Origin of the sequence: Hymenobacter puniceus (assembly GCF_014333525.1) — a bacterium.
Classification (GTDB): domain Bacteria; phylum Bacteroidota; class Bacteroidia; order Cytophagales; family Hymenobacteraceae; genus Hymenobacter.
On record NZ_JACSCX010000004.1, the window covers coordinates 230,686 to 288,356 of the forward strand.

45 protein-coding genes and 1 other RNA gene (1 of these 46 running past the window's edge) are annotated in these 57,671 nt (G+C 61.4%); 22 read left to right on the plus strand and 24 right to left on the minus strand.

Going from position 1 to position 57,671, the window contains the following annotated elements:
• From H8B14_RS13265 to H8B14_RS13290, 6 genes are all read right to left on the minus strand, one after another.
• Positions 1–75 carry the 5' end (the start) of a NeuD/PglB/VioB family sugar acetyltransferase gene (locus H8B14_RS13265; protein WP_187316121.1) on the minus strand. The gene continues 558 nt to the left of window position 1, outside the view, so the window shows 75 of its 633 coding nt (coding positions 1–75); the start codon lies at positions 73–75; its stop codon lies beyond the left edge, outside the window.
• Positions 76–180: 105 nt separating this feature from the next.
• The gene (locus H8B14_RS13270) at positions 181–1,446 is read right to left on the minus strand and encodes a hypothetical protein (RefSeq protein WP_187316122.1); all 1,266 of its coding nucleotides are present in this window, start codon (positions 1,444–1,446) and stop codon (positions 181–183) included.
• On the minus strand, positions 1,443–2,747 hold the full coding sequence (locus H8B14_RS13275; RefSeq protein WP_187316123.1) for a DUF2851 family protein: 1,305 nt from the start codon (positions 2,745–2,747) through the stop codon (positions 1,443–1,445). The genes H8B14_RS13270 and H8B14_RS13275 overlap by 4 nt, the downstream gene beginning before the upstream one ends.
• 153 nt (positions 2,748–2,900) lie before the next feature.
• The gene (locus tag H8B14_RS13280) at positions 2,901–3,545 is read right to left on the minus strand and encodes a LolA family protein (RefSeq protein ID WP_187316124.1); all 645 of its coding nucleotides are present in this window, start codon (positions 3,543–3,545) and stop codon (positions 2,901–2,903) included.
• A gap of 121 nt (positions 3,546–3,666) precedes the next feature.
• Positions 3,667–6,462 carry an FtsK/SpoIIIE family DNA translocase gene (locus H8B14_RS13285; protein ID WP_187316125.1) on the minus strand — a complete coding sequence of 932 codons (2,796 nt, stop codon included), beginning with the start codon at positions 6,460–6,462 and terminating at the stop codon, positions 3,667–3,669.
• Positions 6,463–6,885: 423 nt separating this feature from the next.
• On the minus strand, positions 6,886–8,607 hold the full coding sequence (locus H8B14_RS13290; protein ID WP_187316126.1) for a DUF6044 family protein: 1,722 nt from the start codon (positions 8,605–8,607) through the stop codon (positions 6,886–6,888).
• A 106-nt stretch (positions 8,608–8,713) separates the two neighbouring features.
• On the opposite strand from H8B14_RS13290, the gene H8B14_RS13295 reads away from it, so the two are divergent.
• The gene (locus H8B14_RS13295) at positions 8,714–9,133 is read left to right on the plus strand and encodes a hypothetical protein (RefSeq protein WP_187316127.1); all 420 of its coding nucleotides are present in this window, start codon (positions 8,714–8,716) and stop codon (positions 9,131–9,133) included.
• Between the two features lie 20 nt (positions 9,134–9,153).
• On the opposite strand, the gene xerD is transcribed toward H8B14_RS13295, so the two are convergent.
• Complete coding sequence (xerD, locus tag H8B14_RS13300) at positions 9,154–10,056, minus strand: site-specific tyrosine recombinase XerD (RefSeq protein WP_187316128.1); 903 nt, start codon at positions 10,054–10,056, stop codon at positions 9,154–9,156.
• A gap of 181 nt (positions 10,057–10,237) precedes the next feature.
• On the opposite strand from xerD, the gene aroQ reads away from it, so the two are divergent.
• The 7 genes from aroQ (at position 10,238) to H8B14_RS13335 (ending at position 15,753) form a co-directional block, all read left to right on the plus strand.
• Positions 10,238–10,684: a type II 3-dehydroquinate dehydratase gene (gene aroQ / locus H8B14_RS13305; RefSeq protein ID WP_187316129.1), complete on the plus strand. Its 447-nt coding sequence runs from the start codon at positions 10,238–10,240 to the stop codon at positions 10,682–10,684.
• A gap of 160 nt (positions 10,685–10,844) precedes the next feature.
• Entirely contained in the window at positions 10,845–11,909 is a 1,065-nt protein-coding gene (locus H8B14_RS13310; protein WP_187316130.1) for an aminotransferase class V-fold PLP-dependent enzyme, read from the plus strand.
• Between the two features lie 241 nt (positions 11,910–12,150).
• Positions 12,151–12,711 (plus strand): MarC family protein, encoded by a 561-nt coding sequence (locus tag H8B14_RS13315; RefSeq protein WP_187316131.1) that lies wholly within the window; start codon positions 12,151–12,153, stop codon positions 12,709–12,711.
• Positions 12,712–12,788: 77 nt separating this feature from the next.
• Positions 12,789–13,259: a ribonuclease HI gene (rnhA, locus tag H8B14_RS13320; RefSeq protein ID WP_187316132.1), complete on the plus strand. Its 471-nt coding sequence runs from the start codon at positions 12,789–12,791 to the stop codon at positions 13,257–13,259.
• A gap of 19 nt (positions 13,260–13,278) precedes the next feature.
• Positions 13,279–13,745: RNase P RNA component class A (gene rnpB / locus H8B14_RS13325), an RNA gene on the plus strand.
• 222 nt (positions 13,746–13,967) lie between these two features.
• Positions 13,968–15,125, plus strand: coding sequence for a sigma-54-dependent transcriptional regulator (locus H8B14_RS13330; RefSeq protein ID WP_187316133.1), 1,158 nt, complete (start codon positions 13,968–13,970; stop codon positions 15,123–15,125).
• 130 nt (positions 15,126–15,255) lie between these two features.
• Positions 15,256–15,753, plus strand: a complete 498-nt coding sequence (locus H8B14_RS13335) for a DUF421 domain-containing protein (RefSeq protein ID WP_187316134.1) — start codon at positions 15,256–15,258, stop codon at positions 15,751–15,753.
• A gap of 26 nt (positions 15,754–15,779) precedes the next feature.
• On the opposite strand, the gene H8B14_RS13340 is transcribed toward H8B14_RS13335, so the two are convergent.
• A complete protein-coding gene (locus H8B14_RS13340) occupies positions 15,780–16,784 on the minus strand; it encodes a long-chain-fatty-acid--protein ligase (protein WP_187316135.1) in 1,005 nt (334 codons plus the stop codon).
• A gap of 117 nt (positions 16,785–16,901) precedes the next feature.
• Between H8B14_RS13340 and H8B14_RS13345 the strand changes: the two genes are divergently transcribed.
• Entirely contained in the window at positions 16,902–17,477 is a 576-nt protein-coding gene (locus H8B14_RS13345; protein WP_187316136.1) for a hypothetical protein, read from the plus strand.
• Between the two features lie 98 nt (positions 17,478–17,575).
• Here the strand turns inward: H8B14_RS13345 and H8B14_RS13350 are convergent, their stop codons facing one another.
• Positions 17,576–19,996 (minus strand): alpha-ketoacid dehydrogenase subunit alpha/beta, encoded by a 2,421-nt coding sequence (locus H8B14_RS13350; protein ID WP_261990012.1) that lies wholly within the window; start codon positions 19,994–19,996, stop codon positions 17,576–17,578.
• A gap of 272 nt (positions 19,997–20,268) precedes the next feature.
• Between H8B14_RS13350 and H8B14_RS13355 the strand changes: the two genes are divergently transcribed.
• The 4 genes from H8B14_RS13355 (at position 20,269) to H8B14_RS13370 (ending at position 25,287) form a co-directional block, all read left to right on the plus strand.
• A complete protein-coding gene (locus tag H8B14_RS13355; protein WP_187316137.1) occupies positions 20,269–21,042 on the plus strand; it encodes a DUF1573 domain-containing protein in 774 nt (257 codons plus the stop codon).
• 265 nt (positions 21,043–21,307) lie between these two features.
• Positions 21,308–22,435 carry an alanine dehydrogenase gene (gene ald / locus H8B14_RS13360; RefSeq protein WP_187316138.1) on the plus strand — a complete coding sequence of 376 codons (1,128 nt, stop codon included), beginning with the start codon at positions 21,308–21,310 and terminating at the stop codon, positions 22,433–22,435.
• A gap of 172 nt (positions 22,436–22,607) precedes the next feature.
• Positions 22,608–23,207: an SMI1/KNR4 family protein gene (locus tag H8B14_RS13365; protein WP_187316139.1), complete on the plus strand. Its 600-nt coding sequence runs from the start codon at positions 22,608–22,610 to the stop codon at positions 23,205–23,207.
• Positions 23,208–23,358: 151 nt separating this feature from the next.
• Positions 23,359–25,287, plus strand: a complete 1,929-nt coding sequence (locus tag H8B14_RS13370) for an LTA synthase family protein (protein WP_187316140.1) — start codon at positions 23,359–23,361, stop codon at positions 25,285–25,287.
• Between the two features lie 25 nt (positions 25,288–25,312).
• Here H8B14_RS13370 and H8B14_RS13375 read toward each other — a convergent pair whose 3' ends face one another.
• The 3 genes from H8B14_RS13375 to H8B14_RS13385 all read right to left on the minus strand — a co-directional run bounded on the left by H8B14_RS13375 (position 25,313) and on the right by H8B14_RS13385 (position 28,127).
• Entirely contained in the window at positions 25,313–25,705 is a 393-nt protein-coding gene (locus tag H8B14_RS13375; RefSeq protein ID WP_187316141.1) for a response regulator, read from the minus strand.
• Positions 25,702–27,567 (minus strand): PAS domain-containing sensor histidine kinase, encoded by a 1,866-nt coding sequence (locus H8B14_RS13380; protein ID WP_187316142.1) that lies wholly within the window; start codon positions 27,565–27,567, stop codon positions 25,702–25,704. The genes H8B14_RS13375 and H8B14_RS13380 overlap by 4 nt, the downstream gene beginning before the upstream one ends.
• Positions 27,568–27,671: 104 nt before the next feature.
• Positions 27,672–28,127, minus strand: coding sequence for a type I restriction enzyme HsdR N-terminal domain-containing protein (locus tag H8B14_RS13385; protein ID WP_187316143.1), 456 nt, complete (start codon positions 28,125–28,127; stop codon positions 27,672–27,674).
• A 160-nt stretch (positions 28,128–28,287) separates the two neighbouring features.
• Here H8B14_RS13385 and H8B14_RS13390 point away from each other — a divergent pair, with 160 nt between their 5' ends.
• From H8B14_RS13390 to H8B14_RS13400, 3 genes are all read left to right on the plus strand, one after another.
• Positions 28,288–29,061, plus strand: a complete 774-nt coding sequence (locus H8B14_RS13390; RefSeq protein ID WP_187316144.1) for an AMP nucleosidase — start codon at positions 28,288–28,290, stop codon at positions 29,059–29,061.
• A gap of 146 nt (positions 29,062–29,207) precedes the next feature.
• Positions 29,208–29,660 carry a hypothetical protein gene (locus H8B14_RS13395; RefSeq protein WP_187316145.1) on the plus strand — a complete coding sequence of 151 codons (453 nt, stop codon included), beginning with the start codon at positions 29,208–29,210 and terminating at the stop codon, positions 29,658–29,660.
• A gap of 56 nt (positions 29,661–29,716) precedes the next feature.
• Positions 29,717–31,372, plus strand: coding sequence for an amidohydrolase (locus H8B14_RS13400; RefSeq protein ID WP_187316146.1), 1,656 nt, complete (start codon positions 29,717–29,719; stop codon positions 31,370–31,372).
• A 134-nt stretch (positions 31,373–31,506) separates the two neighbouring features.
• Here the strand turns inward: H8B14_RS13400 and H8B14_RS13405 are convergent, their stop codons facing one another.
• The 7 genes from H8B14_RS13405 to H8B14_RS13435 form a co-directional block, all read right to left on the minus strand.
• Positions 31,507–32,025, minus strand: a complete 519-nt coding sequence (locus H8B14_RS13405; protein WP_187316147.1) for a DinB family protein — start codon at positions 32,023–32,025, stop codon at positions 31,507–31,509.
• A gap of 126 nt (positions 32,026–32,151) precedes the next feature.
• Positions 32,152–33,540 (minus strand): MFS transporter, encoded by a 1,389-nt coding sequence (locus H8B14_RS13410; RefSeq protein ID WP_187316148.1) that lies wholly within the window; start codon positions 33,538–33,540, stop codon positions 32,152–32,154.
• A gap of 117 nt (positions 33,541–33,657) precedes the next feature.
• The gene (locus H8B14_RS13415) at positions 33,658–34,251 is read right to left on the minus strand and encodes a nucleotidyltransferase family protein (protein WP_187316149.1); all 594 of its coding nucleotides are present in this window, start codon (positions 34,249–34,251) and stop codon (positions 33,658–33,660) included.
• 152 nt (positions 34,252–34,403) lie between these two features.
• On the minus strand, positions 34,404–35,600 hold the full coding sequence (locus tag H8B14_RS13420) for an XdhC family protein (protein ID WP_187316150.1): 1,197 nt from the start codon (positions 35,598–35,600) through the stop codon (positions 34,404–34,406).
• Between the two features lie 131 nt (positions 35,601–35,731).
• On the minus strand, positions 35,732–38,074 hold the full coding sequence (locus H8B14_RS13425; protein WP_187316151.1) for a xanthine dehydrogenase family protein molybdopterin-binding subunit: 2,343 nt from the start codon (positions 38,072–38,074) through the stop codon (positions 35,732–35,734).
• A gap of 142 nt (positions 38,075–38,216) precedes the next feature.
• The gene (locus H8B14_RS13430) at positions 38,217–39,200 is read right to left on the minus strand and encodes an FAD binding domain-containing protein (protein ID WP_187316152.1); all 984 of its coding nucleotides are present in this window, start codon (positions 39,198–39,200) and stop codon (positions 38,217–38,219) included.
• A 113-nt stretch (positions 39,201–39,313) separates the two neighbouring features.
• Positions 39,314–39,958 carry a (2Fe-2S)-binding protein gene (locus H8B14_RS13435; protein WP_261990013.1) on the minus strand — a complete coding sequence of 215 codons (645 nt, stop codon included), beginning with the start codon at positions 39,956–39,958 and terminating at the stop codon, positions 39,314–39,316.
• A gap of 453 nt (positions 39,959–40,411) precedes the next feature.
• Between H8B14_RS13435 and H8B14_RS13440 the strand changes: the two genes are divergently transcribed.
• Positions 40,412–40,963 (plus strand): TetR/AcrR family transcriptional regulator, encoded by a 552-nt coding sequence (locus H8B14_RS13440; protein WP_187316153.1) that lies wholly within the window; start codon positions 40,412–40,414, stop codon positions 40,961–40,963.
• A 77-nt stretch (positions 40,964–41,040) separates the two neighbouring features.
• On the opposite strand, the gene uvrA is transcribed toward H8B14_RS13440, so the two are convergent.
• Entirely contained in the window at positions 41,041–43,596 is a 2,556-nt protein-coding gene (uvrA, locus tag H8B14_RS13445) for an excinuclease ABC subunit UvrA (protein WP_187316154.1), read from the minus strand.
• 162 nt (positions 43,597–43,758) lie between these two features.
• Here uvrA and H8B14_RS13450 point away from each other — a divergent pair, with 162 nt between their 5' ends.
• On the plus strand, positions 43,759–44,178 hold the full coding sequence (locus tag H8B14_RS13450) for an META domain-containing protein (protein WP_187316155.1): 420 nt from the start codon (positions 43,759–43,761) through the stop codon (positions 44,176–44,178).
• 142 nt (positions 44,179–44,320) lie between these two features.
• Here the strand turns inward: H8B14_RS13450 and H8B14_RS13455 are convergent, their stop codons facing one another.
• Entirely contained in the window at positions 44,321–44,983 is a 663-nt protein-coding gene (locus H8B14_RS13455; RefSeq protein WP_187316156.1) for a MarR family winged helix-turn-helix transcriptional regulator, read from the minus strand.
• Positions 44,984–45,102: 119 nt separating this feature from the next.
• On the opposite strand from H8B14_RS13455, the gene H8B14_RS13460 reads away from it, so the two are divergent.
• The 4 genes from H8B14_RS13460 (at position 45,103) to H8B14_RS13475 (ending at position 54,443) form a co-directional block, all read left to right on the plus strand.
• The gene (locus tag H8B14_RS13460) at positions 45,103–47,553 is read left to right on the plus strand and encodes a TonB-dependent receptor (RefSeq protein WP_187316157.1); all 2,451 of its coding nucleotides are present in this window, start codon (positions 45,103–45,105) and stop codon (positions 47,551–47,553) included.
• Positions 47,554–47,624: 71 nt separating this feature from the next.
• Entirely contained in the window at positions 47,625–50,963 is a 3,339-nt protein-coding gene (locus tag H8B14_RS13465; protein ID WP_187316158.1) for a class I SAM-dependent DNA methyltransferase, read from the plus strand.
• A gap of 23 nt (positions 50,964–50,986) precedes the next feature.
• Positions 50,987–52,624, plus strand: a complete 1,638-nt coding sequence (locus H8B14_RS13470) for a T9SS type A sorting domain-containing protein (RefSeq protein ID WP_187316159.1) — start codon at positions 50,987–50,989, stop codon at positions 52,622–52,624.
• A gap of 169 nt (positions 52,625–52,793) precedes the next feature.
• Positions 52,794–54,443, plus strand: a complete 1,650-nt coding sequence (locus H8B14_RS13475) for an SBBP repeat-containing protein (RefSeq protein WP_187316160.1) — start codon at positions 52,794–52,796, stop codon at positions 54,441–54,443.
• Positions 54,444–54,470: 27 nt separating this feature from the next.
• On the opposite strand, the gene H8B14_RS13480 is transcribed toward H8B14_RS13475, so the two are convergent.
• The 3 genes from H8B14_RS13480 to H8B14_RS13490 all read right to left on the minus strand — a co-directional run bounded on the left by H8B14_RS13480 (position 54,471) and on the right by H8B14_RS13490 (position 57,487).
• Positions 54,471–54,896 (minus strand): BLUF domain-containing protein, encoded by a 426-nt coding sequence (locus H8B14_RS13480; RefSeq protein ID WP_187316161.1) that lies wholly within the window; start codon positions 54,894–54,896, stop codon positions 54,471–54,473.
• A gap of 187 nt (positions 54,897–55,083) precedes the next feature.
• Complete coding sequence (locus H8B14_RS13485) at positions 55,084–56,166, minus strand: tartrate dehydrogenase (RefSeq protein ID WP_187316162.1); 1,083 nt, start codon at positions 56,164–56,166, stop codon at positions 55,084–55,086.
• 13 nt (positions 56,167–56,179) lie between these two features.
• A complete protein-coding gene (locus tag H8B14_RS13490) occupies positions 56,180–57,487 on the minus strand; it encodes a cation:dicarboxylate symporter family transporter (RefSeq protein WP_187316163.1) in 1,308 nt (435 codons plus the stop codon).
• Positions 57,488–57,671 lie beyond the last annotated feature (184 nt).

A 57,671-nucleotide genomic window follows, 5' to 3' on the forward strand; every position in this document is an offset into this window, starting at 1 on the left:
CTCATTGGAGAGAAAAGCGTCGAGAGCGGTGATGCCCACGGTTTGGGCACCAAGTATAATTACAGGATTTTCCATGCGAAGCGAAATGCGGCCCAGGTGGGCCGGCAGGGTTGCAAACCGCAAATTTACGGATTCGTTCGGTGCCACGAAGCAGACGCCGTCGGCTTTTCCTGCCGGCCGCTACATTCCGAGCCGGCGCAGCCAGCGGGCAGCCCCGTCGTGCTGCAGCACCAGCCACAGCAAATACGGCAGCAGCGCCACCCGGTAGCGGCTGAGCGTGCCCAGGTTGGGGCTGCTTAGCCCCAGCAGTGCGGCCAGCAGCACGCAGTACAGCAGCAGCACCAGCACCAGCGCAAATGGCAGCCGGCCCGGCCGGCCCCGCAGCGTTTGCCAGCCGGCCCACAACAGCACCGCCAGCAGCACCAGGTTTTCGAGTCCTGCCGCTAGGTAGAGCGCTCCGCCGCCTTCCCAGGGCCAGGGCCGCACCAGCGTGGCCCCAATGGCTACGGGAGTGTGCGCCAGCAGACTCTCGCCAGTGGGCCGCAGGTCAGGATATTCAAGGCGGGGCCGGCCGGCCGATTTAGCGTACAGTTCGCGGTAGTTGGTGAGCAGGCGGCTGGTGAAGCGGTTCATGGTGAATACGGGACTCACCTGCCCTACCACATATGCGCCGCCAGTTAGCAGCAGCGCCAGCAGCAGCACCTGCCCCCAGCGGCGGCGCAGCCCACCCAGCCATTGCCCCGTGCGGATGGCGGCCAGCCCGGCCAGCGCCGCCAGCAGCAACCCGGCAAAGAAGAACCGGGCCTCGAAGTGCAGCGCCGCCAGCGCCAACATGGCCAGCCAGTGCCACGGGCGCAGCTTGTCGCTGCCATACAACCATTGCAGCACCAGCACCACCAGCGCTGCGCCGCTGCCCACCAGCACACTTTCCTTGGTGAGGCCCGCCGTCCAGAACAACACGCTGGGCCACAGCAGAAAGCCCACCAGCACCGCTCCGGCCGGCGTATCCGGGAATAGCCGGCGCACCGTGCGAGCCAACTCCCAGCCGCCCACAAAACAGAACAGGCTGGTATATAAGCCCGAAAGCCACAAGCTACCCAACGCCGCCAGGTTCAGCACCGACACGACCTTATACATGAAGAACGTGTTGGAGAAACCGTGAAAAACCACGTGCCAGTCGTGAAAATGAAACTCGTTGTCGAGCGCCGTGTGCAACCAGGCTGCCGGGCTTTCCCACAACTGACGCGTGAGAGCATTGCCAAAAATCTGCATGTGGCGTGAGTCGGCGCTTGGGCGCCAGCTGGCGGCCGCCCAGGCCAGCAGCTTTAAACCCAGCAGCGGCAGCAGCCAGCGGCCCAGGCCGGCCTCCGCCAGCCGGGGCCGCAGCCAGCGCCAGAACAGCAGCGCCAAGCCAGCATTGAGCACAACAGCCAGTAGCAGTTTCACGAAGCAGCGGGGGTTCGTTGCAGAATCCGGCTGCCGATGGCGCAGTGCAGGCAGCGGCGTGGCGTACAGTAGCCGCGGTGCAATGCCAGCAGTCCCTGCGAGTCGGCGGCGCTACGGTGGCCGAAGCCTTGGGCGGCGTAGTTGTCGGTAATGTGGTTGTGCTCGGCGGGTAGTTCGTTGAGCAGCGCTACTGCGCTTTCCACAAGCTCTGGCTGGCCTACGTGGCGGGCATACGCTACCCGCAACGGCACCACTACGTTGGTTATCAGCACCTGAATGCTGCTTTTGCCCAGCGCGGGCACTTTGCCGGGCACGCCGGGCCGGAAGTGCTGCCGCCAGTAGTCAGAAGTTGGGGCCTGGAAGAACTGCGTGAGCGTGCGCACGTCGGTGGCCGTAAGCAGGGCGTCGAACAGCGCGGGGCGGGCGTGCAGCACCGCGGCTAGCTGTGCCAGCCGCACTGGCGCGAAGTTGGCGGGCCGCAGCCGCAGAAAGTTCCACTCGTGCGCTTCCAGCGCGGTGCCGTGTAAGCTGTATTTGTGCTGCAGAAACGCAAACTCCTGCCGCAAGCCGGCCAGATAAGCATCGAGGCGCGTAGCATCAGTTTCCATTAGAAAGCCTGCCTGCCCAAACAGCAGCGCCTCCAGCTGCCGGGCGTCGTGGCGGTGGCGGCGCACAATGCTCAGCGGCAGGGCCTTTGCCAAGCGGGCCAACGGCTCACTGTTCTTTTGAAAGCCGAACGCTGCCGCCAGCGCGTGGTAAGCGGTGGCTTCCCAGTCCTGCCCCAGGCGCTGGTGCAGTTCTTCCACTACGCTGGCTTTCTGCTCTACCCGCTCCAGTAGGGCCCGTTCCACCATGCTCATGCGCGTTACGGTGGGCACCGTGCTCAGCAGCGCCGCACACGGCAGCACATCAACAGCATCAGCATTGGTTAGCAGCTTTTCATACGTAGCCAGTAGCTCGGGCGCAATGCGCGACGCCAGCGGCAAGGCGGGCACGTCGCTACCATCTAGGCGGTGCACAGGCTGGTCGGCGTCGTAAACTACGTGCAGCACCACTTGGTCGTATTTGGGGTCGTGCTGGTGCTGGTGGCGGTGCCAATCAGAAGCGCGCAGATGGATTTCCACGGCCCCGTTCCACTCCACTTCACCTAGTTGCAGACGAGCGTTCAGGAAATCCGGGCCGGCATCGGGGTTGCGCATGCCGGGGCGCAGCACGGTTATCGGCTGGCCATCGGTGCTGCACAAGTCGGTTTTATCGAAATACTGATGCTGCCAGACGTAATGGAGGAAATCTTCTTGCATAGCGCCACCTATAATTTACGGACGGGCAAGATACTGGGAAAGCACACGCCATCAGCCGGGCACCATGTACAGATACCGCCGAAACCAAACCGGCCCGCCTCCCAGAAGGAAGCGGGCCGGCCAAAACTGGCAGCGCCGAGTGGCGCAGGTCAGTTAGCGCAGGTCGATAACCTTCACGCCTTTGTATTTGGCTTTGTCGAAGTTGAAGGTAGTGGCATCAACCGGTACGTTCGGCGTGAACTTGTTGATCTTGAAGGTGTAGCGGTTGCCGTTTTTCTTGAACATCTGCCAGCTTTTCACCGACTTATCTACTTTGCTCACTTTCAGGCGCACCTTGAAAACGGGGTTGTTACGGTCTTCCGGCGACAGCTCAATAACATCGACTGCCTCACCGTTTTCCTTGGCTTCCTGCACGTAGGAGTACTTGTAGCCCTTCTTATAGAGCGTGTAAATCTGCGAAGGCGAAATCTCCTGCTCGTCGGCTTCAAAGTCCGAGATGTTGACTTCGTTTTCCGACTTCATGTAGGTCCACACGGTCTGTCCATTGTTGATGACTTCCTGGCCGCTGATTTTCAGGCGGAACTTCTGGCCGCTTACCAGAATGTCGCCGCTCATGTTTTCCTTGACCTTGGTGGCATCATTTTCCAGCGTCTGGGTGAAGTTAGCCCGGAACGCTTTCATAGCCTGGTACTTGGCACTCATCTGGTCGAGAATCTTGCCGGCTTTGGGGTCCTGCTGCGCCGAAGCGGCCGGCAGAAGCGACACGGACAGAGCAAGCAGGGCGAGATATTTTTTCATTGCAAAAAGGTGGTGATTCGGTAGGTTGAGTACAGAGACGTGTAGCAGGCCACTTTGTTTAAATCTAAACCAAAAGAAGTGGCAAATCCTCCCTGGCTCGGCGCAAAACAGCAGTCGGTGCTTACTTGGGCAGCGTATTCAACAACTGTTCCAAACTGTACTCGTCCGGGATTAATACTTCACGGGCCTTACTGCCCTCAAACGGCCCCACGATGCCGGCGTGCTCCAGCTGGTCGATGAGGCGGCCTGCCCGGTTGTAGCCGAGCTTCAGGCGGCGCTGTAGCAGCGAGGTGCTGCCCTGCTGGTGCGTGACAATGACACGGGCTGCCTCTTCAAACATCGAGTCGCGCTGCGCGGGATCCATGTCTTCCAAGTCGCCGCTGCCGCCGCCGCTTTCACCCACCACTTCCGGTAGCAAGTAAGCATCCGGATAGCCCTGCTGCTCCCCGATGTAGTCGCAGAGGCGGTCTACTTCCGGCGTGTCGATGAAGGCGCACTGCACCCGAATGATGTCGGAGCCCTGCGAAATCAGCATGTCGCCCTGGCCCACCAGCTGGTCGGCGCCGCCGGCGTCGAGGATGGTGCGGGAGTCGATTTTGCTGGTCACCTTAAAGGAAATTCGGCAGGGGAAGTTGGCCTTGATGATGCCCGTAATAACGTTTACGGACGGGCGCTGAGTGGCCACAATCAGGTGGATACCGATGGCGCGGGCCAGTTGGGCCAGGCGGGCAATAGGCGTCTCCACCTCTTTACCGGCCGTCATCATCAGGTCGGCCAGCTCGTCAATCACCAGCACGATGAAGGGCATGAAGCGGTGGCCCTTCTTTGGGTTCAGCCGGCGCTCAATGAACTTGCGGTTGTACTCTTTCAGGTTGCGGCAGCCGGCGTCCTTCAGTAAGTCGTAGCGCTTGTCCATCTCCATGCACAACGAGTTGAGCGTGTTCACCACCTTTTTGGTATCAGTAATGATGGCTTCCTCGGTGTCGGGCAGCTTGGCCAGGAAGTGGCGCTCAATCTTGTTGAAGATGCTCAATTCCACCTTCTTAGGGTCGACGAGCACAAACTTGAGCGTGGCCGGATGGCGCTTATACAGCAGCGAGGCCAGTATCACATTCAAGCCTACCGATTTGCCCTGGCCGGTGGCACCGGCCATCAGCAAGTGGGGCATCTTGGCCAGATCGACGACGAATACCTCGTTGGTAATGGTGCGGCCGAAGGCAATTGGCAGGTCCATTTCGGTGTTGGCGAACTTCTCGGTGGCGAAAACCGACCGAATGCTCACCATCTCCTTCTTGGTGTTCGGCACCTCAATACCAATCGTGCCCTTGCCTGGAATAGGAGCAATAATACGGATGCCCAATGCCGCGAGGCTCAGGGCAATATCGTCTTCCAGGCTCTTGATTTTGGAGATGCGCACTCCAGCGTCGGGCACGATTTCATAGAGCGTGACCGTGGGGCCGATGGTGGCTTTGATGCTGGCAATGTTGATGCCGTAGTGCCCCAGCGTCTCCACAATGCGGTCCTTGTTAGCTTCCAACTCTTCTTTGGTTACCTGCGCTTTGGCTACTCCGTAGTCGTTGAGCAGCTCCAGAGTGGGATAGAGGTAGCGCGAGAGGTCCAGCGTAGGGTCGTAGTTGACGGCGGGCATGGTTTCCATGTCCTCATCGTCATCGGCAATGCGGGCCATATCGGCGCCAGCAGCTGGGTCCAGTTCGCCGGGCTTCGCCTCAATCTGCAAGGCGGGCGCAGGCGTCGGCAGCGCAGGTTTTTCGCTGCTCGGCGGCAGTGGTGTGTTATCGTCGGCCAGATCAGCCAGGGAAAGTGGCGTTGGCACCCGCGAAGGCTCCACGGTTATCGGTTCCGGATCGGCAGGGGCTTCAATGGAGAAGCTGGGGCCTTTCGGGGTGGCGGCAGCACCACCCGCCGCCATGGAAGCGGCTGCGCTGGCTGCGCCAACCACTGTGCCGGCGGCCGCCACGCTCATGGGCACGGCAGTACCGGCCGCAGTAGTCAGGGCTACCGCACCGGCAGCAGCAGCAACCGGTGCGACGTTGGGAGTTATCTGGAAAACTGGGGAAGCCACCGAACCAGTCGTCACGATGGGCGCGTCGGGCGTGGTGTAGGCGTCTTCATCGTCCTGCTCGTCGTCAGCCAGGGCGGCCGCGGGCTGTGGAGCAGCTGGGCGGGTGTCGCGTACTACAAAGCCCAGATCAGGCTCATTTTCTTCAGCCTCATCATCAGTATATGCACTGGCAGCAGCGTAGGCCGGACGGTTACCGGAGGACGCTGCTGAAGTGGCTGGCTCTGCGTCTTGCTCCTCCCCTTCTGCCCCGAAGCGCGGCAGCGTGATGGACGTAACGTTGAAGAAGAAAACCACAAAGGAAATCAGCAGGAAAGCCAGCAGCAGCACGGAGCCCCAGCCGATGAGACTGTCGAGCCAGACGGCCGCTTCGTAGCCGATGCCGCCGCTCAGGAAGTCGAGGCGGTAGCCCAGGTTGGGGTCGGCGTCGGGGGCCTGCATGGTGAGCACTACGTAGCCCAGCAGCACGCTCAGCCAGCCCATAATAAACAGGCACAGCGCCAGCACATAGCTCACCGACACGCCGGCACGCCGGAACACAATCTTGTAGCCCAGGAAGAAAACAATCGGAATCAGGGCGAAGGCGGCCACACCGAAGCCCTTGTAAATCAGGAGTTGCGCCGCAAAAGCGCCCACCAGCCCCAGCCAGTTGCCCGACTGTTGGCCGGCTTCTTTCACCGGGGTGTGGTCGAGGCCTTCTACTACGCTCTGGTCGGCGTGGCCGGTGAACAGGAACGAGAAGAAGGCGAACGTCAGATAGAGTGAAGCCAGCAGGAAGAAGAAGCCCAGAAACAGTTGAAACCGCCGGTCGCGCAGGAAGCCGAAAACAGCACCCAACTTGATTGACGGTAATTTCAGCGGCTTCCGTGGCGCTTTCGGCGCGGCTTTAGGTTCCGCGGCCCGCCGGTTTTCACGGGGTGCACCCGGCTCCGGCGCGGCCGGACGGGGCTGCGGGGCACGGGTTGGCCGGGGCTCGTTGCCGCGGCTGGGGGGTGTTGCGTCTTGCTTGTAGGTATTTTTTGCCATTCTCACGCGCCAAAGGGCCAAATCTAGGCAATTGTTGGTGGATTTATGAGGTGATGAAGTGATGAGGTGATGAAGTGAGTGGTGACAGGTTGAACGTCATGCAGAGGAGCCGCCGAAGCATTTCACGTGCTGATATTGTCTCGTCGTGGTGCAACATCAGCACGCGAGATTCCTCGTCCTTACTCCAAGCGCAACATGCTCGGAATGACGTTCAACTTGTCACCGTTTACTTCATCACCTCATCACCTTGTACAGCCAGATATGCCAGTAGGCACCGGGCTGCCGGAACTCGCCGGCCAGCTGCAGCCCGCTACGGGCCGGCGTGGCCAGTTGCGCCGCCGACAGCACGTAGCGCCCGCCCAACTGCCGGAAAGTGGCGGCATCGAAGGCGAAATCCTGCACGGTGCGCTGCTGAAACGCGCCTACCCGGAAATCCTTGCCCAGCTCACTGGAAAACAGGTAGCACCGGTTGCCCCAATCGTCGAAGTAGCGGCGTAGCGTGTCATTTTTGGTAAGCTCACCGGCTATGATTGGCCGAAAACGGTGCTTGTAGGGCAGCGGGTAGTTGTTCTGGTAGGAATCGAGGGTGTAGAAATTATTGAGCTGCGCCACAGCCGGCGGCAAACCCAGGCTGGCCACACGGTACTGCGCGGGCTCCAGGCCGGCTTGCTGCCGGATGGCTTGCTGCACCTGCTGAAACAGTGCCGGCGCGACGTAGGCGGTGTAGTTCGGTTCGTGCGGGTTTGGGCGGCCAGCCAGCTCGCGCAGGTTGTTAATCCACTCCGAATTCATACTTAGCCCAATCAGCAGCTGCAAACCCACCACGGCCAGCCGCCAACGGCCACTGAGGTAGCGCAACGCCAGCGCCAGCACCCAGAACCACAGCAGCGGCGCCAGAAAATGCAGCCGCCCGAAGTTGAATACCCCCAGAATTGGCAGGCGCGACTGGCCCCAGGCCACCAGCTGCGGATAGAAACCGCTGAATACGGCCAGCGCCCCCAGCGCCAATAGCCAGCCACCCAGCTGCCGGGCCCGGGGCCACCGCTGCCTGGCCGGGGCCAGTACCACGGCGGCCCCCACGGCCAGCAGCACTGCCACCCGCAAAAACCGGCTGGCGTGGTATTGCCCGAACAGAAAGTACTGACCGACACTGCGCAAACCGGCTTTCCACCCCAGCGGCGTAATCTGGCCCATATCGAACTCCACGCGGTGCGGCACGAACTGCTTGGCTACCAGCAATGAGTAGAACAGCGGCCACTCCACTACCAGATACACCGCCAGTAGCAGCACCAGCCCACCCAGAAAAAGCCAATTGGGTCGGCGCAGGTGCCACCAGTCGCGCAGCCACAGTCCGCCCAGCGCCGCCAGCGCAAACGGCCCCACAAACACAAACATCGACCACAGCGGAAAAGCCGCAATCAGCAGCCAGTGCCACCACCGCGCCGCACCGCGCCGCGCCGCCAGAAAGGCCAGCAGCAGCGCCGGCTGCCCTATCACCGACAACCCATATATAGAATAGAGCGGCAGCAACGCCCAGGCCAGCGCCACCCCGGCCGCCAAGTGGCGCTGCCGGCGCTCGGGCAGCAGTTCCTGCCGCAGCAGCGCATACATAGCCAGCAGCCCCAGCAGCCGCACCAGTGCCTGTTGGATCAGGTAGGCCGCCCACGGCGTAAACAGGGCAAACAGGCCGATGGTCACGCTCAGTCCGGGGCGCAGGGCATTGCGTGGCAAGCCATTCATAATGGCCGACACTGTTGCTGCCGGGCGGTAGTCGAGCGCGACTCCCTGACGCACAAGCAGATAAGGAATATTCAATTCCGCATCCAGATTATCATCAATGGTAATGTAACTGTGGGCCCGCAGAATGCCGTATGGAAGCAGAAATAGCAGCAAACCAAGCAGTGCCAGCACCAACGGCGAAAACCGCAACGAACCAGGTTGATTTAATACAGGCACAAGTAGAGCGTTTGCTGCAAAAATACCCTGCCGCGCCTTAATCTCTCCGACCACACCAATTGCAATGCTTAGCTAGGATTGAATCCACTCCTGCCCGCATTGTCCTATGACTATTACTTCGCCATCTGCCTCCGAGAAACAATCATTCTGCCAGGTTGAATACGACGCCCGCAACCATTGGCTGCGGGCTACCTGGCATGGGTTCGTAAATCCACAACAGGCGCTCCAGAGCATTGTGCCGCATTTGAGCCTGCTTAGCAGCCCAATGGCGCCGCTATTTCTCAACGATAACAGCCAAGTGCTCAATCCTTGGTTTGACTCGCTGACGTGGCTGCGCTATGTATGGGAAAGCACGGATACCCAGCCGCCCCGCTGCGTAGCCCACGTTATGCAGCCGGGAGCCAGCGCCAATGTCGGTGACCTGGATACTGGCTGGACCCGTAAGGCCGGTACTGAGCTTCAACTGTTTGAGTCTGCCCACGAAGCGGAAGACTGGCTGCACGATTGCCAGCGCGGCCTTACGTAAGCAGCCATATCAGGCCTGCCTTAGCTGCGTGGGTGGAAAGTAGTAATCACCTGCCGCAGGTAGTCCCGGTCGAGGTGGGTGTAGATTTCGGTGGTTGTAATGCTCTCGTGGCCCAGCATTTCCTGCACGGCCCGCAAATCGGCGCCGCCCTCGATGAGGTGCGTGGCAAAGGAATGCCGGAAGGTGTGCGGGCTGATGCTTTTGCGCACCCCGGCCTTGTCGGCGGCGGCTTTGATGACCGTGAATACTGTGACGCGCGACAGGCTGGCGCCACGCTTGTTGAGAAACACGAAGTCCTCGTGGCCCGGCTTAATGTCGAGGTGGCAGCGGATACCTTGCAAATACAAGCCAAGGTGCTTCAGCGCATCGCGCCCGATGGGCACCAGCCGCTCCTTATTGCCTTTGCCCGTCACGCGCACGAAGCCTTGGTCGGCGTACACGTTGGAGAGGCGCAAACCCGTCAGCTCACTCACGCGCAGGCCCGAGGAGTACAGCACTTCCAGCATGGCCCGGTTGCGGGTGCCTTCCGGCGTGCTCAAATCGATGCCGTCCAGCAGTTGCACAATCTCGTCGTAGCTAAGCGTATCGGGCAGCTTGCGGCCGGTTTTGGGCGCTTCCAGCGTGTCGGTGGGGTCGTGTGTGAGCAGGTCTTCCATGATCATGAAACTGAAGAAGGCCTTAATTCCGGACAGAATCCGGGCCTGCGAGGTGGCGCTCAGCCCCAGCTCACCCAGGTAAGCCAGAAATTCGCGCAGAAGCGCCGTCGTCACTTCCTTGGGCGAATTGGGCAGGTGCCGGATTTCCAGGAAGTGGCGCAGCTTGCTGGCGTCGCGCACATACGCCTCCACCGAGTTGCCCGACAAGGACTTCTCCAGTTGCAGGTAGCCTTCGAACTGACGGAGGGTTATGGGCCAAGTGGACATGTGTGGGGCTTAGGGAATAGGGCCTGGGGCTTAGGCCGCGTGAATGGCCGGGCAGTATAGCCGCGAATATTGTTTTGTGGTCGCAAGTTTAACGAAGCGTAATTTGCCGTCGCCAATTAATCAGTCAGTGCCCCCGCCTCACTGAGCCTAAGCCCCAGGCCCCATTCCCTAAGCCCCACACATGCAGCTTCTCATTCTCAACGGCCCCAACCTCAACCTGCTGGGCCGCCGCGAGCCGGGCATCTACGGCACCCGCTCTTTCGACGACTACTTACCCGAGCTGCGCGCCGCCTTCCCGGAATTGCAGCTGGAGTATTTCCAAAGCAACCACGAGGGCGAGCTGCTCGACAAGCTGCACGAAGTGGGCTACACCTACCACGGCATTGTGCTCAATGCCGGCGGCTACACCCACACCAGCGTAGCCCTGGCCGATGCCGTGGCCGCCATCAATACGCCCGTGGTGGAAGTGCACCTGAGCAACCTGCACGCCCGCGAGGAATTCCGGCAGCGCAGCTTGCTGGGCAAGCACTGCGTCGGCAGCATCAGCGGCTTTAAGCTGGAAAGCTACCGTATGGCCGTGCAGTACTTCGAAAGCCAGCGCCCCAAGCGCATGGGGTTTAAGGTATAGCTGTAGAGCGGAGTAGCACTCCGTTTTGCCGCACAGCGGCAAGCCCCACATCAGGGCCGGTTTGGCAGCAGCCAAAGGATGCTGTGATATGCAGCACCGAAACGGAGTACCACTCCGTTCTACTTGTACCTTTGCACCTTCCTCTAGCCTCACTACACCTATGTATACATTCAACCCCGGCCCGTCGCAGGTGTACCCACAGGTGCGCCAGTATCTTCAGGATGCTTTCGATGAGGGCTGGCTGTCGGCGCCGCACCGCGGCGAGCGGTTCACGGGCCTCATGCGCCAGACCGTGCAGGAGCTTAAAAACAAGCTCAACGTGCCGCAGGACTACACTGTGTTCTTTATGGGCTCGGCCACGGAGTGCTGGGAAGTGCTGACGCAAAGCCTCACGCCGCGTAAAAGCTTCCACCTCTACAGCGGCGCGTTCGGCGAGAAATGGTACGAGTACGCCAAGGCCCTGCGCCCGGCCTGCGTCGGCTACCCGTTTGGCATTGATGAGGTGCCCGACGTGGCGGCCCTGCCCCTGCCCGACTCCGAAACCGACCTGGTCTGCATCACCCAAAACGAAACCAGCAACGCCACCCAGTTGCGCGACGGCTTCATCCTGAACCTCTACAACCGCCTGGGGCAGGCGCTACTGGCCGTCGATGCCACCTCGTCGATGGCAGGCGTGCAGCTCAAGTTCATCAAGGCCGACATCTGGTTTGCCTCGGTGCAGAAGTGCTTCGGGCTGCCGGCGGGTTTGTCGGTGATGATTTTGTCGCCAAGGGCCGTGGCGCGGCTGCGCGACCAGAACGAGCGGGCCCACTACAACTCGCTCACGTCGCAGTACGAGAAAATGCTGAATTGGCAGACCACCTACACGCCTAACGTGCTGGGCATCTATCTGCTGAGCCGCGTGCTCCACGACCGGCCCACCATCAAGGCAGTGCATCAGCACTTGCAGGAGCGCGCTACCAAGCTCTACGACTACTTCGAGCAGGCCACGCAGCTCACGCCCCTCGTCACGAACCCCGAAACCCGCTCTACCACCGTCATCGGTCTGCAAGGCCCGCCCGCTCTGATTGATGAGGTGAAGCGCCGCGCTCTAACCCAGGGCCTGCAGCTCGGCAACGGCTACGGCAACTGGAAAGCAGGCAGTCTGCGCATCGCCAACTTCCCGGCCATCCCGGACGAGGCATTCGAGCAATTGGTGCAGTTTTTCGCCCGCGAGTTTGCCTAATCATAGATAGTACAGATGACGCCGCAGATACTGCTGATTCGTTCTGCGCAGCTACACCAGCATTCGTTTGCTGAAAGAGGTAGTTTACCAGAAGAGGTAGCTGTAGCGCCCACTTAACAGTCCACACCTAACTCTGCCCTGCCAGAACCAACCAGAACACCCCTCTGCCCCCGCCTGCTTCCCCTGCCCTATCAGAACGTAGCTGCGGCATCCGCGGCTTCATCTGCACCATCTGCGATTTATGTTCAGCCTCAAAGAAATCTTCTCGGTTACACTCACGCTGTTTGCCGTGATTGACGTACTCGGCTCCATCCCGATTATCATTCAGATCCGGCAGCGCGAGGGCAGAATCCAGTCAGAAAAAGCCACCGTGGTGGCCGGCGTGCTGATGGTGGTGTTTCTGTTTCTGGGGCAAAGCATTCTGAGCTTGTTTGGCGTCGATTACCAAAGCTTTGCGCTGGCCGGAGCTATCATCATCTTCCTGATTGGCATGGAAATGATTCTCGGCATCGAGCTGTTCCGGCACGATCCGCTGGCGACTTCGGGCTCAATTGTGCCGCTGGCCTTCCCCATCATCGTGGGGGCCGGCACCATGACCACGCTGCTGTCGTTGCGCGCCGCTTATTCGCTACCCAACGTGCTGGTGGGCATCGTCCTGAATCTGGTATTCGTGTACGGCGTGCTCAAAAGCTCGGCCTGGATTGAGCGCAAGCTCGGCAAAGCCGGCGAAGACATCCTGCGCCGCGTGTTCGGCGTGATTCTGCTGGCCATTGCCATCAAGCTGTTTAAATCGAATTTCTGAAGCAGTTGTCGGTTGTTAGTTGCTGATTGTCAGCATCATTATTACTAACAACCAGCAACTAACAACCGAGAACTAAGTTGATTTACCTGTTCACCGATGGCTCTTCGCGCGGCAACCCGGGGCCCGGCGGCTACGGCGCTATTCTGCGCTTCGGCCAGCATGAGAAAGAGCTGACCCAGGGCTTCCGCCTGACTACCAACAACCGCATGGAACTGCTGGCCATCATCGTGGGCCTGGAAGCCGTCAACCGCCCCGAGCTACCCATCACCGTCGTGACAGACTCCAAGTACGTGGTAGATTCGGTGGAAAAGAAGTGGGTATTCGGCTGGCTCAACAAGCCGGACTTCGGTAAAAAGGCCAACGAGGACCTCTGGCGGCGCTTCGTGAAGGTGTACCGCCAGCGCACCGTGTACTTCAAATGGGTGCGCGGCCACAACGGCCACCCCGAAAACGAGCGGTGCGACCAGCTCGCCGTGCGCAGCGCCACCGGTGGCGGTTTGCTCATCGATGAAGGCTACGAATTGATTGAGGCGCGGCGTGCGGGGTAAATCCGTACCTTTGCCCTCAGTGATGAGTCGCTCCACCGCGGCGCCGCAAGGCGACGAGGAAAGTCCGGGCAACACAGAGCACCCTGCTTCCTAACGGGAAGGACCGGGAAGTGTAACGCAACCCGGGACAGCCAGTGCCACAGAAAATAACCGCCCAGTTTAGGACATGGTGATTAGGGCGTAGGGAATAGGTGTTCTTGAACAACCTAAGCCCTATCCACTAAGCACCAAGCCCTAAACTAGGTAAGGGTGAAAAGGTGCGGTAAGAGCGCACCAGCGGCTGGGCAACCAGTCCGGCTGGGTAAACCTCAGGGGTTGAAAAACCAAATAAGCTGGCACGCGTCCTGCGCGGACGTACCGGGCGGCTCGTCCGGCGCCAGCGGGTAGGTTGATGGAGCCTTTCCGCGAGGACTGGCCTAGATAAATGGTGGAGGCGCGACCTTTCGGGGCAGCGTACAAAACCCGGCTTACAGACTCATCACCACGGCTTTCGGCCGCCGCAGCTTCGGATGCGGCGGCCGTTTTCGTTGAATCTGTGTCATCCTGAGCTTGCGAAGGACCCTATTGAGTTTGGACTACAAACGTTACATCGACTCGTTCTGACGTGATAAGATCCTTCGCAAGCTCAGGATGACAGCAGGCCAGAATGACGGAGGCATCGTTTGCGGCCTTGTTTTCGTTACTTTCGCTGCCCAACCTCTTTTGCTTATGCCCCGCATTCTTATCATCGACGACGAAAAGGCTATTCGCCACACGCTCAAGGAAATTCTGGAATATGAAAGCTATCAGGTAGACCAAGCCGAGGACGGCCCCACCGGCCTCGACATGCTCATCCGCGACAAGTACGACGTGGTGCTCTGCGACATCAAAATGCCCAAGATGGACGGCATTGAGGTGCTGGAACGGGCCCGCATTGTGGCGCCCGATGCGGCTTTCATCATGGTGTCGGCACACGGCAACGTGGAAATGGCCGTGGATGCCACCAAAAAAGGCGCCTACGACTTCCTGCAGAAGCCACCGGACCTCAACCGCCTGCTCGTGACGGTGCGCAATGCCCTGGACCGCACCAAGCTGGTGGCCGAAACTAAGACCCTAAAAAAGAAGGTCGCCAAAAGTTCGGAGATGATTGGCTCCTCGGCCGGGCTGGGCGCCGTGCGTAAGGCCATCGAGAAAGTAGCTCCTACCGATGCACGGGTACTGATTACGGGTCCCAACGGCGCCGGCAAGGAGATGGTGGCGCGCCAGTTGCACGAACTCAGCAACCGCGCCAACGGCCCGCTGATTGAGGTAAACTGCGCTGCCATTCCGTCGGAGTTGATCGAATCAGAATTGTTCGGGCACGAGAAAGGCTCGTTCACGTCGGCCGTGAAGCAGCGCATCGGCAAGTTCGAGCAGGCCGACGGCGGCACGCTGTTCTTGGATGAAATCGGGGATATGAGCCTTTCGGCCCAGGCCAAGGTGCTGCGCGCGCTGCAGGAAAACAAGATTACGCGCGTTGGGGGCGAAAAGGAAATCAGCGTGAACGTGCGCGTGCTGGCGGCTACCAACAAAAACCTGCTTCAGGAAATTGCCGACCGCAACTTCCGCGAAGACCTTTACCACCGCCTCTCCGTCATTTTGATTCAGGTGCCGGCCCTCAACGACCGCCGCGACGACATTCCGGAGCTGATTGAGAAGTTCCTCAAGGACATTGCCGCCGACTACGGCAATAAACCCAAGAAGATAGACGCTGCCGCCCTCGACTACCTCAAGGGCCTCGATTGGCGCGGCAATATCCGGGAGCTGCGCAACGTGGTGGAGCGCCTCGTGATTATGAGCGACGATACCATTTCTGCGGCCGACGCTAAGGCGTTTGCTGGTAAATAACTTCTGGCCGTAGGAAAACATCAGCTAGCGGCGGCAGTTTTAGTGTAACTACAGACAGCGCGGGCCAGCCGCCGGGTACGCCGGTTGCTGGCCCGCGCTGTTGTTTGTTTTGTCTCAAACCCGATAAGCAATGCAGGAATTTTTCAATAACCTACTGGGTATGCAGGCCACGGCCGACACCATTACCGTGGGGCAAACCTGCGCGCGGGCTGTGCTGGTATTTCTGGTGGCACTGGTGCTGCTGCGGCTGTCGGGGCGGCGCACGTTCGGCGGCAACAGCGCCCTCGACATGGTGGTTAAATTCATGTTTGGCGCCTTGCTCAGCCGCGTCATTATTGCCGATGCACCGATGGGCATTACATTCGTGGCCGCCGCTGCGCTGGTAGCAGTGCACCGGGCGCTGGCGTATGCCGTATACTTTTCACCGCTGTTGCGCAAGCTGGTGAAAGGCTCAGATTCCATCTTAGCGGAAGGCCCAACCATTCATCAGCACGAGCTGCGCCGGGCCAGCGTGAGCGAGCAGGAGTTTCAGGCCGGCGTACGAGTTGCTGCCAATACCGACGACCTTTCCACCACCAACGTGGTGCGTCTGGAGCACGACGGCACGATTACCGTCGTCAAAAAATAAGCTGTCATCCTGAATGAAATGACAGCTTAGCTGCCCGCCATCTGGTTGCAGCCGCGCACGTCAGAGTTATCGAGGCGGCCCAGCACTTCAAACGAGCCGTCGGGGTGCATTCTTGCCAGATCCTTGGTTTCAAGGAAGGCGCAGCTGTCCACGTTGGCCAGGTCGATGATGGCGAGGGCGCCATCAGGGCGGGTTTCGCTCACGGAAAACGGGTCGGCGGGGTCCCGCAGGAGCACGCGCAGCTGGGGCGGCGCGTGGAAACGGCCGTCGCCGAAGCTGTATGCCTGGCTGAGCATTTCCGTCATGCCATACTCGGAGTGAATGCCGGCTGGCCCAAAAGCCTGCTGTAGCTCGGCGTGCAGCTCCTCGCGGATCATCTCGCGGCGCCGGCCCTTCATACCGCCGGTTTCCAACACCGTAATATCCTGCAGCTCCGGTGCCGGACCGTACTTAGCCGCCAAGTCCAGCAGGGCGTAGCTTACACCGAACAGCAGCACCCGGCGGCCGGCGGCTTTAGCCGCCGCCAGCGCCTGCAACAGCGCAGCGTGGTCGTGTAGGAAAAACGCGTCCTGTGCCTGCCCCGACTCCCGGGCAAAGTACTCTACCATGGCTACCAACGATGAGTGGCCCTGCTCCAGATACGAGGGCAGCAGGGCCAAGAATGTCCACTCCGTGAGCGGGCCGTAGAACTGTTGGAAGATGCGGGCGGCGTTGCGTCGGTAGATACTTGGGGCGCGGAGGAGGTGGCGGCTGCGCTGCTGCAGGGTGGTGCCGCTGCTCAGAAACGTTTCCTGCGGCTCCCACTCATGCGGCGCGGTGCGCACGTCCTGGGTTTTGAAAAACTCGATGGGCAGAAACGGAATATCCTGCACGCGCTGCACCTGCTGCGGGTCGCGGCCCAGGGCGGCCAGATAGGCGGCGTAAGGCGGGCAGTGCTGGGCCTGGTAATGAAACAGACGCAGGGCAGCGGCCGGCGCAGTGGCAGCAGTCAGGTGGGGCAGGTCAAGCAGGTACTGTTGGCGGAAACTCATTGGGGCTCGGCGGGGTTTGAAGTGAGCATAACAATTGCCGGGCGGCTTCGTTGAGAAATCGTACCTTTTGCCCTCCACAAGGCTACTTTCGCCTCATAACAGCTAGTTACTATGACCATGTTTCGTACGCTTCGTCTGGGTTTGGGGCTGGCAGCAGCCAGCGTGGCTGTGGGTTCGTGCATCAGCCCGCCGGAGTTTCCGGATACGCCCAGCATCGAGTTCAAGTCGCTGACCGTGGCGCGCCAGCCCACCAATCCCAATGATATTCCCGCCGACAGCGTGATAATCACGCTGGGCTTCAAGGACGGTGACGGCGACCTGGGCCTCAACCAAGACGAGTACACCAACCCGCCCTACCAGCGCCTCAATGCCGATGGCACGCTCAATCCCGACCACTGGAACTACATTATCAAGCTGTTTGTGAAGAACAGCACCGGCCAGTTTGTGCCGTATACCCGCACGCCCGAGGGTCTGGAAATTCGGCCGGAAGCATACTACGGGCAATTTCCACACCTAGAACCTAACGCCGAGAAGAAGGCGCCGCTGGAAGGCGACCTGCGCTTCGGTCAGCGCCTCTCGCTGGGCTCTCCCTTCTACCCCGGCCAGGAAGTACGCTACGAAATCACCATCAAGGACCGCGCCCTCAACTCCAGCAATACCGTCACGACCAGCAGTTTTGTGGTAGTGAGATAAACTTTGGTGATGAGGTGACAGGTGAGGAAGAGGCTGAATTGCGGCTACTTCCTCACCTGTTGCTTTTTACTTCATCACCCCGTTACCTCATCACTTGCCTAATAAATGGCCGGAAACTGCTTCGGAGCCGCTTCCTGAAGCAGCTCGTATACGGCGTCGAATACGTCTTCGGCGTTGGGCTTGCTGAAGTAGTCGCCGTCGGAGCCGTAGGGCGGGCGGTGAGGCTGAGCCGCGAGGCAGCGCGGGGCCGCATCGAGGTGGCGGTAAGCATCCTGGCCATCAAGCACCTGCTGGAGCATGTAGGCTGAGGCGCCGCCGGGCACATCTTCGTCAGCGAACAGCACGCGGTTGGTTTTGCGGATGCTGTCCGTGATGACGTGCTCCAAGTCGAAAGGCAGCAGCGTCTGCACGTCCAGCACTTCCACCGAAATGCCTACCTCAGCCAGCTGCTTGGCGGCGTCGAGCACAATACGGCACATGGAACCGTAGGTGACGACCGTAATGTCGGTGCCTTCGCGCAGCACTTCGGGCACGCCCAGCGGCAGCGTAAACTCGCCTACGTTGCTCGGCAGCCGCTCCTTGAGGCGGTAGCCGTTCAGGCATTCAATGACGATGGCGGGCTCGTCGGAACGGAGCAGCGTGTTGTAGAAACCGGCCGCCTGGGTCATGTCGCGGGGCACGCAGAGGTGGATGCCGCGGATGGCACCCAGAATCATCTGAATCGGGGAGCCGCTGTGCCAGATGCCTTCCAAACGGTGGCCACGGGTGCGCACGATGAGCGGCGCCTTCTGGCCACCTTTGGTGCGGTACTGCAGGCAGGCCACGTCATCACTCAGAATCTGGATGGCGTAGAGCAGGTAGTCGAGGTACTGCACTTCAGTAATCGGGCGCAAACCGCGTAGCGCGGCGCCGATTCCCTGGCCCACGATAGTGCACTCCCGGATGCCGGTGTCGGTCACGCGCAGCTCACCAAACTTGTCCTGGAGGCCCGCAAATGCCTGGTTCACGTCGCCGATGCGGCCCACATCTTCGCCGATGGCGAAAATGCGCGGGTCGCGCTGGAAGTTGGCATCGAAGCAGGCCTGCAGTACTTCGCGGCCGTCTACCAGCGGGGCATCCTTGGCGAATTCCACTTTCACTTCCTCGATGTTGCCGATGGCTTCTTCGCTCTGGCTGAACAGGTAGGAGTTGTAGCGGTCAGCGTTTTCGGCCAGGGCCTGATCGAGCCAGCTGAGCAGGTCGCGGCGGCCGGCGCTGCGGGTGCCGCGCACCTGGCGCAGGGCCCGGCGTACGGTGCGCACCAGGTCGGCACGAATCGGCGTGGGGTTGTGCTCCAGGTGCTCTACCAGCTCGTGCAGGTTGTTTTCCGAGCCGGTTTCCGTCACCAGCTTATTGAGCAGCGTCACCACTTCGTCGCGCTCCTGCTTGATGGGGTTGAAGAACTCAGCCCAGGCGGCCGTACGGGCCACTTTCACGGTTTCCTTGGCAGCGGCTTCAATCTGGTTGAGCTCGTCCTCAGTGGCGTGACCTTCGGCCAGCATCCACTGCTTCATTTTCACGAGGCAGTCGTGCTCTTCCTCCCAGCCCAGACGGTCCTTGCTCTTGTACCGCTCGTGCGAGCCGCTGGTGCTGTGGCCCTGCGGCTGCGTCACCTCCGTCACGTGGATGAGCACTGGCACGTGCTGGGTGCGGCACACCTCAGCGGCGCGCTGGTAGGTGTCCACGAGGGCCGCGTAGTCCCAGCCTTTCACCACGAAAATCTCAAAGCCCTGCTCGCCTTCACCGTCGCGCTGCAGGCCGGCCAGGATGGCGGAAATGCTTTGCTTGGTGGTCTGGTACTCGGCAGGCACCGAAATGCCGTAATGGTCATCCCAGACGCTCATCAGCAGCGGAATCTGGAGCACGCCGGCCGCATTCAGGGCCTCGAAGAACATGCCTTCGGAGGTGCTGGCGTTGCCGATGGTGCCAAACGCCACCTCGTTGCCGTTCACCGAAAACTGGTCGTACTGGTGCAGCTCGGGGTTCTGGCGGTAGAGCTTGGAGGCGTAGGCTAGGCCCACGAGGCGCGGCATCTGGCCGGCCGTAGGCGAAATATCAGCCGACGAATTCTTGCTTTGCGCGAGGTTCTTGAAGTTGCCGTCCTCGTCGAGGATGCGGGTGGCGAAGTGGCCGTTCATGGCGCGGCCGGCAGTGGCGGGCTCGGCTTCGGCGTCGGGGTGGGCGTAGAGCTGGGCGAAGTACTGCTGCCAGGTCAGCTCGCCGGCGGCTACCATAAACGTCTGGTCGCGGTAGTAGCCCGAGCGCCAGTCGCCGGGGCGGAAGGCGCGGGCCATGGCCAGCTGCGGCAGCTCTTTGCCGTCGCCGAAGATGCCGAACTTGGCCTTGCCCATGAACACTTCTTTGCGCCCGGCCAGCGAGGCCTGCCGGCTTTCCCAGCCCAGGCGGTAGTCGTGCAGCAGTTCGTCTTTACTCAGAGTTGCGGTAGTGGCCATCAGGTCAGCAGATACATCGGTGGGCATAGGGCGGGTGGGAATGGGTGTTGAGGCCGGGGAAAACAGGGGGCGGAAAGAATGCCTGCGGCTACCAGGCCCCCAAAAGTACGGATTTGGCCGGGAGCATTCATTGGGCAGGCTTGATACGCGGCCGGACCGTTTTTGTATATCTTTGGAAGTAGAACGGAGTGGCACTCCGTTCGGCCGCACCAGCGGCACTCTGGCGTTTCCTCTTCTACTGTTTTTGCTCCGGCTGGGCGCTTACGTGTCTGAACGGAGTATCACTCCGTTCTACTTTTATGAAACACGTTACCTCCCTCCTGCTTTTCTGTTTGCTGGCGCTGGGCGTCCGGGCCCAGGGCGTTATGACGTTCGAGAAAGACACCCACGATTTCGGCAAAGTGCCGGAGGGCACCATGGCCACCTATGAGTTCAAGTTCAAGAACACCGGCAACCAGCCCGTTATCATCGCCAACGTGCAGGCCAGCTGCGGCTGCACCACCCCCGACTGGACCAAGACGCCGGTACTGCCCGGCAAGTCGGGCATCATCAAGGCCATGTACAGCAGCGCGGGCCGTCCGGGCATCTTCAACAAAACCGTGACCGTAACCAGCAACGCCAGCACGCCCAGCGCGGTGCTCACCATCAAGGGCGACGTGGTGAATAAGTCGGAGATGAAAACCATGATGACGCCAGCCCAGTTGGCGCAGTCGCCGCGGCTGGTGCTGGACCGCAACGTGCATAATTTCGGCAAAATGGAAAGCGGCCAGCAGGCCGTGGCCAAGTTCACAGTGAAGAACACCGGCAAGCAGCCACTGGAGTTGGGCATGGTTACGTCGCAGTGCAACTGCATCGGCTACAAGTCGGTGCCACCCACGATTCAGCCGGGCCAGAGCGCCGTGGTGGAAATCCTGTACGCCCAGCGCCAGACCGGCCCGATGAGCGACGTAGCCACCCTGACTTCCAATGACCTGAACGGCGACGTGAAGCTGACGCTGAAAGCCACCGTGGTGCGTGACCTGAACGGGGCCAGCATGGTAAAGGAAAGCGGCGCCGTCGTACCGTTTAAGTAGAACTGGCATTGCGAGGACGCAGGACGACGCACCCGTAGGACAGCGCAGCTAATGCTTCCTCTTTTTGCAGACACGACCCTGAGCGACAAGCCCTCCGGCAGTAGGTTACTACTCTACTGCCGGAGGGCTTGTCTGTAAATCGACGTTCACATCTTTTAGAGGAAAGATTGCTTCGCTATGCTCGCAATGACAGCAGGCAATGCCAGCGGCAGTACCTATCTTTGCACCTTCAATTTTCACCCACCCACCACCTTCACGTTCTGCCATGATCATCGGCGTACCGAAAGAAATCAAGAACAACGAAAACCGCGTAGGCCTGACGCCTGCCGGTGTAGCTGAATTCCGCAAGCACGGCCACGACGTATACGTGCAAGCTACAGCCGGCAACGGCAGCGGCTTCTCGGACGCCGAATATGAGCAGGCCGGCGCTACGGTGCTGCCCACCATCGAGGACGTGTACGCCAAGGCCGAGATGATTGTGAAGGTGAAGGAGCCGATTGCTTCCGAGTACCCGCTCATCAAGGAAAACCAACTGCTGTTCACCTATTTCCACTTTGCCTCGGGCGAGGAGCTGACCCACGCCATGATCGAGCGCAAGGCAGTGTGCCTGGCCTACGAAACCGTGGAGCTGCCGTCGCGCGCGCTGCCCCTGCTCATCCCGATGAGCGAAGTGGCCGGCCGCATGGCTCCGCAGGAAGGTGCCAAGTATCTGGAGAAGCCGCTGAAAGGCCGTGGTATTCTGCTGGGCGGCGTGCCCGGCGTGAAGCCCGCCGAAGTGCTGGTGCTGGGTGCCGGCATCGTGGGCACGCAGGCCGCCAAAATTGCCGCTGGCCTGGGCGCTAAAGTAACGGTGATGGACATTAGCCTGAACCGTCTGCGCGAGCTGGACGACTTCATGCCGAAGAATGTGGTAACGCAGTACTCCAACGAGTACAACATCCGCGAAGCCATCAAAACCGCCGACCTCATCATCGGCGCGGTACTGATTCCGGGTGCCAAGGCCCCGCACCTCATCACCCGCGACATGCTGAAAACCATGCGCGCTGGCACCGTGCTCGTGGACGTGGCCGTGGACCAGGGCGGTTGCATTGAAACCTGCCGCCCCACCACGCACGAAGACCCGACCTTCATCATCGACGACATTGTGCACTATTGCGTGGCCAACATGCCCGGCGCCGTGCCTTACACGTCCACTCTAGCTTTGACCAACGCCACGCTGCCTTACGCCGTGAAGCTGGCCAATCTGGGCTGGCAGGAAGCGTGCCGCCGCGACGAGGCCCTACGCCTCGGCCTAAACGTGGTGCATGGCAAAGTGGTGTACAAAGGCGTAGCCGATGCCTGGGGCCTGCCGCTGGAAAGCGTAGAGTCCGTGATGGAAGAAGCTGCTGTTTAGTTGGTAATTAAGTGTTAAAAATTGAGCGTTCTGGCGGCCTTCGGACGTCGGGGCGCTCAATTTTTAATTTCTACTCGGTGAGGAAGTGCCACCAAGCTCCAGCTTGATGTACCGCGCCTTACTAAAGATAGTATTCAACAATCCACCAGTCTGGAGCTTGGTGTTACTGCTTATGAAAGGCATTTTGTATACCGGCGGCGAGCTAACTGACCTTGTAAGCTTCGCTCGGCTTCCCTCCTACCTGCAGGCATTTCTGCGCGAGCAAAACGGCGTGGTAGCGTACTTCGGCGGGCTGCACATCCGGGGCTGCGTGACGGAGCCCGGCTGGCACGCGCTGGCCGAGGCCTGGCAGGGTTCAATGGCTTTTTGGCGCACCTATGCCGAGGTGCTCGAAACCGACATTCCGTTTGCGCAGGACTGTGCTGGCAACCAGTTTTTGCTGCGCGGCGACGCCGTGCTGTGGCTGGACACCGAAACCGGTGAGTTGGCCGACCTAGAAGTGGATTTCAAGCACTTTCTGTTTGGGGCCGAGAAATTTCCGCTAGACGCCTTGGGCATGGAGCCGTTGCGGGCATTCCAGATGAGCGGTGGCGTGTTACGGCCCGGCGAACTGCTGAGCATCTACCCGCCGTCGTGCATGGCCACCAGCAGCCAGCAGCCCCCCAGCCTGAAAGCCATCAGCGCCCCTGAGCGACTGGCGTGGCTGGCGGATTTCCACCGCCAGATCAAAGATTTGCCCGACGGCCAGTCCATCAGCCTGAAGCCTCTTTAGCAGAAACTTAGAGCCTGTACAGTTCTGCTCAAACGTGCCAGTAGCGTGAAGCTTTTGCTCCGCGTTTGGCTGCTTCCCCAGTTGTTCACCGACAACGTTCCGCGAAACGCGAAGCAAAGGACTTCGTGCTACAATACCCATTTGCCTCGCTATGCCCGCTGAGTTTTTGCGTTTGTTGGCTCGCCGTTTTCTGTTGCTGCTGGGAGCTTACCTGCTGCTGCGAGTGGGTTTTTATGCGGCCAACCGCGCCACGTTTCAGGAGGCGGAAACCGGGCAGGTTTTGCTGGCGTTCTGGCATGGCTTCCGGTTTGATGTGGCGGCACTGCTGCTGCTCAACATTCCGTTTCTGCTGCTGTCGTTGGTGCCCAGCCGGGTGCGGAACTGGCAGCGGGTGGTGCGGGCAGTGTGGCTGCTGCTGAACGGTTTTGGCATAGCCCTGAACCTGATTGACACCGAATATTTCAAGTTCATCGGGCGCCGCACCAGCAACGAGCTGGCCACCATCGGCGACGATGTGCGGCGGCAGGCAGGCCAGCTGGTGCTTACTTATTGGTACCTGCTGATTCCGTTTGGGCTGCTGTTGGCGGCACTGTGGCGGCTGTACCCGTTGCCTGAGCCGGTTCATACAGACACAAACGAAACACACCCAAGCCTCAGGCCCCAAGCCCTACGCCCTAAAAACGTTCTGCTTTACGCTGCACAGGTGCTGACCCTGGCGGCGCTGGTGGTGCTAGGCATCCGGGGCGGGCTGCAGCTCAAGCCCTTACGCACCGGGCATGCCTTCGGGCAGCAGCCGGCAGTGCTGGGGCATCTGGCGCTCAACAGCACGTTCACGTTCCTGAAAAGCCTGGACGCTCAGACTATCGAGCGGAAGCAGTATTTCCGATCGGGGGCCGAGCTGCGGCAGGCGCTGGCGGCCCGGCCGCTGCCGCCGGCCCGCACCGCGCCGCGCCCCGACAACGTGGTGGTGCTGCTGCTGGAAAGCTTCGCCTCCGAATACACGGGCGTCGAAAACCCGGGCCGGCGCGGCTACACGCCGTTTTTCGATTCGCTGGCCACGCACGGCGGGCTGCTGTTTCGGGAGCATTACGCCAATGGCCGCCGTTCCATTGAGGCACTGCCCGCCACGCTGGCCGGCCTGCCGGGCCTGATGGACAACTCGTTTATCACCTCCAGCTTCCAAACCAACGAGCTGCACGGGCTGGGCGAATTGCTGGGCCGACGCGGTTACCGTACGTCGTTGTTTCATGGTGCGCAGAATGGCACGATGGGCTTCAACACCTTCGCCGGCATGGCGGGCATGCAGCAGTATTTCGGGCTTGATGAGTACCCGGGTGGCGCCGGCAGCCCCGATTTCGATGGGCACTGGGGCATTCCGGACGGGCCGTATCTGCAGTATTTTGCGCAAGAGTTGAGCCAGCAGAAGGAGCCGTTTTTCAGCACCGTTTTCACGCTGAGCGCCCACGAGCCGTTTCTGGTGCCAGCGCCCTACACCAAGCGGTTTGCGCCGGGCACGCTGCCTATCCACGCCACCGTGGCGTATTCCGACTTCGCGCTTCAACAGTTTTTTGCCACGGCCGCCCGCCAGCCGTGGTACCGCCGCACGCTGTTCGTGCTTCTCGCCGACCATACTTCGCAGTCCGACGACCCCACATACCAGAATACGCTGGGCGCCTACAAAACGCCGCTGCTGCTCTTCCACCCCGGCCGCACGCTGCCGGCTGCCAACGTACACCGCATCACGCAGCAGGCCGACGTGCCCGCTACCGTGCTGGATTTACTGCAAGTGCCGGTGCCACTAGGCCAGCTGCTGCCTTTCGGCTCCTCTGCATTTGACGCGGGCTCCACCGGGCGGGCCATATTCCTGAGTGGCGGCAGCTACTTTCTGGTGCACCACGATTTCGTAACGGAGCTTACCGCCGACAACCAAGTGCGGCTCTATCCTTACCAGACCCACGCGTTGCCGGCCGTGCCCCTCGCCCACCCCGATCCGCAGAAGCTGCGTGCGTACGGCAACGAGCTGAAAGCCTGCGTGCAGGTTTTCACCACCGGCCTGCTCGACAACGCCCTCTACCGATAGTAAGCGCGCTGTATTCCAGCCACACTTATTCTGATTCGGCCTGGGCCAGCTCGGCCTGAATGGCTCGGATTTCGCCGCTGTCGATGGGCTTGTGAATCAGGCCGGCCACCAGATCGTAGTGGCGGGAACGGTTCAGATCCGACAAAGCCAGCGACGAGGTGAGGATATAGATGCGGCAGCGCCCCTGCAGGCGGCCACGGTACGGGGCCAGCGCATCAAGAAATTCCCAGCCATTCATGACGGGCATATTCAAATCCAGAAATACCACCCGCGGCAATTCCGGCTGCTCCACCAGTTCCGCCAGCGCCTCGTCGGCAGCTTCAAACGTGCGAATGTTGGACGAGAAATCTTCCATCTTGAGCAGCGTTTCCGTGAGGTAGTTGCTCAGGCTGTCGTCGTCGATGAGGAAGGTAGTCATGCGGAAGGGTAACTGAACTGCAAGGTAAAAGTAGTGCCCTGCCGCGCTATACTATGCACAAAAATACTACCGCCCATTGAATCGACGTGGGCCTTCACCAGAAACAGGCCGATACCACGGCCACTAACGTTGGTATGAAAACGCTTATACAGCTGAAATACATCTTGGCTGACAGGCGGCATGTCAAACCCGGAGCCGTTGTCGGCAATGGTGATGATGGTATGGCCGGGCGGGTGTGCATAGGCCTCAACATCAACGCGCAGCAGCCGATCTGCCGACCGGTACTTGATGGCGTTGGTGAGCAGATTCAGGAATATGCTGTAGAAATAGGCCCGCTTGCCTGGCAATTGCAATGTGTTAGGTATCGAGCAGAAAACCTGGCCCTGGCAGCGCTCCAGGTCAGGGGTCAGCGTCTTTATCACCTGCTGGCATACAATGCTTACTGGCACCAACTCAAGCTCCGCTACAATGGGCGTATCGCGGGCTGATAAAATGGTATTAACATCTTCCAGTACGTCGCCGACCTGCTGCAGACTGGTATGCAGATATTTCAGAGTGGTATCGAACTCCTCTGCCTGGCGCGGCACGCAGGCCAGCAGGCTGGCAAAGCCCTCGGCATTGGCCAGCGGCGCCCGCAGATTGTGCGACAAGATATAGGCAAACTGCTGCAGATCGGCGTTTTGCTTGTATACCTCCTGGGCCATGCGCTGCTGTTGCTCCTCGGCCTGCTTGCGCTCTGTAATGTCCTGCATAGCCCCAATCATGCGTACGGCGCGCCCCTGCGCGTCGCGGAGAATGTAGCCCCTGTCAAATACGATGGCCCACGAGGAGTCGGCGCGCTGAAACCGGTACTCCTGCTGCCAATGGCTGCGGCTGGTATTGTGCGTTGTATGCAGTAAGTCGTCTACGGTACGGGCGGCGTCTTCCGGGTGCACATAGTCAGCCCACTGCCCAAACCCGGTGGGGTTGCCGGATAGTTGGTAGCCAAATAGGTCCTCAAATCCTTCGCCCCAATAAAGCGTATCGGCCTGAACATCCCAGTCATAGATGGCATCGGTGGTGGCTTTGAGGGCGTACATGAACCGCTCATTGCTGGCACGCAGCCGCTCTTCGGTGCGGTATTGCGCCGTCAGGTCATGCACAATGCCTACCAGCTGGCAGCAAACCCCGTCATCGTTTAGCACCGGTGTCACGCAAACCTGGCCCACCAGCTGGCCCGTAGGGTAGTTGCTGGTTTCCTGCCACTGTACCGGCATCCTGGTTTCAACAGCCTGCCGGTAGTTCTTTACCACCAAACTTAGGGAAGGCTGCGGAATTACTTCCTGCACCAGCCGTCCGATTATGGCCTCCCGAGCTATACCCGTGGTAGTCTCAAATGCCTGGTTTGCGAAGAGAAATCTGTACTGAAACGCCGGCAGCACCTCCAGCACAAAAATTACATCGGCAATGCTGGCGAATATTACCGACAGCGGATTTTCCTGCTCGTGAAGGGCTTTTTCTGTGAGCAGGTCAGGCAGTTGAGGGCGCACCATACACGTCAGCTGGCCTTCGGAGCTGCGCGGCAGAAGCGTGAGCTGCACTGGCTGCGCATTGCCGGAGGGGCTGTGTAGCATACCAGCCAACGACAGAATCTGGGCATGCGGAGGCAGCTCCTGTAGTACGGCCATTATGTGCCGGGCAGTTGCCGGGTCAAGTAGGTCAGCAACCGATTTGCCTTGGAGCGCGGCTGCAGGGCACCCTGCCAGATAGAGGAAAGCCTGATTAGCTGTCTGAAACAGGCCGTGCAACGTGAATACGCAATAGGCCTCCTCTACTACCGAAGTAGTGGCGCCTGCGGCCACAACCGTGTACTTATCTGTCATCAGCACATTCAGCTACAGGATCCAACACTACAACTACTTCCTAGCTACCGCCCACTTTGCTATAGATTAGTATACGGTACTTCGCACGAAAATAGCCCGGCAAATTATTCTGTAGCTGACTCGTAGCGAGGAACTTCCACCAACCGCTCGTTGGTACGGGCCACAAAGTTCACGCGCCAGCAGAAGTGCTGCAGGCCGTTGGTAAGCAGCAGCAGCGGCGCGCCCACCATTTGGTTGTAGGTGGCCGCCTGCTGGGCCACAGCCGCCGTGATGGGCACCGACGGCGCCTTGCACTCCACCAGCAGCAGGGGCTGCCCGGTAGCATCCAGCGCTACCAGGTCGGTGCGCTTCTGGCGCTGGTTGTAGCGCAGGCCCCGCTCCAGGCTTAGCAGTCCCTTGGGGTAGCCGCGGTGGCTGATCAGGTAGTGGACCACGTGCTGGCGCACCCATTCTTCGGGCGTAAGCACTACTTGCTTGCGGCGCAGCACATCCCAGATCAGTGTAGTTGGGCCGGATTGTGTAACTTTGTAGTCGAAAGGCGGCAGGTCTAACTCTTGCATCACCTCCAAAGGTACGGTCCTGAACTTCGGTTCCGCTTTTCGCCTCCGTACCGTCACATCCTTTTCCCAAGGGTCTGACGGTTTTTTTTTAGGGTCTTGGATGAAGTTCAAGATCCTAAGACCCAAGACCCCAAGATCCTAAACACCCAACCAAATCCATATGAAAACCAAATCCGACATCGTAGAGAATTGGCTGCCCCGCTACACCGGCGTGCCGCTCGGCGACTTTGGCCAGTACATCCTGCTGACCAATTTTATCAACTATGTGCACATGTTTGCCGAGCAGTTCGGCGTGGAAGTGCGGGGCCTCGATAAGCCCATGCAAACGGCCACGGCCAACGGCATCACCATTATCAATTTCGGCATGGGCTCGCCGATGGCGGCTACCGTCATGGACCTTATTTCGGCCGTGCATCCTAAAGCCGCCCTGTTCTTGGGTAAGTGCGGCGGCCTGAAAAACAAAACCAAGCTCGGCGACCTGATCCTGCCCATCGCCGCCATCCGGGGCGAGGGTACTTCCGACGACTACCTGCCCGCTGAAATTCCGGCTTTGCCCTCGTTCCGGCTGCAGCGCGCCGTGAGCAGCATGATCAAGAAGCACGAAAAGGACTACTGGACCGGCACTGTATACACTACCAACCGCCGCGTGTGGGAGCACGACGAAAACTTCAAGGAGTACCTGCGCCAGATCCGGGCCATGGCTGTGGACATGGAAACAGCCACCATCTTCACGGTGGGCTTCGTGAACGAAATTCCCCACGGCGCGCTGCTGCTCGTCAGCGACAACCCGATGACGCCGGAAGGCGTGAAAACGTCGGAGAGCGACAAAAAGGTGACGGCCGACTTCGTGACGTCGCACCTGCAAATCGGTATTGACTCGCTGCTGGAACTGAAAAACTCCGGCGAATCGGTGAAGCACATGCGCTTCGAGTAAGCTCAACCGCTCTGGTTATTTTTTTTAGCTTGCACCACTGCGTGCAGCTACTACTCCCCAGGACTGCCGCAGCCCTGGGGATTTTTGTTGCTGCGCGTAGCATTGCTTCCGCTTTCCGCTCCCGCTCGCTCCACAACCACGCTGCTATGAATCACTTCTCCTCTTCTTATCTCACCATCGACTATCTGGTGGCGCCGCGCGTGCTGGCGGGCCGCTGGTGGCGCGGCGTGATGCCGTTTGAGCTGCACCGCGGCTACGCGGCCCTGCTGGATGCGGCCGTATCGCGGCGCTGCCGCTTCTGGCTGGTAGACCTGAGCAACCGGGCTGGCGGGGTAGATGCAGCCGACGTGCAATGGATACTGAGCGACTTTTTTCCGCAGCTGCCGGTGCGTCTCAAGCGGCCCGTGTATCTGGCGTATCTGATGGCGCCGCACCAGCTGGCGGGCGTACTAGCCAATCCCGCCATTCCGGCTCTCTCCTACTTCGACGACCGCCCCTATCATCTGGAGCGGTTTACGACGGAGGAAAGCGCCTTGACTTGGCTGGAACAGTGCCGAAAGCAGGATGCTCGGTCCCGGCGCAAACCAATAGTGCAGTAGCCGGGGCGCACATTTTTTGGCGTACAGAATCCTTGGCGGCGCGTACCTTCGTCGCCATGACCTCAACCCTACGCTTGTCCTGGCTGCTACTGCCACTACTGGGATTTTTCGGCTGCAACACTCCCGCCCGCCAGCCTGCCGACCTCATCGTTTACAATGCCACCGTGTACACCGTTGATTCGGCGTTCAGCAAAGCACAGGCGTTTGCCGTGCAGGATGGCAAGTTTGTGGGCGTGGGCACAGCTGAAGAAATCCGGGCCAAGTACCAAAGCAAGCAGGAAGTGGATGCCCAAGGCCAGTTTATCTACCCCGGCTTCTACGATGCGCACTGCCATTTCTACCGCTACGCCTTGGGTTTGCGCGACGCCGACTTGGTGGGCACCAACTCCTGGCCGGAAGTAATACAAAAACTCCAGCGGCAGCGGCAGCAGTACCCGCAGGCGGCCTGGCTCACGGGCCGCGGCTGGGACCAGAACGACTGGCCCAGCAAGCAGTTTCCTACCAAAGACACTCTCGACGCGCTGTTTCCGAACACGCCCGTATTCATCATCCGGGTGGATGGCCACGCGGCCCTCGTGAACCAGAAGGCCTTGGACCTGGCTGGCGTTACGGCCCGCACACCCATCAGCGGCGGCACGATTACCAGGAATGTGGCGGGCCAGCTCACCGGTCTGCTGGTAGATAATGCCGTGGATCTGGTTTCAGCAAAGATTCCGGAGCCGACGCCTGCCGAAGCCGATGCCGCGCTGCTGCAGGCCCAGAAACTGTGCCTGGCTGTGGGCCTCACTAGCATGGCCGACGCCGGGCTGGATAAGGCCAACATCGACCGGCTGGAAGCGCTGCAACAGGCTGGCAAGCTCAAGGTGCGGCTCTACGCCATGCTCAACCCCACCAAGGCCAACAAAGACTTCTACCTCGAAAACGGCCCGGTACTGCAGGACCGGCTGACCGTCAGTTCCTTCAAGGTATATGCCGATGGAGCATTGGGCTCGCGCGGCGCCTGCCTGGTGGAGCCCTACGCCGACCGACCCAAAGAAACCGGCTTTCTGCTTTCCACTGAAAAGGAATACCGGGCGTTGGCCAAAGAAATTGCGGCCAGCAAATTCCAGATGAATACGCACGCCATCGGCGACTCCGCTAACCGCATTATCCTCGACATTTACGGCGAGGCTTTGAAAGGCCAACAGGACCGGCGCTGGCGCATTGAGCACGCCCAGGTCATTACACCCGCCGACATGCCGAAATTCGGGCAGTACGGCATCGTGCCCTCAGTGCAGCCCACGCACGCCACCTCCGATATGTACTGGGCCGGCGAGCGGCTGGGCAGTAGCCGCCTGAAAACCGCTTACGCCTACGAAGAACTTCGCAAGCAGTACGGCCAGGTAGCCATCGGCTCCGACTTCCCTGTGGAAGATATCAACCCGCTATTCGGCTTTCACTCGGCGGTGGCCCGGCAGGATGCCAAAAATTACCCAGGCAACGGGTTTCAGATGGAAAACGCCCTCAGCCGCCCCGACGCATTACGTGGCATGACCACCTGGGCCGCCCACGCCGCCTTCGAGGACAAGCAGAAAGGCAGCATCCGCCCCGGCATGGCCGCCGACTTCGTGGTGCTGAAAACCGACCTGCTGGAAGCTCCTAAAGAGCAGCTCCGCACCGCCAAAGTCCAGCAAACCTGGATTGCTGGCGAACGGGTGTTTTCAGTAAAGTAAACAGCAGAACGTCATTCAGCGCGAAGAATCTCGCGTGCTGACGTTGCAATGGTAATCCTACAACAGGGCTACTATCACAACATCAGCGCGCGAGATTCTTCGCGCTGAATGACGTTCTGCTTTCTTAATTTCCCTTACCCCCAGCCCTGCTCGTCGGCGGAGGGCCCATACATGGCAGGCAGCGGGATGTCGAGCAGGCGCAGGTACACCGACAGCTGGCCGCGGTGGTGGATGCTGTGGTTGAGGCCCATGATGCGAATAGCGGCACCTTTAGGCCGCTCCATCAGGGTTTGCTCGCCGCGGTGCAGGCGGAAGCTGCCGGTTAACTTCTCGTCGTCGGATTCCTGCAGGGCTTGGCGCAAGCTGGCGCTGTATTGATCGAAGCGTTGCAGCAGTTCCTCGGAGCTAGTGGGCGTAGGGCCGGGTTTGGGGCCGTTGGGGTCGAGGAAGTCGCGGGAGGCGTGCTGCACGAACAGCTGGTTGAACGCCAGCAGGTTCACGACGTGCGTGGCCAGCTGCCACAGCTTCATGCTCTTGGGGTGCGGCGTGAAATCGGCCTGATCATAAGGCACGCGCTCCAGCAGCTTTCGGGTGGTGGCCAGCTCGTGGTCGAGCTCAGCCAGAATGTTCTGTTGGAGAGAGGAAGTGTGCATAAGGAACTGCGGTTTGGGAGGGAGGAAAAAGACCACGAGCACCGGTGCGGCCGGTGCTCGTGGGCAAGTACTGAAACTATTTGGCCGCTTCAAAGAAGCGGTTGGCGGCAAGCCAACTTTGCAGATCTACGCCAGCTTTTTAGCGGGCTCCGCCACGTCATCGCGCAGCTTTTTGCCGCGTAGCCGAAGCAGGAAGATCAGCCCCAGCACGAAGAACACGATGAGCGACAAAATGCTGTTGCGCATGGAGCCCGTTACCTGAGCAATGACGCCGAACACGGCCGTCCCAATCACAATACTGAGCTTCTCAGTGACATCAAAGAAGCTGAAGAAAGCGGCCGTGTTGGGCGTGTTTTCAGGAATAATCTTGGAGTAGGTGGAGCGCGACAGGCTCTGCACCGCGCCCATCGTGAGGCCGATAATGGCCGCCAGCGCGTAGAACGACCAGCCCGCCTGCACGAAGTAGCCGCCGATGCAGATCAGCATCCAGATGAACACCGCCCAACTCAAGGCCCGAGTATTGCCGATGCGCTCCGATAGTTTTGAGAACAGGTAGGCCCCCAGAATGCCCACAATCTGGAGCAGCAGGATAGTTAGAATCAGGGCCGAGCTTTCGAGCTTCAGCTCCTCGTCGCCGAAGATGGTGGCCACGTACATTACCGTCTGCACACCCATGTTGTAGGTGAAGTAGGCCAGCAGGAACCGCTTGAGGTTGGGCAGCTGCTGGAGCTGGTCCCACACTTTGCCCAGCTCGCGGAAGCCGTTGAGCAGCCAGCCCGAATCGTCGGCGGCACCGGCGGGGCGGCCGGGGTCGGCGGGCAGTGCGAAGAAGGCAATCTGGGCGAAACCGGCCCACCAGATGCCGGTGAGCAGGAAGGCCAGCCGGGTGGCAAAGCCCTCTTCCAGCCCGATTTTCTCGTGGCCCATAATCAGCCCAAGGCAAACCAGCAGCAGCAGCACCGAGCCGATGTAGCCCATCGAAAAACCCCGCGCCGACAGCGAATCATACTTTTCCTCGCTGGAAATCAGCGGCAGGTAGGAGTTGTAGAAGACGATGGAGCCCGAAAACCCGATGGTGGCCAGCACGAATACGAAGGTGCTGAGCGTGAGCGTATCGGGCGTGAAGAAGAACAGCGCGGCGCAGGAAAAGGCCCCGAGGTAGCAGAAAATCTGCATGAACAGTTTCTTGCGCCCCGAAAAGTCGGCCAGCGACGTGAGAAACGGGCTGATGATGGCAATGAACAGGAAGGCCGCCGAAATAGCGTAGGTCAGCAGCGAGGAACCGGGTACCTGAAACCCCAGGAAATCCACCGGGCTTTTGCCGCTGTCGGTTTTGGTGATTTCCTTCACCATGGCGCCCCAGTAGATGGGGAAGATGCTGGAGGTAATGACCAGGGGATACACCGAGTTGGCCCAGTCGTAGAACGTCCAGCCGCGGGTGATGCGCTTATCGTCCTTGGGAATGTTCTCGAAGCCCACTTCGGGGGCGGTTACGGCGGCGGTAGCGTCGCTCATAGGGGCAATAGTTGAGGTAGGTTCGGGCAAGATAACGGGAATTCCGCGCGGCCGTTGCCGGGCCTGGATTCTTAACATTGCGGCAGCAGCAGAAAACTGAGCCGAACACCTTATAGGCTACTTCCCCGCCAGCAGCGCCGCGTATTGCTCGGGCGTGTCCACGTCCACGGCGCCCAGCGGAAACGGCACTGCTGCTACCAAGGCCGCGTGCTGGCGCAGCAGTTGCCCCGCTCCTGCCCCGGCCGGCAGCGCCCGCAATAATAGCAGCACCTCAGCAGCGAAGTAGACAGGTACGCCCTGGGTTTCTGCGTACGCTGACGCCACGATGGGCCTGCCGGTGCGGACCTGCGTGTTGCGCAGCGCTGCCAGCAGCGCGGGCGTCACAAAGGGCTGGTCGCAGAGCATGACGGTTACGCCGGCTGAGTCTGGCAGCACGGTTTCGAGAAAACGGAGGCCGGATTGAATAGATGAGCCCATGCCGACGGCCCAGTCGGGGTTATGCACCACCGCTACCGGCAGGCCCACCAGTTCTGGTAGTAGCTCCTGGTGCAGCGCGCCCGTTACCACTACCACCGGCGCGCCTATCGCGGCGGCAATGGCCGTTTCGGCGGCGCGGCGCAGCAACGTCTGGCCGTGAAACTGGAGCAACTGTTTGGGCCGGCCGAGGCGGGAAGAAGAGCCGGCAGCCAGCAGGAGAATGGCGTTGGACATGGGGGTGGTAGGTAGCCGGATGAATGGCTATCCGGCTATAAAGTCGGAGGTCTGAAAAGCAGTAGCGCGAACTTTGTAGTTCGCGTCCCAGCACCATCAGATTCGTTGAATGGCGCGGGGACGCGAACTGCAAAGTTCGCGCTACTATGCGTTTACTCACCAATGGCGCACACAGCATCTACCCGGCCTTCGGGCACCAGTGGGGCATTGCTGTGCAGCGACGGGTGGATAGGATCCGGAGAGTCGCGCAGGAAGCCGGCGGGGCGTTTGGTGAGGACCGCCTGAATTTCGGCCACAATGGACAGGGCAATTTCCTCGGGCGTTTCGGCCCCCAGGTTCAGGCCGATGGGGCTGTGGATGCGGCCCCGCAACTGCTCGGCCGCGTCGGGCGTGGTTTGGGACAGTTCTTCCAGCAGCCGCTCATACTTTTTGCGCGGCCCCAGCAAACCAATATACCGGGCCGAAGCTGCGGGCAACAGATGCTGCAGTACGGCCAGGTCGTAGTAGTAATTATGCGTCATCAGCAGCGCAAAGCTGCCGTCGTGGACCTGCTGGCTTACTTGCGCCAACGGAAGTACGCGCACCTCATCGGCCTCGGGAAAGCGGGCGGGCTGCGCTTGGGCGGGGCGGCCATCGACTACCAGCACACGCCAGCCGAGGCTGGCGGCCAGCCGCACCAGCGGCTGCACATCGTTGCCGGCACCATATACAGTGAGGCGTACGGGTGGACGCAGAATCTCCAGGCTTACGCGCACGGTGCCGGGGCCAGTGGCATAGTGCCGGGTGGCCGGCTGCCCGGCGGCCAGTGCAGTGCGGGCATCAGCCAGGATTGAGGCGTATAAGTCGGCAGCTTCCGGCAGGGTGCCCTGGGCGGTGTTGTCGGAGGTGAGCAGCAGGCGCTGGCCTACGGACACCTCGGAACCCAAACCGGCGGTACTGAACACGGTGGCTACCACGGCGGGCTCTTCCACCCCCTCCGCCCAGTGGCGCAACAGTTCCACGGGGTTGTCGGGATTCTGGAAATCGAGGGGCTCCAGCAGAATCTGCACGATGCCCTGGCAGCCCAGTGCAGCCCCGAATTGCAGGTCGTCGTCAGGGTCGGTGGAATCATAGGTGACGACAGTAGGGCGGCCCTGCTGAATTACGCGGCGGGCCCGTTGGCGGGCGTCGCCTTCGAGGCAGCCGCCGCTGATGGCCCCTGTCAGCTGGCCTTCGTCTGTCACCAGCATACGGGCACCCGGCCGACGATACGCCGAGCCAGCTACATCCACCACGGACGCCAGAGCGCAGGCGCGACCCTCGGCACGGTGGGCGTCGTAGGCAATAAGCAGGCGTTGAAGTTCGGTCATGATAAACAGCAATACGGATAGAGTAATGGCGGCGTTGGCCTGAAACTGTCATTCCGAGCGGAGCGAGAAATCTGAGGTACCCGTTGACGAGTAACCCAGATTTCTCGCTCCGCTCGGAATGACAGTTGCACTTATGCCTGCACTGGCTTTGTCTCCAGCACTTTGTCTGGAGTAATTGGCAGGCTGCGCACTCGTTTGCCGGTGGCGTGGAACACAGCATTGGCTACGGCGGCGGCCACGCCCACCATCGAAATTTCACCGATACCTTTCACACCCATGGCGTTGATGTAGGGGTCTTTTTCATCGATGAACTCCACTGTCATGTCCGGAATATCGGCATTGACGGGAATGTGGTAGTCGGCCAGGGAGGCGTTGGTGTAGCGCGAGTAGTTCTGGTCGCGCACGGTGGTTTCCATCAAGGCCGACCCGATGCCGAAAATGCTACCCCCGATGATCTGGGAACGGGCGGTTTTGGCGTTGAGGATGCGGCCGGCCCCGTGCACGCTCACCCAGCGCGTGACGCGCACGGTGCCCAGCTCAGGGTCTACTTTCACCTCGCAGAAGTGCGCCCCAAAGGAGTGCATGGAATGGTCGCCGGCTTCGTCCTTTTTAGTGGGGTCAGCATTGGCGGCGGCCTGGGCGTCTTCGTATCCGCTGCCGTAGCGGCCCTGGCCGTTGCCTTCAATGTCGGTCATTTCGGCGCGCTTCATGATGGCGGCGAAGTCCTCCCCTTTCTGCGGGTTGTTCTTAAGCTGCAAACGGCCCTGCTTCACCTCCACATCGGCCGCTTTGGCGCGGTACAGCGGCGACTTCTTATCCATCACCGCCACCTTAATCAGCTTCTGCCACACGTCCTGCGCAGCCATGTACACCGACGACGACACTGTGCCAGCCGCTACCGAGCCGCCCGAGTTGGGAGCCGTAGGGAGCTTGGTGTCGCCCAACTCGAACCGCACTTTGTCCACGGGCAGAAACAGGGCGTCGGCTGCTACCTGCGTCATCACGGTGTAGGTGCCGGTGCCTAGGTCGGTTGCGCCCGACTGCACCACGGCGTGTCCATCGGCATAGAGGCGGGCGCGGGCCGTGCCCTGCGAGTTGTGTACCGGGTAGCTGGCCGTGGCCATGCCCCAGCCCACCAGCAGGCGGCCGTCGCGGGTGGCGCCGGCTTTAGGGTTGCGCTTGCTCCAGCCAAACAGCTCGGCCCCACGGGCGTAGCACTGTTTCAGACTTTTGCTGCTCCAGGCCTGGCCGGTGCTGGGGTCCTTCTCAGCGTAGTTGCGCAGCCGGATTTCCAGCGGATCAATGCCCAACTGGTAGGCCAGGTCATCCATCGAGCACTCCAACGCAAACGAGCCGGGTGCTTCGCCGGGTGCCCGCGTGAAAGTGGACGTCATCACGTTGGCGCGGGCCAGCTGGTAGCTGGCCTCGAAATTCTCGCATGCATACAGCAGATTTATAATCTTGCTATTGGGCTCGGCGTAGTTATCCCAGGGCGAAGTAGTGGAGGTCTTTTCGTGAATAAGCGCCGTGAGTTTGCCGTCTTTGGTAGCGCCCAGCTTCAGAGTCTGCTCCTGATCCTCGCGGTGGCCCATACCAGTGAACATCTGTGGGCGGGTGAGTGAGAGTTTCACGGGCCGCCCTACAGCCTTGGCAGCCTGCACCGTCAGGATAGTATGAGGCCAGCTGGACCCTTTGCACCCAAAGCCGCCGCCGAGGTACTTGGTCACGACGCGCACCTGCTCCGCCGAAAGGCCCAGCATGGTGCTCACTGCCTTTTGAGTGCGCGTCACGCCTTGCGTGGCGTCGTAGATGGTAAGGCGGTCGGGGGCTTCCCAATGAGCCGTAGTGGCCCCGGGCTCCATAGGGTTGTGGTGGTTGATAGCGTGCGTGTAGGTGTGCGTAAGCTGCACAGGAGCCGCTGCAAAGGCCTGCTGCGGATTGCCGCGCACCGTATGAGCCGGCGTTTTGCCATCCTGCACTTTGGTTGGGTCAAACAGCTTGGCCTGCGGATCTTCGTAAGAAGCAATCGGCTTTTCGGCGGCCACCTGCACCTTCAGCAGGGCGGCGGCGTACTGGGCCCGTTCCAGCGTGTCGGCCACCACAATGGCTACGGGCTGGCCGGCGTAGTGAATCTGGTCGGAGGTTAGCGGCATGAAACCCATCGGGGCACCGATGGCCTTTTTGCCTTCTGCGTCGTTGGGCGTTTTGGCCAGCTTCGGCAGGTTCTGGTGGGTCAGAATGGCCAGCACGCCGGGTTGCTTCAGAGCAGCCGCAGTATCAAAACCAGTGATACGACCCTTGGCGACATCACTGGTTTTGAGCACAGCGTGCACCAGACCAGGCAATTGGTTGAACTCAGCCGAATATTTGGCTTTACCCGTGACTTTATCCCGCCCGTCCACGCGGTTCAGCGGTTTGCCTACGGCGCCGGCTTTTGGGTTGGTATCAAAGAAAGTTGGTTCTGCGGTATCCATAGTGGTGCTTGGTGCTAGGCCTTGTTCGAATAGAACGTCATGCAGAGCGCAGCGAAGCATCTCGCGTGCTGAGGTTGTACTGGTGACTTGACGTCAGCACGCGAGATGCTTCGCTGCGCTCTGCATGACGTTGCTGCGGTGTTTAGCCGGCTACTTTCATCAAGGCCTGCACCAGCGTGTTCTGCGCCAGCTCTACCTTGAAGGCATTTTCCTTGCGGGGTTGCGCCCCGCGCAAAGCAGCCGCGGCAGCAACCCGAAACGTAGCCTCAGTAGCGGGTTTGCCCACGAGCAGCTTCTCGGCTTCGAGGCTGCGCCAAGGCTTTGTACCCACACCGCCCAGCGCCACACGGGCCGAGCGAATGGTACCGCCCTGCACATCCAGCCCCACGGCAGCCGAGGCTAGCGCATAAGCATAAGAAGCCCGCTCCCGCACCTTCAGGTAGGTAGAGCGACGGGCGTGCGTAGCGGCCGGGATGGTCACGGCCACAATCAGCTCGCCAGGCTCCAGTACGGTTTCCTTTTGCGGCGTTTTGCCGGGCAGCAGGTAGAACTCCGTAACGGGCACGCGGCGCTGCTTGCCTTTCTGGTTTTCCAGCGTCAGCACGGCGTCCAGCGCGGCCAGCGCCACTGATAAGTCGCCGGGGTAGGCGGTGGCAATGCAGCTGTCAGAAGTGCCCAGCACGGCCAGATTGTGGTTGTCGCCTTCCAAGGCGGGGCAGCCTGAGCCGGGCACCCGCTTGTTGCACGGAAACGCCGCGTCGCGAAAGTAGCCGCAGCGGGTGCGCTGCAAAATATTGCCCCCGATGCTGGCCATATTGCGCAGCTGCGGTGAGGCTGCCAGTAGCAATGACTCCGAAATGGCCGGGTATTGCTCCAGCACCAGCTTGTTCTCGCCCACGTCGCTCATCCGCTCCATGGCCCCGATACGCAGCCCATCCTTGGTTTGCTCGATGCCTTTGAACGGCAGCGTATTGATGTCCACCAGCTGTGGGTGTTCCACCAGATTGGCCTTCATCATATCCAGCAGCGTAGTGCCGCCGGCAATGTAGGCCGCCTGGGGTTTATCTTTCAGAAGCCCGGTGGCCTCTTTGGCTGAACCAGCCTGCATGTAGCTAAAGTTGTTCATTTTTTCAGTGCTTAGGGCTTAGTGCCTGGTGCTTAGGAATTGATGCGTACTAAGGTTGCGTAGTGCCTGAACCGCTCATTTTCCAGAACGACCTGAGCACTAGGCACCAAGCACTAAGCACCACCCTTCGCTACTTCTCGCACGGCGGCTACAATGTTGGGGTAGGCACCGCAGCGGCAGAGGTTGCCGCTCATCCACTCGCGGGTTTGGTCGTCGGTGCTAGCATGGCCTTCTTTCACGCAGGCCACGCCCGACATAATCTGGCCGGGAGTGCAGTAGCCGCACTGAAAGCCGTCGTGCTTGATAAATGCTTCCTGCATCGGATGGAGGTTGTCGCCCTGAGCCAGGCCCTCAATGGTGGTGATTTCCTTGCCCTGCTGCATCACGGCCAGCGTGAGGCAGGAGTTGATGCGCTTGCCATCGACGTGCACGGTGCAGGCGCCGCACTGGCCATGGTCGCAGCCTTTTTTGGTGCCGGTCAGATCGAGGTACTCGCGCAGGGCGTCGAGCAGCGTCACGCGGGGCTCGGCCTGTATGGTGCGCACCGCGCCGTTGACTTTCAGCTGCAGCGACGTGACGCCCTCCACCGTTTTGGAGTAGGCCGTAAAACGTTCGGCCTGGCTGACAAGCGGTGGCGCCAGCGCTAAGCCCAGGATGCCCCCGGCCTGCTTCATAAATGAGCGACGCGACCCATCATTGGGCTGCGGTTCGGGGGGCGTACCGCCGGCCGGGAAATCGGAAGCAGGAAAATCAGGCATGAGTGGAGGCAAGTAAAACGGGAAGGAGCCAGCCATACGGGCATCGGCGAGGATATGGTCTAAACCACCCCTGTGCCAACTGGTTCAGATCAACGGAAACCTCGGGTCTGCACGTAGCTACTGCGCCGGAACTGGTGCCATACTGTACGTATACCTGAACAGTGGTGTTATGTTGCTACACGAATATTAGGGCGCTCCACGGTAGCCATAGGGGCCGTAGGGGGACAGCAGGACCAACAACCGGCCGTAATGCCCGAATTATGTTCTTAAAAACCCTGGTGTAGCCGCCACAAGTGTTAGCTTGTTGGCGGATAGTTGCGGCCAGTATGCCAGGTATTGCGCCCTACTCTCTATTTTTGGCCTTGCCGGCCAACGCCGGGCCGTTTGCACCTACCTGATTCCGGCATCAGCAGGTACCGGCCGCGGCCTTCGCCCACCTCATCCTTCTGCATTATGAAAAGCTACCAGCGAATTGAGCAAACTGCCTTGCAGCTGTTTGCCGATCGGGGCTACGACCATACCTCCACGGCACTCATTGCCAAAGAAGCCGGCGTTTCGGAGCCACTGATTTTCAAGTATTTCCAAAGTAAAGACAAGCTATTCGAGTCTATTATTAAGGACGGCTACAAGCGCATTGTGGAGGCCAACCGCGGCATGCTCACCGAAGACGACGCCTCAGCGCTGGTGCAGAAGGTCATCGATCTGCCCTATAAGCTGGTGCGGGAAGAGCGGGCGTTCTGGACGCTGCAGGACAAGGCCTTCGACAAAGAAGTGGTGCAGAAGCACTTCCAGAAGTTTATGCTGCCCGTGTACGCGCTGCTCAACAAGGCCTTCATCGACCTGGGCTATGCGCAGCCGGACCTGGCCACCTACCACCTCACGCTGCTGGTACAGGCGCTGTGGCGCCAGCTGCTGCACGAAGAAGACGCCGAGATGCTGAACCGCCTCAACACCTACATCAAGCGCATCTATACGCACCCCGGCCTGGCCGACCTGCACCAATAGCTGCTGCCTGAACGCACAAAAACGGCCGCTTCCTGACAGTCAGGACGCGGCCGTTTTTGTGTGGTGCCAGTTCGCAATCAGGGCCGGAACCGCGCCAGGTAGGGTGCCGTGCGGCTCTTTTTGGACTTCGCTACCTCGGCGGGCGGACCGGCTATTACCACCTGGCCGCCTTCGTCGCCGGCGCCGGGACCCATGTCGAGCACCCAGTCGGAGGCGGCCACCACGCGCATGTCGTGCTCCACCACGATGACCGTGTTGCCGGCCTCCACGAGGCGGTTGAGCTGGGCGAGCAGGCGCACCACGTCGGCGGGGTGCAGGCCGGTGGTGGGCTCATCGAGGATGTAGAGCGACTGGCCGCGCTGGGCTTTTTGCAGCTCCGTGGCCAGTTTGATGCGCTGGGCTTCGCCGCCGCTAAGCTCGGTAGCAGGCTGGCCCAGGCGCAGGTAGCCAAGGCCCACTTCGCGCAGCACCGTGAGGGCGCGCTGCACGGTGGGCTCGTCCTGGAAGAACTCCCAGGCGGCATCCACGGTCAAACCCAGCACCTCGGCAATGTTCTTGTCGCGGTACATGATTTCCAGGGTCTGGGCATTGTAGCGGGCGCCGTGGCAGACGGGGCATGGCGCGTACACGCTGGGCAGAAACAGCAGCTCCACCATCACAAACCCTTCGCCCTGGCACTTCTCGCAGCGCCCTTTGGCCACGTTGAAGCTAAAGCGGCCGGCATCGTAGCGGCGCTTGCGGGCGGCGGGCGTGGCGGCAAACAGCTTACGCACATGGTCGAATAGGCCGGTGTAGGTGGCCATGTTGGAGCGCGGCGTGCGGCCAATCGGCTTCTGATCCACGCGCACCAGCCGCTTGATATTTTCCAGGCCACTCACAATGCGGCCACCAGTTGCGGGAGCGGCGGCGCGTTCCAGCGGGTCGGCCGTTTCGTCTTCCTCCGATGACAGTTCGTGGCCTAAGTGCGCGGCCACCAGTTCCACCAGCACCTGACTCACGAGACTGGACTTGCCGGAGCCCGACACACCCGTAACGGTAGTGAGCACGCCCAGCGGAAACTCCACGTCGAGGCCGTCGAGGTTGTTGCGTTGGACACCGGTTAGCTGCAGCCAGCCCTGCGGCGTGCGGGGCACGGCGGCCGGGGCTGTGGCAGGCGCCGGATACAGAAAGTGCCGCGTTTGCGAGGCTTCCACATCTGCCAACCCTGCTGGCGGGCCGCTGTAGAGGATTTCGCCGCCTAACTCGCCGGCGCCGGGCCCAACATCAACCAGCCAGTCGGCCTGACGCACCACGTCGAGGTTGTGCTCTACTACGAACAGCGAGTTGCCAGCCCGGCGCAAGCTGGCCAATGCCGAGAGCAGGGCTTCGGTATCGGAAGGATGCAGGCCGGCCGAGGGCTCATCAAGCACATACACCACCCCAAACAGGTTGGAATACAGCTGCGTGGCCAGCCGCAGCCGCTGCAGCTCGCCCGGCGACAACGTGGGCGTGCTGCGCTCCAACGACAGGTAGCCGAGGCCCAGATCCAGCAGCACTTCCAGGCGGGCGCACAAATCCTGCGCGATGCGGTGGGCTACTTCGGCCTGCTCGGGGTGCTCGGCATCGTGGGTTTGGCGGGCGACGGTACCGCGGGCGTAGGGCTCCAGCAGCGCCGCCACACGCTTCAGCGGCAAACCGGAAAAGTCGGCAATATCGAGGTCGGCAAAGCGCACGGCCAGCGCCTCACGCCGCAGCCGCTTGCCGTGGCAGGTGGGGCATTCGGTGCTGAGCATGTACTGCAAGGCGCGCTTTTTCATCAGCGGGCTTTGGGTGGTGGCAAACGTGTGCAGCACATGGCGCCGGACGCTACTGAACGTGCCCATATAGTTCGGCGGCTCGCGGCGCTTCACGGCCCGCTGGGTTTCCTGGGGCGAGTAGCCGGGGTACACGGGCACCACGGGCTGCTCCTCGGTGAACAGAATCCAGTCGCGCTGCTTCTGGGGCAGGTCCTGCCAGGGCACATCCACGTCGTAGCCCAGCGTCACGAGGATGTCGCGCTGGTTCTGGCCGCCCCAGGCCTGGGGCCACGCCGCAATGGCCCGCTCCCGGATGGTAAGCGTGGGGTCGGGCACCATGCTCTGTTCCGTTACTTTGTACACGCGGCCCAGGCCGTGGCAGGTGGGGCAGGCACCTTCGGGCGTGTTGGCCGAGAAGCCTTCGGCGTACACGATGCTTTGCCCGGCCGGGTAGTCGCCGGCCCGCGAGTAGAGCATGCGCACTAGGTTGGACAGCGTGGTGACGGAGCCCACCGACGAGCGGGTGGTGGGTGTGCCGCGCTGCTGCTGCAGGGCCACAGCCGGCGGCAACCCTTCAATGGCATCCACCTCGGGCACGGCCATCTGGTGGAACAACCGCCGCGCGTACGGCGACACCGACTCCAGGTAGCGGCGCTGGGCTTCGGCGTAGAGCGTGCCGAAGGCCAGGCTGCTTTTGCCGGAGCCCGACACGCCGGTAAACACCACCAGCGCATCGCGCGGAATATCTACGCTGACGTTTTTGAGGTTGTGCTCCCGGGCGCCGCGCACGCGCACGTAGCCAGCTTTGGGGTCGGGAGTGGCAGCAGAAGGGTCGGCAGAGGAAGTGGGACGGGCCATGCAGGCAGAGCGGAATAGATGAACCCGGTATACCACGCCGGCCCGGCTGGGGTTCGGCAATTACCTTCCAGGTGGCCGTATACCGTTGCCTGCAACTTTCTTGCTTAATCCGGCCTCCCGTGGTTAGCCTCGCTTTTGTCCACGCTCAGCTCCTTTATTGTCATGCGAAATTCTATCCTATTAGTCAGTGCGTTAACCCTGCTCGGCAGCTGCAAGAAGGAAGACGACAGCTCTCCTATCCAGAGTACCCGCTGGATGCTGGTGCAGGTGGAAGGCACCCCCATTGCAGTATCCAGCTACTCCCCTACTTACAGGTCTTATATCCAGTTCAACGCCGACAGCAAAACGGCAGGTCTGGCACCGTGCAATTCGTTTGGCGGAACCTACACTTTGGGTAGCAGCAACCAGCTCAGCGTAAGCGCACAGGCGTCTACCCGGGCCACTTGCGCCGCGCAAAACCTCGAAGACCGCTACCTGAATGCCTTGCCGCGCACGGTGCGCTATGAGCTTAGCGGCCAGGAGCTACGCCTGTTTGATGCTGGCACCGCCACACCCATCCTCGTTTTTCGGGCCGCAGAGTAGCACCGCGGCATTGATGCAGAAGTACAGCGTAGTAGCGCGAACTTTGTAGTTCGCGTCTCCGCGCAAGTTGCTCGTTCTGAAGCGCGAACTACAATGCTCGCGCTACTGTCGCACGGTTCTGAAAACTGTCAGCTCCACTGCTCTAGGTTGATTCCGGCTTCGGCAGCCACTGCAGCAACTCCTGGAAGCCGGCCGGCCGGTTGGCGTAGATGGGCTGGTGAAACGCATCGAGCTTCTGGAGCAGATAGAGTAGCTGCGCCCGCTCCGGCGCGGTCAGGTTGCCGGCAATAAGCTGGGAGGCTTGCTCCATGCGCCCAAACACCTCGAACAGCACGCCCTGCCCTGTCTCCGTGATGGTGAGCAGCTTGCTGCGCCGGTCGGTGGCGTGGGGCTGCTCTTGCACCAGCCCGCGGGCCAGCAGCCGCTTAATTACCTCGTTGCCGCTGGGCTTTTCGTGGACATTGCGGGCAATTAGCTCGGTTTTGGAGAGGGGCTGGTGGCCGAGTACAGTGGCCAGATAGGCGAAATCGTCGGGGGTGAGCAAGGGTGTGCCGGCCAGGCCCTGCCGGATATAGGAGCGGGCGTAGCGGGTAAGAAAGAGGAGCAGCTTGCCGATTTCCGCTTCCGGCGTCATGCCCGGCACCGACAAGGGCGCGCTTGGGCCCCGCGCTGCTTTGGGCGCAGCCGTGTGGCCGTGCAGCCAGGCTGCAAAGGTTTTTATATCAGCCGGCGCACTTCCAGTTGGGCGCAGGCGCTCAAATTCCTCTGCCTGCTCCAACAGCTCTTTGAGTAATGAGTAATTCATGGTTGGCAAGATAACACCGGCAACGACTGCAAAGTTGAATTAAAAAATACTTTCTAGTTTTAAAACATATCAATGTGCAGTAAGTTTGTCTGATATCATCCACAAGCTGCCTTCGCCTTATGCGACACGTCTATTTGCTTCTGCTGCTACTCCTGCTAAGTAGCGCTACTCTGGCGCAAAGCACCGGCATACTCAGCGGCACCATCCGCGACCGGGCCACGCAACAGCTGCTGCCGGGCGTGACGGTGGCATTAGAAGGCACCAGCCTAGGCACCGCCACCGATGAGCAGGGCCGGTTTCGGCTCGCCGACATTCCAACGGGCAGCTACAACGTGCGCGTGTCGTTTGTAGGTTATGAGCCGCTGCTGCGCGCCAACGTGGTTATTACCAGCGGCAACGCCAACATCGTGAGTCTGCAGCTGGCGCCCGCGGCGCAGGCGTTGGGCGAGGTGCAGGTGACAGCCAGCCGCGCCATTCGGGTAGCTACGGCCGAAACGCCGCTGAGCGTGCAGCGCCTCAACGTGGAAGAAATCAAGAGCAACCCGGGCGGCAACTTCGACATCTCGAAGGTGGTGCAGGTGTTGCCCGGCGTGGGTGGCGGCGGCACGGGCGGCACCGCCGGCTTCCGCAACGACATCATCATCCGGGGCGGCGCACCCAACGAAAACGTGTACTACCTCGACGGCATTGAGGTGCCCGTCATCAACCACTTTCAGACGCAGGGCAGCGCGGGCGGGCCGGCCGGCATGCTCAACGTGAGCTTTATTGAGGACGTGACGCTGAGCACCTCGGCCTTTGAGGCGCGCTACGACAACACGCTCAGCAGCGTGCTACAGTTCCGGCAGCGCGACGGCAACCCCGACCGAATCCAGGGCAACGTGCGTTTGAGCGGCACCGAAGTGGCCGGTACGCTGGAAGGGCCGCTAGCCAAAAACACCACGTTTCTGGCCTCGGTGCGGCGCTCCTACCTGCAGGTGCTGTTCAAGCTGATTGACTTGCCCATCCGGCCCGACTACTGGGACTCACAGTTTAAAATCACCACCAAGCTCGGCCCCAAAACCACGCTCACGGCACTGGGCCTCGGCGCGCTGGACCACTTCGAGGTGGCCGTGCCGCGCAAGTCCACGCCCGAAAACACCTACACCATCCGCAACACGCCCACCATCGACCAATGGAACTACACGGTAGGCGTGAGCTTGCGGCAGCTGCTGGAGCGCGGCTACCTCAACCTAGCCCTCAGCCGCACCCAGCTCAGCAACCAGGCCGACTTCTTTGAGGGCGGCGCCGAGTTTGCGGGCGACGAAAGCCGGCGCGTGTTCCAGACCCGCTCCGGCGAGGTGGAAAACAAGCTCCGCCTCGACATCAACCGCAGCCTGGGCAAGTGGCAGTACAGCTACGGGGCCGTGGGCCAGCTCATCAGCTACGACAACCGCTACTTCAACCGCCTGCGCCAGGCTGTGCTCAACCCCGATGGCTCGGTGCAGCAGCCGGCCGTGAACGTGCAGTTTCAGAGCGACCTGCAGTTTGCCCGCTTCGGAGCCTTTGCGCAGGTTACGCGGCCCTTCCTGACCGACGACCGGCTGACGCTGTCGGCGGGGGTGCGCACGGATGGCAACTCGTTTACCGAGGGCGGGGCCAACCTGCTGCGCACTGTGTCGCCGCGGGTGTCGGCGTCGTATGTGCTGGCGTCGCGCTGGAACCTGAACGCCAGCATCGGGCGCTACTACAAGATTCCGCCGTCCACGCTGCTGGGCTTCCGCGACGCCGCCGGCCAGCTCGTGAACAAGCCGAACCGCTACATTGGCAGCACGCACTACGTGGCAGGGCTGGAGTTTCTGCCCAGCGCCAGCCGCCGCTTCACGGTGGAAGGCTTCTGGAAGCAGTACGACCACTACCCGGTGAACACGCGCGACGGTATCAGTCTGGCCAACCTGGGCGGCGACTTTGTGGCCCTCGGCAACGAGGCCGTGACCAGCACCGGCCGCGGCCGGGCCTTCGGGGGCGAGTTTTTCTTTCAGCAGAAGCTCACCCGCAACCTGTTTGCCGTAACGTCCTACACGCTGTTCCGCAGCGAGTTTACGGGCCTCGATGGCCGCTACAAACCGTCGGCCTGGGACACGCGCCATCTGGCCTCGGTGCTGCTGGGGCGAAAATTCGGACGGGGCTGGGAGCTGGGCGCTAAGTACCGGCTGGCCGGCGGCGCCCCCTACACGCCCTTCGACGACGCCGCTTCGCAGCAGAATTACCTCACCATCGGGCAGGGCGTGCTCGACTACGGCCGCCTGAATACGTTGCGCCTCGGCACATTCCAGCAGCTGGATCTGCGCCTCGACAAGAAAATCAACCTGCGCCGCCTCACCTTCGACCTCTACGTGGACGTGCAGAACGTGCTGGCCCTCAAGGCTGCCGCGGCCCCCAGCTACACCTTCCAGCGCACCCCCGACAACGCCGACTTCGTGAGCACCGACGGCCAGCCGCTGCGCCCCGACGGCTCCAACGCCGTGCCCTTCCTGCTCGATAATAACAGCGGCACCGTGCTGCCGACAATTGGGTTTATCGTGGAGTTTTAGGGGGTGAGGCCCCATAAGACGACTACTGCCTATCTTCCCCGCCCGATTTCTACCTCTCTATCCTACTCCGAGTGACTTACCCCGACTTCGCCGCCCGCTGGCGCAACTCCGGCGGCGCCGAGCGTGCCAACTACGGCCTCTTCCTGCAAGACCTCTGCGACCTGCTGGGCGTGCCCCGGCCCGACCCCACCACCGACCAACCCGCCCAGGACCAGTACGTGCTGGAGCGCGCCGTGCAGTTCAACGACGGCGCCAAGAAAAGCACTGGCCGCATCGACCTGTACAAGCGCGGCTGCTTTATCCTGGAAACCAAGCAGGGCACCGACTCGCCCGACTCCCAGCAGAAGGCCGAGAAGTCGGACCGCGCCGAGCTGGGGCTGGCGGCCGAGAAGCGCCGCAAGGGCCACGCCCTGCGCAACTCCGTGAAGTGGGAGCAGATGATGCAGGCCGCCCGCCAGCAGGCGCTGGGCTACGTGCGCGCCCTGCCGCCCGACGAGCCCCGGCCCCTGTTCGTGCTGGTGGTGGACGTGGGCTACTGCATTGACGTGTACTCGAACTTCGCCGGCGTCGGCGACTCCTTCGTGCCCTTCCCCGACCAGGCCCGCTTCCGGCTGCCGCTGGCGGCGCTGGCCGACGAGGACACCCGCACGCTGCTGCGCGGCATCTGGGAGGCACCGCGCGAGCTGGACCCCAGCCGCCGCGCCGCCCGCGTCACGCGGGAGCTGGCCGGCTACCTGGCCGGCGTGAGTGCCCAGCTGGAACGGGCCGGGCACGCGCCCGAGGTGGTGGCCCAGTTCCTGATGCGCTGCCTGTTCACGATGTTCTCGGAGGACGTGGGGCTGATTCCCAAAACCAGCTTCACGGGCATGCTGCGCACCTACTCCACCCCCGAGATGCGCGAGTTTCTGCCCGATGCCCTCAGCACGCTCTGGCATACGATGGACACCGGCGGCTTCTCGCCCGACCTGAAGGCGCGGGTGCGGCGCTTCAACGGCAAGCTCTTCCACGACGCCACCGCCCTGCCCCTCACCCCCGACCAGATGGCCCTGCTGCTCAAAGCCGCCGAAGCCGACTGGACCGAGGTGGAGCCCGCCATCTTCGGCACCCTCCTGGAGCGCGCCCTCGACCCCAAGGAGCGCCACAGCCTGGGCGCCCACTACACCCCGCGCCGCTACGTGGAGCGCCTGGTGCTGCCCACCGTGCTCGAACCCCTGCGCCGGGAGTGGACCGCCGCCCAGGCCGCCAGCGCCCGCCGCCTCGACGAAGGCCAGCCCAAGGACGCCCGCCAGGAGCTGGTGCGCTTCCTCACCCGCCTCACCTCGCTGCGCATCCTGGACCCGGCCTGCGGCTCCGGCAACTTCCTCTACGTCACGCTGGAGCACCTCAAGCGGCTGGAGGGCGAGGTGCTGGCTGCCATCAACGCCTTTGGGCAAACCGGCCTGCTCGACCTCGGTGGGGGCACCACCGTCTCGCCCCGGCAGCTGCTGGGTTTGGAGCTGAACCCGCGCGCCGCCGCCATTGCCGACGTGGTGCTGCGCATCGGCTACCTGCAGTGGCACCTGCGCACCCACGGCATCACCCAGCTCGCGGAGCCCCTGCTGGACGAGTACCAGAACATCCGCCAACAGGACGCGGTGTTGACGTATGACGAAGGCTTTCTGAACGCCAAGCCTACTGTTTGGCCTGAAGCTGATTTCATTATTGGCAATCCTCCTTTTGTGGGCGACAAAGCCATGCGCGGCGCTTTAGGCGGTGACTACGTGGACGCTTTGCGCAAAACCTACAAAGGCGTAGTGCCTGAATCCGCAGACTTGGTCATGTACTGGTGGGAAAAGGCTGCCGAAATCGTACGGCAGAACAAGGCCGAATCCTTTGGCTTTATCACCACTAATTCCATTACCCAAACCTTCAACCGCCGCCTGATTCAGCGGCATCTGGACGCTACGCCACCGCTTGCTCTAACCTATGCTATTGCCGACCATCCGTGGGTTGACAGTGCGCAAGGCGCCGCCGTGCGCATCGCCATGAGCGTCGGCCGTGTTGATTCAACAATGGGCAAGCTTGTAAGGGTAACCAGTGAAGTAGCTACGGATGAAGATGATGCACATGCCGTAGAACTAACGGAAGTGGAAGGCACTATCAACGCCGATTTTACGGTAGGAGCTGATGTAAATAGCGCTAAGTTGCTTGCCGCAACTGCCCGACTCAGTTCACAAGGCATGACACTTGTAGGTGGCGGGTTCATAATTACTAAGCCAGAAGCTGAATCTTTAGGCTTGGGCCGTATTCCTAACATTGATAAGCACATTCGTCCTTACTTGAACGGGCGTGACTTGGCACAACGGCCCCGTGGAGCATGGGTGATTGATTTATTTGGCCTAGAGGAGAACGAAATAATTGCCAATTACCCAGAAGTCTACCAGCACGTATTCGAGAAGGTTAAGCCTGAAAGGCAGCTAAATAACCGAGCCACTTATCGAACCAAGTGGTGGGTTTTTGCAGAAGCTCGTTCGCAAATGCGCCAGTCACTTGCGGGGCTGACTAGATACATTGCTACACCCCGTACAGCTCGTCATCGAATCTTCTCGTTCGTGGAAGCTGAATATGTATCAGATGCCAAATTAGTGGCTATTGGGCTTGATGATGCATATTTCTTGGGTGTCCTTTCAAGTGGAATTCATACACTGTGGGCAGCTGCCACAGGAGGTTGGCTAGGCGTAGGTAACGACTCGACTTACAACCACAGTGAGTGTTTTTCTAAATTCCCCTTCCCCGCCGCCACGCCCGCGCAGCAGGCCCGCATCCGCGAGCTGGCTGAACAGCTCGACGCCCACCGCAAACGCCAGCAGGCCCAGCACCCCACGCTCACCCTCACCGACCTCTACAACGTGGTGGAGAAGCTGCGCGCCAACCAGCCCTTGTCGGCTAAAGACCAGATCGTGAACCAGCAGGGCCTCGCCTCCGTGGTCCTCAGCCTGCACCAGCAGCTCGACGCCGCCGTAGCCGAGGCCTACGCCTGGCCCGCCAACCTGCCCGACGCCGAGATTCTGACGCGCCTCGTGCGCCTCAACCACGAGCGTGCCCAGGAAGAAAAAGCCGGCCACGTCCGCTACCTGCGCCCCGCCTACCAGGCCCCCAATCAGCAGCAAGCCACCCTGGCTTTGCCCACCGAAGCTGCCGCCGCAGCCGGTAGCGCCCTGGCTGCCGGTCCGCAAGCATGGCCCACCGAGCTGGCCCAGCAGATGCAGGCCCTGCGCGACGCCCTGCAGCAAGCCGCGCAGCCGCTCACGGCCACGCAGGTAGCCGCCGGCTTCAAGCGCCTCAAGCCCGAGAAAGTGGAGCCGCTGCTCGCTACTTTAGCGGCCCTAAGCCTGATTCGCCTCACCCCAGAAGGCTCCTACGCTGCCTGACGGTTCTTTATGTTCTGCTATTGATGAAGCTTCTTTACGCCTCCCTACTCCTGCTGCTAAGCGCAGCTGCCGTCCCGGCTCAAGCTCAGAACGCCCGCGTCTGGACCGGCGTGCGCGCCCTGGGCCCCGGCACCCAGTCCATGACCCACGCTGTGGTCGATGTGGCCGGCAACTTCTACGAAGTCGGCAACTTTACCTCCCCCACCGTGGTCGACGGCGTGACGCTCACCCCCCGGGGCGGCAAAGACAGCTACCTGGCCAAGTACACTCCGCAGGGCACGCTGGCCTGGCTACGGCAGCTGGGCACCACCACCGAAGACGGAGCCGCGGATGTGGCCGTCGACGCGGCCGGCAATGTCTACGTGGTGGGCTTCACCCGCGGCACCCTCGACCTGGGCAACGGCGTCGTGCTGCCCGTCGATGGCCTTACTCAGGGCTTTGTGGCCCGCTATTCTCCGCAGGGCACCGCCAGCTGGGTAGTGGGCTGCCGGGTGGCAGGCAGCGCCACCGGCTCGGCCAGCACCGTCGCCGTCGATGGGGCCGGGCAGGTCTACGTCAGCGGCCTCTACCGGGGCACCTTCACGGTGGGCAGCGCCACCCTCACGGCCCCCGACATCTCGGCCTACCTGCTGCGGCTCGCGCCCACGGGGGCCGTGCAGTGGCTCCAGTCGGCCTTCACCTTCGTGCCCGCCGGCTTCACGGCCGCCTATGTGCCCCAGCTGGCCGTGGGCACGGCCGGCGATACCTACCTCTGCGTGGCCTCCAACGTGCCCCTGGGTGTGGCTGGCACCACCTACCCCACCAACAGCAGCAGCTTTGATGGCTACGTTATCCGCTACTCAACCCAAGGCACGCCCCAGTGGGTGCGCCAGTACGGCAGCGCCGGCAACGAGAGCCTGAGCCGCACCGCCGTCGACGCGGCCGGCAACCTCTACCTCTGCGGCGCCTTCGCCCAGACCATGCCGTTCGGCTCGTCCACCATCACCACCCAGGGCCGCACCGACTCCTACCTGGTTAAATACTCCCCCACCGGAACGCCCCTGTGGGGCCAGGGCGGGGGCGGCTCCTCCAACGACGACACCTGGGGCCTGGCCGTGGATGCGGCCGGCAATGCCTACCTCACGGGAGCTTTCTACCGCACCGCCCGCTTCGGCTCCCTCATTCTCAGCGGCCCCCTCGACAACTACGAAGCCATGATCGTGGCCTTTGACCCCAACGGCGCCGTGCGCTGGGCCGAGACGCCCCTGGGCGAGGCCCGCACCATCGGCTGGCACCTGGGCCTCGACGGCAGCAACGGCCTGCACCTGCTGGGCCGGGTCAACGGCCTCAGCACCTGGGGCAGCGAGCTTCTCGTCGTACCCGGCACGGATGATGTCACCTTCATTGCCCGCCTCAGCAACGTGCTGCTGCCCACCCGCCCGGCCGCGGCGGCCCGGCCCCTGGCCCTCTACCCCTCGCCCACCCACGACCAGCTACACCTGCCCGCCCTGCCCGCTGGCACCCCCGTGCGGCTGCTCGACGCGCTGGGCCGCCTGGCCCGCGAAACCACCGTGTCGGCCGCCGCCCAGGTATCGGTGCAGGGCCTGCGGCCCGGCCTCTACACGCTACACGCTACCAATTCCCAGGGTCAGCTCGTGGCAGGAAAAGTACTGGTTGAATAGTCCTCCCGCCCGCTTCAAGCGCCTCAAGCCCGAGAAGGTGGCGCCGCTACTGGCTACGCTGACCGCCCTGAACCTGGTGCGCCAAACGCCGGAAGGGGGCTTTGCGGTTTAACGCTTCCTGCTTTTCTTCGCGCTGCAAAACCTTGATTTCCTCCCACCTTCCTGTTCGATGACTTCACCTTCTACCCGCACGATTCGCCGCATTGCCAGCGCGCTGGCAGGCCTGTGTCTGAGCATGCCAGCCGTGGCCCAAACGCCCCCGAGCTGGGTTAACGCCCGTGTCGTGGGGGCCGGTACCTCTTCGCTCGGCGGTTCGGCCGTGGACGCCGCCGGCAACACCTACGAAGCCGGCAGCTTCTCCACGCCCACCTTCGTGCTGGATGGCGTCACGCTCACCAACCAGGGCGGCAACGGAGATGCCTACCTGGCCAAGTACGCCGCCAACGGCGCCCTGCTCTGGGTGCGCCAGATTGGCTCTACGGGCCTGGATACGGGCCTCGACGTAGCCCTTGACGCGGCCGGCAACGCCTACGTGACAGGCTTTGCCGGGGGGCCGCTGGAGCTCGGCAACGGCGTTTCGCTGCCCGGCAACACCAGCCGCACGTACGTAGTCCGCTACTCGCCCCAGGGCACGCCCCAATGGGGCAAGGAAAGCGCAAACTTTGGCAGTGGCAGCGGCATTGGCACTGATGCTTCCGGCGCGGTGTATGTAGCTGGCAGCTTCTCCCGCACTGTCTCGTTTGACGGGGCCACTACCACCACGCCCAACAACAGCTTTGGGGTGTACCTGGCGCGCTTTTCGGCCGCAACCGGAGAGGTTCAGTCCCTGACGACGGCCTACCACTTCGAGGTGGCCGGCACCGGTACCGCCTCGTATCAGCTGCCCAAGCTGGCCAAGGCCCCGGCCGGTGACCTGTATATACTGAACACGTTCAGCCAGCTGCCGGTGGTGGGCAACACCAGACTTACCAGCCGCGGGGCCACCGACGTGCTGGTGGCGCGGTTTACCACGCAGGGCAGTTTGGTGTGGGTGCAGCAGCTCGGCGGCCCTTCCACTGACTTCGTGAACGACGGGGCCGTGGACGCGGCCGGCAACGTGTATGCTACCGGCACCTTCACCGGCGCGGCCACCTTCGGCACCACCACTTTGCCCGGCGCCGGCGACATTGATGGCTATGTAGTTAAGTATGCGCCGCAGGGCATTATGGAGTGGGTGCTGCCCCTGGCCGGCCCCGGCCCCGATGGCTTCGGCAGTCTGAGCGTGGATGCGGCGGGCAACCCTTACGTGGCCGGCAACTACAGTGCCGGGGCGCAGTTCGCCGATGCTTCGCTCCCCAACGCCGGCAGCCGCGACCTGCTGGTGGCGGCCCTCACGCCCCAGGGCCAGCTCCGCTGGAAGCAGCAGGCCGGTGGCCCCGGCTTCGATTCGGCTTCGCACCTGGGGTTGAGCGCCAACGGCGACCTGCACCTCATCGGGCGGTTTGCCAATGCCTGCGTGGTCGGGCCGTTTACCCTGAACACCTCCGCCGCTTTCGAAACCTTCCTGGCGCGCTTGAGCAGCTCGACGCTGGCCACGCAGGCCGCCCAGCCGCTGGCGCTGGCCTTCTACCCCAACCCCGCCACCGACCAGCTGCACCTGCCTACTCTGGCCGCGGGCACGCCCATTCAGCTCGTGGATGCCCTGGGCCGCGTAGCCCGCACGGCGGTTGTTGCGCCTGCCACACCAGTATCGGTGCGGGGCCTGGCGCCCGGCCTCTACACGCTGCGCGCCACTGATGCGCAGGGCCGGCATCTGGCCGGACGGGTGGTAGTGGAGTAGCGCCGGCCGGTCTGGCGGCGGCCCCGGTTAGTGGGCCGCTTCGCCCACAGTGGCCCGCAGCATAGCGTACAGCAGGTTGTCGGCGGCGCTCAGGCCGGTGGGCAGGTTGTGCATCATCTCGGCAGGTGTGGCGTACCCAGCTGCAGACAGCAGCATTTCTGCGGCCACCGTGTCAAAGGCCATCGACCAGTTGCCGAAGCTGCGGTGTGGAATGTCTTTGTCTGCCAGCTTCATCACGCCCGTATGCCGGGCGTCGGTTTCCACCTTGTCATACAGCGCCTGCACAACAGCCGACTCACCTTCCATAATCTGCATAAACTGTCCGCCGCCATATACCAACGCTCCCGTCACGCCCAGGCGCTCGTTGTTGCGGCGGCACTGCTCCAGAAGCAGCGTCAGGTCGTCGTCGCTCATGGGCTGCGTGGCGCTACTCAGGTAGATGATGTGGTGCATGAACGGGTTGGTGGTGGAGAACAGAAAGGGCCGGAAAGAAGCCTTAGCCCAGGTTAAATGGCTGTTCTATATACATATTGTCCAACCGCCAGGTTCACTTACACGCAATACTCTGTGTTAGTAGCTCGCCCTGTTACAGTTGCGCTTACAAGGCCAGCGTGCAGGCAGGGCCTGACCTGCCGCACACTCAGGCAAACGCGGCTTCAAGAGCCCGGCACACAGCGGCTGTCATATCGGTGGTAGAGCTGCTTCCGCCCAAGTCGGGCGTACGGATGCGCTGCTCCCGCAAAACCGTTTCAATAGCCGCCATGAGTTGAGCGGCCAGCTCTGTTTCACCCAGAAACGCGAGCATCATCTGCACCGACCAGATGCTGGCAATCGGGTTGGCTACGTTTTTTCCTACCAGACTAAAAGCGGAGCCGTGAATAGCCTGAAACAGACTGGGATACTGGCGCTCGGGGTTCAGGTTGGCGCTGGGAGCCAGCCCGATACTGCCCGTCAGGGCCGCGCCCAGGTCGCTCAGGATGTCGCCGAACAGGTTGGACGCCACAAACACGCCGACTGACTCCGGCTGCGTCACCATGCGGGCCGTCATGGAATCTACCAGCTGCTGGTCGGTGGCTACGCCGGGGTAGTGGGTTGCCACCTGCTGAAACACCTCGTCCCAGAACACCATGTTGTATTGCATGCTGTTGGACTTGGTGACGTTGGTTACGAGCGGGTAGCCGTGCTGCCTGGCGTAGTTGAAGGCAAAATGCATCACCCGCTCCGTGATGCTGCGCGTGAATACGGTTGTCTGGAGGGCCACTTCCCGCGCCTTGCCCTGGTGCACCCGGCCGCCCACGCCGGCATACTCGCCTTCGGAGTTTTCGCGGATGCACACCATATCTATTGGGTGCTGCGCCGCATTGCGCAGGGGGCTGGCTACGCCCGGCAGCAGGCGCATAGGCCGCAGGTTCACGTACTGGTCGAAGCCCTGGCGGATGGCCAGCAGCAAGCCCCACAGCGTGATGTGGTCGGGAATATCGGGGCTGCCAACAGGTCCCATCAGAATAGCATCGAAGCCACCCGCTTCCAGCTGCTGCAGGCCATCGGGGGGCATCATGGCACCGGTTTGGTGGTAGTAGGCTGAGTTCCAGCTGAACTCCCGGCACTCGAAGCGCACCCCGGCGTGCAGCTGCTCCAGCTGGCGGAGCACCTGCCGGCTGGCGCCAATCACCTCGGGGCCAATGCCATCGGCGGGAAAAACAGCGAGGTGGATATGCTTCATAGCAAAATGGGGCCTACCGCTTCGGCATTTCTTCGCGCGACGTAGCTGGCTCCACCGGCAGGTTCGGCAACGACGGGCTGTACTGCTCAACTGCCTCTTCTACCGTGGATACCGTGGTTTTGCCGCCCAGCATCCGTGCCACCTGGGCGTGGTCGAGGGCGCCTTCGTTGTGAGCCAGGAAGATGGTAGCCACGCCGTTGCCGATAAAGTTGGTGATGCTGCGCGCCTCCGACATAAACCGGTCGACGCCCAGCAGCAGCGCCAGCCCCTCCACCGGAATCACCTTCACGGCCGTGAGCGTACTGGCCAGCACCACAAACCCAGAGCCCGTGACACCGGCCGCACCTTTGCTGGTCACCATCAGAATCCCGATGATGGTCAGCATCTGGGAGCCAGTCAGCTCCACGTTGAACACCTGCGCCAGAAACAGCGTGGCCAGCGACAGGTAGATGGTGGTGCCATCGAGGTTGAAGGAGTAGCCGGCCGGCACCACCAGCCCCACTACGGGCTTGGCGCAGCCTAGGCGTTCCAGCTTTTCCATGAGCCCTGGCAAGCCTGCTTCCGAAGAGGAAGTGCCCAATACAATCAGCAGCTCCTCTTTGATGTAGCCCAAAAACGACAGGATGCTTACGCGGCAGTAGCGCAGAATGGAGCCCAGCACCAGAAACACAAACAAGGCGCAGGTGGTGTACACCGTAAACATCAGCTTGATCAGGGGCAGCAGCGTGGCAATACCGTATTTGCCGATAGTGAAGGCCATGCCGCCAAACGCACCGATGGGCGCAAAAATCATGACCAGATGCAAGCCTTTGAACACGTATTTCGACAGCCAGTTTAGTTGGTCGATGATGGGCTGGCGGCCGGAGTAGCGGCTCAAAACCATGCCCAGCACAATGGACACCAGCAGCACCTGCAGCGTGAGGTTGTCGGCCAGAAAGTGCAGCCACGAAAACTCGCCGGCCCGCTGCGTGAATTCGCCCACCGCCTGGCCGTTGAGGTTGTCGGTGGCCACGCCGGCACCCGGCTGCACCACATAGGCCACACCTATCCCGATAAGCAGCGCCAGCGTGGTTACCACCTCGAAGTATAGCAGCGCCTTGCCCCCAATGCGGCCCACCTTTTTCAGGTCGCCCATGCTGCTGATGCCCAGCGTGATGGTGAGGAAGATAATCGGGTTGATGAAGACCTTCACGACGTTGATGAACGACTTGCCCAGCACGTCCATCTGCACGGCCGTGGCGGGCGCGAAGTGGCCCAGCAAGGCGCCCGCCACAATGGCGGTCAGCACCCAGAACGTCAGATTAGTGAATACTTTTTTCATACAATCGGGAAAGTTGGCTGGCGTGCAAAGAGCAGCGCAAGCACAGATAGGCAATAGCCAACGAAATCAGTGGAATCTGCGTGCGTGAGGATAGCCCGGTGGCCCAGGCCTTTGTAACCTGTTTACAAAACGGAGGGCAATTGGCCCGATGTAGAGACGCAATACTTTGCGTTTCGTCGCTGAA

Excerpts from the sequence above, each read along its gene's own strand:
- H8B14_RS13275 (WP_187316123.1), bottom strand. The coding sequence starts at position 2,747 with ATGCAAGAAGATTTCCTCCATTACGTCTGGCAGCATCAGTATTTCGAT.
- H8B14_RS13280 (WP_187316124.1), bottom strand. The coding sequence starts at position 3,545 with ATGAAAAAATATCTCGCCCTGCTTGCTCTGTCCGTGTCGCTTCTGCCG.
- H8B14_RS13295 (WP_187316127.1), top strand. The coding sequence starts at position 8,714 with ATGACTATTACTTCGCCATCTGCCTCCGAGAAACAATCATTCTGCCAG.
- xerD (WP_187316128.1), bottom strand. The coding sequence starts at position 10,056 with ATGTCCACTTGGCCCATAACCCTCCGTCAGTTCGAAGGCTACCTGCAA.
- aroQ (WP_187316129.1), top strand. The coding sequence starts at position 10,238 with ATGCAGCTTCTCATTCTCAACGGCCCCAACCTCAACCTGCTGGGCCGC.
- H8B14_RS13310 (WP_187316130.1), top strand. The coding sequence starts at position 10,845 with ATGTATACATTCAACCCCGGCCCGTCGCAGGTGTACCCACAGGTGCGC.
- H8B14_RS13315 (WP_187316131.1), top strand. The coding sequence starts at position 12,151 with ATGTTCAGCCTCAAAGAAATCTTCTCGGTTACACTCACGCTGTTTGCC.
- H8B14_RS13330 (WP_187316133.1), top strand. The coding sequence starts at position 13,968 with ATGCCCCGCATTCTTATCATCGACGACGAAAAGGCTATTCGCCACACG.
- H8B14_RS13335 (WP_187316134.1), top strand. The coding sequence starts at position 15,256 with ATGCAGGAATTTTTCAATAACCTACTGGGTATGCAGGCCACGGCCGAC.
- H8B14_RS13340 (WP_187316135.1), bottom strand. The coding sequence starts at position 16,784 with ATGAGTTTCCGCCAACAGTACCTGCTTGACCTGCCCCACCTGACTGCT.
- H8B14_RS13345 (WP_187316136.1), top strand. The coding sequence starts at position 16,902 with ATGTTTCGTACGCTTCGTCTGGGTTTGGGGCTGGCAGCAGCCAGCGTG.
- H8B14_RS13350 (WP_261990012.1), bottom strand. The coding sequence starts at position 19,996 with ATGCCCACCGATGTATCTGCTGACCTGATGGCCACTACCGCAACTCTG.
- H8B14_RS13355 (WP_187316137.1), top strand. The coding sequence starts at position 20,269 with ATGAAACACGTTACCTCCCTCCTGCTTTTCTGTTTGCTGGCGCTGGGC.
- ald (WP_187316138.1), top strand. The coding sequence starts at position 21,308 with ATGATCATCGGCGTACCGAAAGAAATCAAGAACAACGAAAACCGCGTA.
- H8B14_RS13365 (WP_187316139.1), top strand. The coding sequence starts at position 22,608 with ATGAAAGGCATTTTGTATACCGGCGGCGAGCTAACTGACCTTGTAAGC.
- H8B14_RS13370 (WP_187316140.1), top strand. The coding sequence starts at position 23,359 with ATGCCCGCTGAGTTTTTGCGTTTGTTGGCTCGCCGTTTTCTGTTGCTG.
- H8B14_RS13375 (WP_187316141.1), bottom strand. The coding sequence starts at position 25,705 with ATGACTACCTTCCTCATCGACGACGACAGCCTGAGCAACTACCTCACG.
- H8B14_RS13380 (WP_187316142.1), bottom strand. The coding sequence starts at position 27,567 with ATGACAGATAAGTACACGGTTGTGGCCGCAGGCGCCACTACTTCGGTA.
- H8B14_RS13385 (WP_187316143.1), bottom strand. The coding sequence starts at position 28,127 with ATGCAAGAGTTAGACCTGCCGCCTTTCGACTACAAAGTTACACAATCC.
- H8B14_RS13390 (WP_187316144.1), top strand. The coding sequence starts at position 28,288 with ATGAAAACCAAATCCGACATCGTAGAGAATTGGCTGCCCCGCTACACC.
- H8B14_RS13395 (WP_187316145.1), top strand. The coding sequence starts at position 29,208 with ATGAATCACTTCTCCTCTTCTTATCTCACCATCGACTATCTGGTGGCG.
- H8B14_RS13400 (WP_187316146.1), top strand. The coding sequence starts at position 29,717 with ATGACCTCAACCCTACGCTTGTCCTGGCTGCTACTGCCACTACTGGGA.
- H8B14_RS13405 (WP_187316147.1), bottom strand. The coding sequence starts at position 32,025 with ATGCACACTTCCTCTCTCCAACAGAACATTCTGGCTGAGCTCGACCAC.
- H8B14_RS13410 (WP_187316148.1), bottom strand. The coding sequence starts at position 33,540 with ATGAGCGACGCTACCGCCGCCGTAACCGCCCCCGAAGTGGGCTTCGAG.
- H8B14_RS13415 (WP_187316149.1), bottom strand. The coding sequence starts at position 34,251 with ATGTCCAACGCCATTCTCCTGCTGGCTGCCGGCTCTTCTTCCCGCCTC.
- H8B14_RS13420 (WP_187316150.1), bottom strand. The coding sequence starts at position 35,600 with ATGACCGAACTTCAACGCCTGCTTATTGCCTACGACGCCCACCGTGCC.
- H8B14_RS13425 (WP_187316151.1), bottom strand. The coding sequence starts at position 38,074 with ATGGATACCGCAGAACCAACTTTCTTTGATACCAACCCAAAAGCCGGC.
- H8B14_RS13430 (WP_187316152.1), bottom strand. The coding sequence starts at position 39,200 with ATGAACAACTTTAGCTACATGCAGGCTGGTTCAGCCAAAGAGGCCACC.
- H8B14_RS13435 (WP_261990013.1), bottom strand. The coding sequence starts at position 39,958 with ATGCCTGATTTTCCTGCTTCCGATTTCCCGGCCGGCGGTACGCCCCCC.
- H8B14_RS13440 (WP_187316153.1), top strand. The coding sequence starts at position 40,412 with ATGAAAAGCTACCAGCGAATTGAGCAAACTGCCTTGCAGCTGTTTGCC.
- uvrA (WP_187316154.1), bottom strand. The coding sequence starts at position 43,596 with ATGGCCCGTCCCACTTCCTCTGCCGACCCTTCTGCTGCCACTCCCGAC.
- H8B14_RS13450 (WP_187316155.1), top strand. The coding sequence starts at position 43,759 with ATGCGAAATTCTATCCTATTAGTCAGTGCGTTAACCCTGCTCGGCAGC.
- H8B14_RS13455 (WP_187316156.1), bottom strand. The coding sequence starts at position 44,983 with ATGAATTACTCATTACTCAAAGAGCTGTTGGAGCAGGCAGAGGAATTT.
- H8B14_RS13460 (WP_187316157.1), top strand. The coding sequence starts at position 45,103 with ATGCGACACGTCTATTTGCTTCTGCTGCTACTCCTGCTAAGTAGCGCT.
- H8B14_RS13470 (WP_187316159.1), top strand. The coding sequence starts at position 50,987 with ATGAAGCTTCTTTACGCCTCCCTACTCCTGCTGCTAAGCGCAGCTGCC.
- H8B14_RS13475 (WP_187316160.1), top strand. The coding sequence starts at position 52,794 with ATGACTTCACCTTCTACCCGCACGATTCGCCGCATTGCCAGCGCGCTG.
- H8B14_RS13480 (WP_187316161.1), bottom strand. The coding sequence starts at position 54,896 with ATGCACCACATCATCTACCTGAGTAGCGCCACGCAGCCCATGAGCGAC.
- H8B14_RS13485 (WP_187316162.1), bottom strand. The coding sequence starts at position 56,166 with ATGAAGCATATCCACCTCGCTGTTTTTCCCGCCGATGGCATTGGCCCC.
- H8B14_RS13490 (WP_187316163.1), bottom strand. The coding sequence starts at position 57,487 with ATGAAAAAAGTATTCACTAATCTGACGTTCTGGGTGCTGACCGCCATT.